Source organism: Sporosarcina sp. SAFN-010 (genome assembly GCF_059415065.1).
On sequence record NZ_JBPFDS010000014.1, the window covers coordinates 1 to 57671 of the forward strand.

General features: G+C 41.7%; 61 protein-coding genes and 1 pseudogene (1 of these 62 running past the window's edge). 39 read left to right on the plus strand and 23 right to left on the minus strand.

The features are described from left to right. The first annotated feature begins 419 nt into the window (after positions 1–419). The 10 genes from ACR65F_RS14445 (at position 420) to ACR65F_RS14490 (ending at position 6631) form a co-directional block, all read left to right on the plus strand. Positions 420–734, plus strand: coding sequence for a hypothetical protein (locus ACR65F_RS14445; RefSeq protein ID WP_440504836.1), 315 nt, complete (start codon positions 420–422; stop codon positions 732–734). Continuing rightward, positions 735–1454, plus strand: a complete 720-nt coding sequence (locus tag ACR65F_RS14450) for a nucleotidyltransferase domain-containing protein (protein ID WP_440504837.1) — start codon at positions 735–737, stop codon at positions 1452–1454. Positions 1455–1570: 116 nt separating this feature from the next. Beyond that, a complete protein-coding gene (locus tag ACR65F_RS14455; RefSeq protein WP_039043465.1) occupies positions 1571–2038 on the plus strand; it encodes a GNAT family N-acetyltransferase in 468 nt (155 codons plus the stop codon). A 91-nt stretch (positions 2039–2129) separates the two neighbouring features. Then, the gene (locus ACR65F_RS14460) at positions 2130–2549 is read left to right on the plus strand and encodes an HIT family protein (RefSeq protein ID WP_440504838.1); all 420 of its coding nucleotides are present in this window, start codon (positions 2130–2132) and stop codon (positions 2547–2549) included. A 67-nt stretch (positions 2550–2616) separates the two neighbouring features. Beyond that, complete coding sequence (locus ACR65F_RS14465; protein ID WP_440504839.1) at positions 2617–3270, plus strand: HAD family hydrolase; 654 nt, start codon at positions 2617–2619, stop codon at positions 3268–3270. A gap of 176 nt (positions 3271–3446) precedes the next feature. Further along, positions 3447–3722 (plus strand): NUDIX domain-containing protein, encoded by a 276-nt coding sequence (locus ACR65F_RS14470; RefSeq protein ID WP_440504840.1) that lies wholly within the window; start codon positions 3447–3449, stop codon positions 3720–3722. A 263-nt stretch (positions 3723–3985) separates the two neighbouring features. Further along, entirely contained in the window at positions 3986–4864 is an 879-nt protein-coding gene (locus tag ACR65F_RS14475) for a GNAT family N-acetyltransferase (protein ID WP_440504841.1), read from the plus strand. A 60-nt stretch (positions 4865–4924) separates the two neighbouring features. Beyond that, positions 4925–5812, plus strand: coding sequence for a S16 family serine protease (locus ACR65F_RS14480; protein WP_440504842.1), 888 nt, complete (start codon positions 4925–4927; stop codon positions 5810–5812). 46 nt (positions 5813–5858) lie between these two features. Then, positions 5859–6017, plus strand: a complete 159-nt coding sequence (locus ACR65F_RS14485) for a hypothetical protein (protein ID WP_440504843.1) — start codon at positions 5859–5861, stop codon at positions 6015–6017. Positions 6018–6322: 305 nt separating this feature from the next. Beyond that, the gene (locus ACR65F_RS14490) at positions 6323–6631 is read left to right on the plus strand and encodes a hypothetical protein (protein ID WP_440504844.1); all 309 of its coding nucleotides are present in this window, start codon (positions 6323–6325) and stop codon (positions 6629–6631) included. A gap of 373 nt (positions 6632–7004) precedes the next feature. Here the strand turns inward: ACR65F_RS14490 and ACR65F_RS14495 are convergent, their stop codons facing one another. The 8 genes from ACR65F_RS14495 to efeO form a co-directional block, all read right to left on the minus strand. Then, entirely contained in the window at positions 7005–7859 is an 855-nt protein-coding gene (locus ACR65F_RS14495; RefSeq protein ID WP_440504845.1) for an ABC transporter permease, read from the minus strand. Beyond that, positions 7837–8775, minus strand: a complete 939-nt coding sequence (locus ACR65F_RS14500; protein WP_440504846.1) for an ABC transporter ATP-binding protein — start codon at positions 8773–8775, stop codon at positions 7837–7839. The genes ACR65F_RS14495 and ACR65F_RS14500 overlap by 23 nt, the downstream gene beginning before the upstream one ends. Continuing rightward, positions 8768–9187 (minus strand): DUF3021 family protein, encoded by a 420-nt coding sequence (locus tag ACR65F_RS14505; protein ID WP_440504847.1) that lies wholly within the window; start codon positions 9185–9187, stop codon positions 8768–8770. The genes ACR65F_RS14500 and ACR65F_RS14505 overlap by 8 nt, the downstream gene beginning before the upstream one ends. A 10-nt stretch (positions 9188–9197) precedes the next feature. Further along, positions 9198–9644, minus strand: a complete 447-nt coding sequence (locus ACR65F_RS14510) for a LytTR family DNA-binding domain-containing protein (RefSeq protein ID WP_082003396.1) — start codon at positions 9642–9644, stop codon at positions 9198–9200. Positions 9645–9839: 195 nt separating this feature from the next. Further along, positions 9840–11072, minus strand: a complete 1233-nt coding sequence (locus ACR65F_RS14515; RefSeq protein WP_052245925.1) for a dicarboxylate/amino acid:cation symporter — start codon at positions 11070–11072, stop codon at positions 9840–9842. A 113-nt stretch (positions 11073–11185) separates the two neighbouring features. Continuing rightward, the gene (locus ACR65F_RS14520) at positions 11186–12940 is read right to left on the minus strand and encodes an FTR1 family iron permease (RefSeq protein WP_440504848.1); all 1755 of its coding nucleotides are present in this window, start codon (positions 12938–12940) and stop codon (positions 11186–11188) included. Next, a complete protein-coding gene (gene efeB, locus ACR65F_RS14525; RefSeq protein ID WP_440504849.1) occupies positions 12915–14183 on the minus strand; it encodes an iron uptake transporter deferrochelatase/peroxidase subunit in 1269 nt (422 codons plus the stop codon). The genes ACR65F_RS14520 and efeB overlap by 26 nt, the downstream gene beginning before the upstream one ends. Before the next feature lie 7 nt (positions 14184–14190). Beyond that, complete coding sequence (gene efeO, locus ACR65F_RS14530) at positions 14191–15042, minus strand: iron uptake system protein EfeO (RefSeq protein ID WP_039043478.1); 852 nt, start codon at positions 15040–15042, stop codon at positions 14191–14193. A 241-nt stretch (positions 15043–15283) separates the two neighbouring features. Between efeO and ACR65F_RS14535 the strand changes: the two genes are divergently transcribed. From ACR65F_RS14535 to ACR65F_RS14590, 12 genes are all read left to right on the plus strand, one after another. After that, positions 15284–16534: a Y-family DNA polymerase gene (locus ACR65F_RS14535; RefSeq protein WP_039043479.1), complete on the plus strand. Its 1251-nt coding sequence runs from the start codon at positions 15284–15286 to the stop codon at positions 16532–16534. Positions 16535–16590: 56 nt separating this feature from the next. Further along, positions 16591–16884: a YolD-like family protein gene (locus ACR65F_RS14540; RefSeq protein WP_231567265.1), complete on the plus strand. Its 294-nt coding sequence runs from the start codon at positions 16591–16593 to the stop codon at positions 16882–16884. Positions 16885–16964: 80 nt separating this feature from the next. After that, complete coding sequence (locus ACR65F_RS14545) at positions 16965–18719, plus strand: ABC transporter ATP-binding protein (RefSeq protein ID WP_039043480.1); 1755 nt, start codon at positions 16965–16967, stop codon at positions 18717–18719. Further along, positions 18719–20497: an ABC transporter ATP-binding protein gene (locus ACR65F_RS14550; RefSeq protein ID WP_039043481.1), complete on the plus strand. Its 1779-nt coding sequence runs from the start codon at positions 18719–18721 to the stop codon at positions 20495–20497. The genes ACR65F_RS14545 and ACR65F_RS14550 overlap by 1 nt, the downstream gene beginning before the upstream one ends. Before the next feature lie 348 nt (positions 20498–20845). Further along, positions 20846–21289, plus strand: a complete 444-nt coding sequence (locus ACR65F_RS14555) for a MarR family winged helix-turn-helix transcriptional regulator (RefSeq protein WP_440504850.1) — start codon at positions 20846–20848, stop codon at positions 21287–21289. Positions 21290–21338: 49 nt separating this feature from the next. After that, on the plus strand, positions 21339–22283 hold the full coding sequence (locus ACR65F_RS14560) for a ring-cleaving dioxygenase (protein WP_440504851.1): 945 nt from the start codon (positions 21339–21341) through the stop codon (positions 22281–22283). Then, positions 22284–23348 carry an LLM class flavin-dependent oxidoreductase gene (locus tag ACR65F_RS14565; RefSeq protein ID WP_039043484.1) on the plus strand — a complete coding sequence of 355 codons (1065 nt, stop codon included), beginning with the start codon at positions 22284–22286 and terminating at the stop codon, positions 23346–23348. 4 nt (positions 23349–23352) lie between these two features. Next, positions 23353–23919: an NADPH-dependent FMN reductase gene (locus ACR65F_RS14570; protein WP_440504852.1), complete on the plus strand. Its 567-nt coding sequence runs from the start codon at positions 23353–23355 to the stop codon at positions 23917–23919. A gap of 557 nt (positions 23920–24476) precedes the next feature. After that, a complete protein-coding gene (locus ACR65F_RS14575; RefSeq protein ID WP_039043486.1) occupies positions 24477–25208 on the plus strand; it encodes a class I SAM-dependent methyltransferase in 732 nt (243 codons plus the stop codon). Positions 25209–25530: 322 nt separating this feature from the next. Continuing rightward, the gene (locus ACR65F_RS14580; RefSeq protein WP_039043487.1) at positions 25531–26241 is read left to right on the plus strand and encodes a cytochrome c biogenesis CcdA family protein; all 711 of its coding nucleotides are present in this window, start codon (positions 25531–25533) and stop codon (positions 26239–26241) included. A 20-nt stretch (positions 26242–26261) separates the two neighbouring features. Further along, positions 26262–26585 (plus strand): thioredoxin family protein, encoded by a 324-nt coding sequence (locus ACR65F_RS14585; protein WP_039043488.1) that lies wholly within the window; start codon positions 26262–26264, stop codon positions 26583–26585. After that, positions 26582–27109 carry a CcdC family protein gene (locus tag ACR65F_RS14590; RefSeq protein WP_039043489.1) on the plus strand — a complete coding sequence of 176 codons (528 nt, stop codon included), beginning with the start codon at positions 26582–26584 and terminating at the stop codon, positions 27107–27109. The genes ACR65F_RS14585 and ACR65F_RS14590 overlap by 4 nt, the downstream gene beginning before the upstream one ends. Positions 27110–27130: 21 nt before the next feature. On the opposite strand, the gene ACR65F_RS14595 is transcribed toward ACR65F_RS14590, so the two are convergent. Continuing rightward, positions 27131–27553, minus strand: coding sequence for a DUF2621 domain-containing protein (locus tag ACR65F_RS14595; protein ID WP_039043490.1), 423 nt, complete (start codon positions 27551–27553; stop codon positions 27131–27133). A gap of 126 nt (positions 27554–27679) precedes the next feature. Here ACR65F_RS14595 and ACR65F_RS14600 point away from each other — a divergent pair, with 126 nt between their 5' ends. The 5 genes from ACR65F_RS14600 to ACR65F_RS14620 all read left to right on the plus strand — a co-directional run bounded on the left by ACR65F_RS14600 (position 27680) and on the right by ACR65F_RS14620 (position 29783). Continuing rightward, entirely contained in the window at positions 27680–27901 is a 222-nt protein-coding gene (locus ACR65F_RS14600; RefSeq protein ID WP_039043491.1) for a DUF1659 domain-containing protein, read from the plus strand. Between the two features lie 25 nt (positions 27902–27926). Next, complete coding sequence (locus ACR65F_RS14605) at positions 27927–28148, plus strand: DUF2922 domain-containing protein (protein ID WP_039043492.1); 222 nt, start codon at positions 27927–27929, stop codon at positions 28146–28148. A 120-nt stretch (positions 28149–28268) separates the two neighbouring features. Next, the gene (locus tag ACR65F_RS14610) at positions 28269–28397 is read left to right on the plus strand and encodes a YvrJ family protein (RefSeq protein WP_081760206.1); all 129 of its coding nucleotides are present in this window, start codon (positions 28269–28271) and stop codon (positions 28395–28397) included. Positions 28398–28505: 108 nt separating this feature from the next. Continuing rightward, positions 28506–29093 carry an SCO family protein gene (locus ACR65F_RS14615; RefSeq protein ID WP_440504853.1) on the plus strand — a complete coding sequence of 196 codons (588 nt, stop codon included), beginning with the start codon at positions 28506–28508 and terminating at the stop codon, positions 29091–29093. A gap of 24 nt (positions 29094–29117) precedes the next feature. Next, complete coding sequence (locus ACR65F_RS14620; protein ID WP_440504854.1) at positions 29118–29783, plus strand: lytic transglycosylase domain-containing protein; 666 nt, start codon at positions 29118–29120, stop codon at positions 29781–29783. 31 nt (positions 29784–29814) lie between these two features. Here ACR65F_RS14620 and ACR65F_RS14625 read toward each other — a convergent pair whose 3' ends face one another. Both ACR65F_RS14625 and ACR65F_RS14630 read right to left on the minus strand, forming a co-directional pair. Then, entirely contained in the window at positions 29815–30069 is a 255-nt protein-coding gene (locus ACR65F_RS14625; RefSeq protein ID WP_039043495.1) for a GlsB/YeaQ/YmgE family stress response membrane protein, read from the minus strand. Positions 30070–30192: 123 nt separating this feature from the next. Next, a complete protein-coding gene (locus ACR65F_RS14630) occupies positions 30193–30738 on the minus strand; it encodes a cysteine hydrolase family protein (RefSeq protein WP_039043572.1) in 546 nt (181 codons plus the stop codon). Between the two features lie 210 nt (positions 30739–30948). Here ACR65F_RS14630 and acnA point away from each other — a divergent pair, with 210 nt between their 5' ends. From acnA to ACR65F_RS14645, 3 genes are all read left to right on the plus strand, one after another. Beyond that, on the plus strand, positions 30949–33663 hold the full coding sequence (acnA, locus tag ACR65F_RS14635; RefSeq protein ID WP_440504855.1) for an aconitate hydratase AcnA: 2715 nt from the start codon (positions 30949–30951) through the stop codon (positions 33661–33663). Positions 33664–33778: 115 nt separating this feature from the next. Next, positions 33779–34204 carry an acyl-CoA thioesterase gene (locus tag ACR65F_RS14640; RefSeq protein WP_440504856.1) on the plus strand — a complete coding sequence of 142 codons (426 nt, stop codon included), beginning with the start codon at positions 33779–33781 and terminating at the stop codon, positions 34202–34204. Positions 34205–34777: 573 nt separating this feature from the next. After that, on the plus strand, positions 34778–34873 hold the full coding sequence (locus ACR65F_RS14645) for a putative holin-like toxin (protein WP_231567266.1): 96 nt from the start codon (positions 34778–34780) through the stop codon (positions 34871–34873). A 200-nt stretch (positions 34874–35073) separates the two neighbouring features. Here the strand turns inward: ACR65F_RS14645 and ACR65F_RS14650 are convergent, their stop codons facing one another. Both ACR65F_RS14650 and plsY read right to left on the minus strand, forming a co-directional pair. Continuing rightward, entirely contained in the window at positions 35074–35370 is a 297-nt protein-coding gene (locus ACR65F_RS14650) for a HesB/YadR/YfhF family protein (protein ID WP_125102830.1), read from the minus strand. A gap of 38 nt (positions 35371–35408) precedes the next feature. Beyond that, on the minus strand, positions 35409–36011 hold the full coding sequence (plsY, locus tag ACR65F_RS14655; protein ID WP_440504857.1) for a glycerol-3-phosphate 1-O-acyltransferase PlsY: 603 nt from the start codon (positions 36009–36011) through the stop codon (positions 35409–35411). A gap of 217 nt (positions 36012–36228) precedes the next feature. Between plsY and parE the strand changes: the two genes are divergently transcribed. The 3 genes from parE to ACR65F_RS14670 all read left to right on the plus strand — a co-directional run bounded on the left by parE (position 36229) and on the right by ACR65F_RS14670 (position 41988). Next, positions 36229–38202: a DNA topoisomerase IV subunit B gene (parE, locus tag ACR65F_RS14660; RefSeq protein WP_440504858.1), complete on the plus strand. Its 1974-nt coding sequence runs from the start codon at positions 36229–36231 to the stop codon at positions 38200–38202. Further along, complete coding sequence (parC, locus tag ACR65F_RS14665) at positions 38199–40643, plus strand: DNA topoisomerase IV subunit A (protein ID WP_440504859.1); 2445 nt, start codon at positions 38199–38201, stop codon at positions 40641–40643. Before parE ends, parC begins: the two co-directional genes overlap by 4 nt. Positions 40644–40755: 112 nt before the next feature. Continuing rightward, the gene (locus ACR65F_RS14670; protein ID WP_440504860.1) at positions 40756–41988 is read left to right on the plus strand and encodes an MFS transporter; all 1233 of its coding nucleotides are present in this window, start codon (positions 40756–40758) and stop codon (positions 41986–41988) included. A gap of 185 nt (positions 41989–42173) precedes the next feature. Here ACR65F_RS14670 and ACR65F_RS14675 read toward each other — a convergent pair whose 3' ends face one another. The 5 genes from ACR65F_RS14675 to modA form a co-directional block, all read right to left on the minus strand. Next, complete coding sequence (locus ACR65F_RS14675) at positions 42174–42545, minus strand: rRNA methyltransferase (RefSeq protein WP_440504861.1); 372 nt, start codon at positions 42543–42545, stop codon at positions 42174–42176. A 104-nt stretch (positions 42546–42649) separates the two neighbouring features. Then, the gene (locus ACR65F_RS14680) at positions 42650–43084 is read right to left on the minus strand and encodes a GNAT family N-acetyltransferase (RefSeq protein WP_440504862.1); all 435 of its coding nucleotides are present in this window, start codon (positions 43082–43084) and stop codon (positions 42650–42652) included. A gap of 26 nt (positions 43085–43110) precedes the next feature. Further along, positions 43111–43782: an ATP-binding cassette domain-containing protein gene (locus ACR65F_RS14685; RefSeq protein ID WP_440504863.1), complete on the minus strand. Its 672-nt coding sequence runs from the start codon at positions 43780–43782 to the stop codon at positions 43111–43113. Between the two features lie 12 nt (positions 43783–43794). Then, positions 43795–44475, minus strand: a complete 681-nt coding sequence (modB, locus tag ACR65F_RS14690; protein ID WP_440504864.1) for a molybdate ABC transporter permease subunit — start codon at positions 44473–44475, stop codon at positions 43795–43797. 18 nt (positions 44476–44493) lie between these two features. After that, a complete protein-coding gene (gene modA, locus ACR65F_RS14695) occupies positions 44494–45288 on the minus strand; it encodes a molybdate ABC transporter substrate-binding protein (RefSeq protein WP_039043506.1) in 795 nt (264 codons plus the stop codon). Positions 45289–45472: 184 nt separating this feature from the next. Between modA and ACR65F_RS14700 the strand changes: the two genes are divergently transcribed. The 3 genes from ACR65F_RS14700 to ACR65F_RS14710 all read left to right on the plus strand — a co-directional run bounded on the left by ACR65F_RS14700 (position 45473) and on the right by ACR65F_RS14710 (position 48368). After that, the gene (locus ACR65F_RS14700; RefSeq protein WP_440504865.1) at positions 45473–46471 is read left to right on the plus strand and encodes a substrate-binding domain-containing protein; all 999 of its coding nucleotides are present in this window, start codon (positions 45473–45475) and stop codon (positions 46469–46471) included. A gap of 202 nt (positions 46472–46673) precedes the next feature. After that, a complete protein-coding gene (locus ACR65F_RS14705; RefSeq protein WP_440504866.1) occupies positions 46674–47249 on the plus strand; it encodes a TetR/AcrR family transcriptional regulator in 576 nt (191 codons plus the stop codon). 120 nt (positions 47250–47369) lie between these two features. After that, positions 47370–48368 (plus strand): NADP-dependent oxidoreductase, encoded by a 999-nt coding sequence (locus tag ACR65F_RS14710; protein WP_440504867.1) that lies wholly within the window; start codon positions 47370–47372, stop codon positions 48366–48368. Between the two features lie 268 nt (positions 48369–48636). On the opposite strand, the gene ACR65F_RS14715 is transcribed toward ACR65F_RS14710, so the two are convergent. Beyond that, positions 48637–49815 (minus strand): AI-2E family transporter, encoded by a 1179-nt coding sequence (locus tag ACR65F_RS14715; protein ID WP_440504894.1) that lies wholly within the window; start codon positions 49813–49815, stop codon positions 48637–48639. Between the two features lie 91 nt (positions 49816–49906). Further along, the gene (locus ACR65F_RS14720) at positions 49907–50857 is read right to left on the minus strand and encodes an LCP family protein (protein WP_039043510.1); all 951 of its coding nucleotides are present in this window, start codon (positions 50855–50857) and stop codon (positions 49907–49909) included. 157 nt (positions 50858–51014) lie between these two features. Between ACR65F_RS14720 and msrA the strand changes: the two genes are divergently transcribed. Both msrA and glnA (ACR65F_RS14730) read left to right on the plus strand, forming a co-directional pair. Beyond that, positions 51015–51548 carry a peptide-methionine (S)-S-oxide reductase MsrA gene (msrA, locus tag ACR65F_RS14725; RefSeq protein ID WP_440504868.1) on the plus strand — a complete coding sequence of 178 codons (534 nt, stop codon included), beginning with the start codon at positions 51015–51017 and terminating at the stop codon, positions 51546–51548. A 211-nt stretch (positions 51549–51759) separates the two neighbouring features. Beyond that, positions 51760–53094: pseudogene (gene glnA, locus ACR65F_RS14730) on the plus strand (type I glutamate--ammonia ligase). Positions 53095–53193: 99 nt separating this feature from the next. Here the strand turns inward: glnA (ACR65F_RS14730) and cax are convergent. Beyond that, positions 53194–54243, minus strand: coding sequence for a calcium/proton exchanger (cax, locus tag ACR65F_RS14735; RefSeq protein ID WP_039043513.1), 1050 nt, complete (start codon positions 54241–54243; stop codon positions 53194–53196). A gap of 210 nt (positions 54244–54453) precedes the next feature. Between cax and glnA (ACR65F_RS14740) the strand changes: the two genes are divergently transcribed. Then, positions 54454–55788, plus strand: coding sequence for a type I glutamate--ammonia ligase (glnA, locus tag ACR65F_RS14740; RefSeq protein ID WP_039043514.1), 1335 nt, complete (start codon positions 54454–54456; stop codon positions 55786–55788). Positions 55789–55849: 61 nt separating this feature from the next. On the opposite strand, the gene ACR65F_RS14745 is transcribed toward glnA (ACR65F_RS14740), so the two are convergent. Beyond that, on the minus strand, positions 55850–56794 hold the full coding sequence (locus ACR65F_RS14745) for an ABC transporter ATP-binding protein (RefSeq protein ID WP_440504869.1): 945 nt from the start codon (positions 56792–56794) through the stop codon (positions 55850–55852). Then, positions 56794–57671: the 3' portion of an ABC transporter ATP-binding protein gene (locus ACR65F_RS14750; protein WP_039043516.1), read on the minus strand. The gene runs 184 nt beyond the window's last position; 878 of the gene's 1062 nt are visible here — the last part of the coding sequence; its start codon lies off the right edge, out of view — the gene reads right to left on this strand; its stop codon occupies positions 56794–56796. Before ACR65F_RS14750 ends, ACR65F_RS14745 begins: the two co-directional genes overlap by 1 nt.

Below are 57671 nucleotides of genomic sequence, written 5' to 3' on the forward strand. Positions count from 1 at the left end.
ACGCTGGATTATCTAACGCCTATTGAGTACCGATTAGGGACCTTATAAAAATTGTCCGATTTAATGTTGACAAGCCAGGTTATTTCTTCGGTTTTACTGGATTCTTAATCGTATCAGCACTAATCCCTTTAACATATTCTACTGGATTTAAAAGTGATGGGTTGATGCTTCTTAATATATGGCGAAAGAAAACTGACAAAGTGTACTAACAAATATAAAATGGCCATTTGCAAAAAAAAATTTAGGACAATTATAAAAAAATGTATTTTAGTGAATTACTTCAATTTAAATTACTGATTAAACTGGTGCGATTCTGAAATAGGAATCTTCGCCTCTTTAGTAAAAAGACTTGTTTCCGAAACAAGGGATTCTAGGATCTAATAGATTAATTGGGAACAGAAATTAATGGAGGTTCTAAAATGACATTACCTATTTTTATAGGATTGGCAATTATCATTTTTTCCGTTATTTTACACTTAACTGAAGGGAATAAGAAAAATAGAATAATAATTGGAGTCATTATGTTGTTATCGGTTTTGACTTATCCGTTAACCCTTACTTTGTTGTTCGAAACTAAAATTATACATGATTTAGAAGGGACCGGTTCTTTAATTGTTTTTCATCTGCTCATATTGTTAGAGGGAGTTATCACAATTATTGTAGGGATTTTCACTAAAAAAAAACTATATAAAAGTATTGAGCCATTGAACAATATAAATAGTGAGGAGAAGTAAATGAAAAAGACTGAAAAGTTAAATCACATTGAGGCAGCTAAAAATTTTATAAATAATAATTATCCTTACTGCCAAGGGGCATTACTAGCAGGAAGTGTTGTCAGGGGGCAAGAAACAGCTACCTCGGACCTTGATATTGTTATTTTTGATGATAGTATTCAAACGTCTTTTAGAGAATCTCTGATTGACTATGGATGGGCAATTGAAGTGTTCGTACATAATTTAACTTCCTATAGAAATTTTTTCGAAATGGATTATAAAATTGCAAAGCCTTCTATGCAAAGAATGGTATTTGAAGGAATCGTATTGAAAGATGAAGGAATTATAGCTTCCATAAAAGAAGAGGCAAAAGAGATATTAGATAAAGGACCTGAAAAATGGTCAGAGGAAATGATTAGGACGAAGCGTTATTTTATAACAGATGTCTTAGATGATTTCATTGGTTGCAAAAATCGAGCTGAAGAAATATTTATAGCAAATACCTTAGCAGATCAAATTCAAGAATTCGTTTTAAGAACTAATGGATGTTGGGTAGGTTCTTCTAAGTGGATAATTCGTTCATTGAAGCAATACGATGAAAAATTCACCGAGAAGTTTGTTCAATCCTTTGATGAGTATTATAAAACGGGAGAGAAGAGGAAAGTAGTTTGTCTGTGTACAATGGTTCTTGAACCATTCGGTGGACGATTATTTGAAGGTTTTTCTTTAGGTAAAAAATGATGATTACAGCCAAAGGGCACCATTGCAGAAATAGCAGTGCTACGCCCCTTTTTGTACAATAGGTTGAATTCTCAACAACTCAGACGGGGATTGCAGTTCTGATTGGAGGAGCTCTCATGAATTATATTTTTAGTGAACTGTCACAAAAAGAAGCTGAAAATATTGCTTCAAATTGGCACTATGAAGATAACTATTCTTTTTATGATATTGCGGCCGATGAGGAGGATTTGGCTGAATTTTTGAACCCGCAAGAGCGTGGGGATAAATACTTTTCAGTTAAAATAAACAACGAACAAATTGGGTTCTTTTGTTTTGTATATGAAAATGATTGCGTTGATATTGGGTTGGGCATGAAACCTGAATTAACTGGAAAGGGATTGGGCATGGATTTTCTTAAAGCTGGTCTAAGTTATGCAATTTCAAAGTATAACCCAGAAAACATAATGCTTTCGGTTGCCACTTTTAATGAGAGAGCCATAAAGTTATACAAAAAGGTAGGTTTTGAATCTACAGGTAGCTTCATGCAAGACACAAATGGTAGTCGATATGAGTTTTTGAGGATGAAGTATGAGTGTGTAAAGTAAACAGCTATAAGGTGTTAAAAGTTTCTCCTTTAATGGGCTCATTCACAGTAATTTTAATGACTTATATTACCTTCACGGGAGGAGAATGAGAATGGTGAGCTGCATATTCTGTGAAATCATCCATAAAAAAGTGGAAGCCTATATCATTTATGAAAATGAACACGTGTGTTGCTTCTTAGATAAATTCCCAATAAATAAAGGTCATATTTTAATAGTTCCTAAAACACATTGTCCAGAATTCCGTGATGTTGATGAAAAGAGTTTGAACGAAGTCATTAATTTGGCTAAAAAGATGGCGATCTTACTAGAAAACCTTTACCCTACAGATGGCATCACTATTTTACAAGAAAACGGAATATTCAAAGATGTGGAGCACTATCATATGCATGTAATCCCGAGATATAAAGACGATGGCTTTTATTTGGTGGAACCCGAAAATGCAGTGAAGCTTGAAGACTTTATGGAGCTGAAGATAAAAATGAAAGCATATCTTCATAAAGAAGTAATTTAAACTGGTCAACTTTATTCTTAAACTGAATATCCGACAGGAAATGGATTGATAACAAGGAGAGAATCTAATGTTACAAGCACTGATTTTTGATATGGATGGTACTCTATTTCAAACGGACAAAATTCTAGAATTATCACTTGAGGATACATTTAATCACTTACGGCATCAAAATAGATGGAATTCAATAACCCCTATCGATAAATACCGCGAAATTATGGGAGTCCCTTTACCAAAAGTATGGGAAACTTTGTTACCTAATCATTCCCTCGCAGAGAGAGAACAGACGGATTTTTATTTTCTAGAGAGATTAATTGAAAACATAAGAAGTGGGAAAGGTGCTTTATATCCTAATGCGAGAGAAGTTTTCAGTTTTTTAAAAGAGAATAATTGTTCAATTTACATAGCGAGTAACGGTTTAACTGAATACTTAAATGCAATTGTGAGTTATTATAAATTGGATGTTTGGGTTACTGAAACATTTAGTATTCAACAAATACAGACGTTGGATAAAGGAGATTTAGTTAAAGCAATAATAACAAAATATGATGTTCAGAAAGCCGCGGTAGTAGGGGACCGCTTATCCGATATTCGTGCTGCTAAAGATAACGGATTAATAGCAATCGGATGTAATTTTGATTTTGCAAAAGAAGATGAACTTGCTATGGCCGATTTGGTAATCGATGATTTAGTTGAACTGAAAACAATAGTACCTAGTTTTTAAATATGTCTTGTCATTCTAAACTCGACTTTGTGATGGTTAGAATGTCAGCTTAAGAACTCGAAGAAATACTTATTAACTTATACAAGTGGTTTATGATAATTGAAAATTCCAGACGCAAGTTTTTATCAAAAAAACATCTATAAATTCTTTCTACCTTACGTCGAGGAGGTTGCTCTATGAAAGTCACTAAGAAGAGTAATTTTGAATTTCTAGACTTTCTTTTTGTGAATGAATTTGAGATACACAACTATCAAAGATTGGCCGGTTCTTATGCCGTGATAAAGTGTAAAGATCAGTATCTTCTATGTTATAACACGTGGAGAAAACAATGGGAATTACCTCCCGACCAGAGGGAAGATGATGAAACCTCTAAGCAGTGTGCAGCAAGAGAACTTTACGAAGAAACTGGTCAACTTGTAGAGGAGTTAGAATTTAGGGCTTGCTCAAGGTGAAAAACGTGCTGAATGGCGAAATTAAGTATAATCCCGTTTATTTCTCTACTGTCGAAAGACTTTTGCCTTTTCAAACGAATTTCGAAACGTCTGAAATTAGGCTGTGGGACTTAATAGAACCGCTGAGTTACGTAGATGAAGTGGACTTGAAAATTTTTGACTACATTGAGTGAACGAATTCTATAGAGCTTATTTAACGGAAACAATAGCACTGATTGTTTTACTTATTCGAGTTTTAAACTACAAAAATCCAAATGAATTAGGTGATTCATATTAACCAAACTATAGAAAAGGTAAAAGACCTTAAAGAATTGTCTCTATTTTTAGCGGATCTAAATAAACAACCTGAATCACACATCGGGTATTGTGGGGAAGATGAGGGGGAGATTCTTGAAGCTCTTCAAGAAGACTTTGTCACTGAAAATGGAGACATTAATTTTTACTTGTCAAGAGGAAATGACGGCGAAATCATTGCAGCTATTGGGTTGGATGCCGAGGAAACCAGTGCTGAGGTTTGGGGGCCATTCAACAGATCCGCTTCGATTCCAATGCAACTTCAATTATGGAAAGGGCTAATAAAAGATCATCCTGAAGTTCGCGAATTACAATTCTTTATCAATAAGGAAAATTCTATGCAACAAGCATTTATGGGGCAGATAAATGCAAAAGAGCATGGTGAGCATCTGATTCTAGAAGTCAGAAAAGAGAATTTTAATGAAGTATTGGAAATGAGAAGTAGACCATTTTTGCAGAATGATTTTATTGAATTCGAGAAATTACATAACGAATTGTTTCCTGGTACTTACTATGATGCAGCCACAATTGTCGGAAGAATCAACAAGTCAAATGTTCTAAAAATCCTAAGCGGAGATTCAAATGAACTTAAAGGTTATGCTTACTTTGAAGTTTGCCCAGAAACAGGCGAGGCTTCATTGGAGTATATTGGAATTTCTAATAGCTATCAAAATCAGGGGCTAGGTACATTGTTGTTGAAGGAAGTATTAACTGAACTGTTTGCATATCCTCAGATAGCACGTATTAGATTAACTGTGGAACATACGAATCATCAAGCAAATACAGTTTACAGGAAAGCTGGATTTGAACCGAAATATACATTAGTTCATTATTTTTTCAAAAGATAGAGCTGACGTTTCTATATAAGTGTGTTGTTTTTTCTTATTAAAAGAAGAGGCGGGGGACCTATGAAAAAAACAACCGTTATGACTATTGTGCTTTCTATTGTGTTTTATTTCATCTTTTTAACGTTCTATTTAGTTGATTTTATTGATGCACTTGGTTTTCTAGGCGTCTTGTTTCTCGGCATACTTATGCTAGGTATCCTTCTTCTGATTTTCCGAAAAAAACGTATTTTAAAAAGAATTTCGGGAACATCTATCCTTGTTCTCAGTTTGTTGTTTGCCTATGAGTTCACACTTCTTTTCTACTTGTCGGCACCTTCCTACATCTCGTCTACTTATGTGCCTCCCATTGAATCAGTGGCGGGGTCTGGAATCTTTTCGGTCGGCGTAGGTGAACTTAAGTTTGAGGAAGAGGAAAAAATGAATAAAGAGTCTATTAATAAATTGCTGACTGAGCAAGGCGTTGATGTACTTTCCATAGCTGAAATTGACAATCACATAATTTATGGAGTAAAAACCAGACAACTTTTATCCTGGCTTCACCTCACAAAAGAGCACACTCCAAAAGAGATGGTGGAAACGGTAAGTGACTACCTAGGGGCGGAAGGTGAGTGGCTGACTAAGTGGGATCGTTCGGGCAGTAATGGAGATTCCGCAGGTCTCAGTTTAGCTCTATCTGGTCTCTATATAAGTGGAAAACTAGAAAACCAGGTGCCCATCGCCGTCACGGGAGGCATCACTACGTCTGGAAAAGTGACCAAAGTGGGATCTATCCAGGAAAAACTACAAATAATCGAAAAGGCAGGAATCTCCTTTGCTTTGATGCCCAATAAGAATAAAAGAGAAGCACAGGCACTCCAAAAGGATCTTAAGTCAAAGGTTTCTGTAATCTATGTGTCCAATGTAAAAGAAGCACAACTAAAAATTGAAGAACTAAATAGGGGACAGTGAATAACTGATTGTGAAATTGACTTAGCAACCTGAAGGGGAGGATACGATGCTCGTTTACTGGCTATTAGGGGTAGCTCTTGTGTTTTTCATCATTACATACGGTGTGCGCTATGGGATTGACACATCGAAACAAGTGAAAGCTATAAAAATGGAGCTTAGAGAAATCAAAAAACAATTAAAAGAAATGAACAAAGATACAAAATAGCAGCCCTTCATGACTGATCTTAAGCTAATATTAGTTACCTCCAAAGAAATGCTCCACTTATATCGCCTGGACAGCGAGGAGTACCCCAGTTGAGATGGAGCGAATTCCGAATCTGATGAACTATCCAAAAAGCTTGGTTACATGTTTAAAGAATCTTGTGATACTTATTTTATTAATCATATAAAGGGATTTTCATGTAAATAAATGTACATTGTGTAATTGTTTGTTTCGTATGTCAAGAAAGAGCTCAATTGCTTTCGTAATGTTCCATCATCAGACTAGATTATCTATCAAAGGAGAAAAGTATGAAAGGGAAAATCACAGTACTATCATTGGTATTTTTAATCGTGCTATTTCTTTTATTTCGTTTTACTATCTATAATCCTGTTCTTGAAAGCACTACCCAAAACATTGGTGTGGTTAAAAAAGACAAAAATACTAGTGAACAATGGATAGTACTTTCTAATGACAAGCAAATTTATATTGAGGATTTTAGTATATGGGCTCTAATACAAGTCGATCAAAATTACACTATGAGTTATGATTTATCTAAAAAAACAAGGAGATATAATTTAAAAACAATCGTTCCTGGAGATCATAATGGTCAATTTTAGATGGGATTGTTAAATGTTGTTGTAAAATGTCACCCTGAAAAATAGGCATTGGATTATAAGGCGTAGTTGTTGCATAGGGTTTGTGCTTGAATTTGGCCATTGACCAGAACTATAACTAAAGCTTTCTGGAAGAAGGGAAGGGTGGATGATTCTTATGAAATTCATATCTTTTACTGCTATGTCGAGCAATAGTCTAGATCGTAAAGTTAACGACTTTCTTGAATCTCATTCCGGAATCGAGGTAATTGATATTAAATTTACTGCCAGCTTTGGAAGTGTCTATGTAGCAATTTTATAACGCTAATAGGACCCAGAATATTCATCTCTAATCAGGCACAGTTGCTGTAGAAGTGCTGTGCCTGTTTGGTGTCAGTTAAGTCCTCTTACGCTTCATTAAGACAATAGCCAATATGGAGAATAAAATAGCTATGCCTGTTAAATAGAGCACACTGAACGTGGGTGAGGTAAGGGAGCCGTTTATTTCATAAAACACACCCATATCCTTCAAGAATTCCTGCTTGGCTGACACCGGTGCCTGTGCAAATGTTTCTTGCATTGGCTGCTCCATCAAAATTTGGCGGAATAACGCCGCTGAGTGCGAGGTAGGGAATAATTTAATGATGGTTTGCAAATATGCTGGCAGATTTCCAATTGGAATATAAATACCTGCCAGAAAACCAAGCAGTGTTCCGATGACGGTACTCGCAGCAGCAAAAGCCTTGACGGTTTTGAAAAAAGAAACGAGCAGCAAAATCATAGAACTGCTTGAAATTACGGATAAACTGATCACCCCAACAACTTTAAACACTTGGAGAAAGGTTAGCATTTCGTCACCCGATAAAAAGAAAATTGCATTTGCAGTCAGAAGGACGAGCAGACACATGATGAAACCGACGAAGATCGAACTCACGACATAGCCGCCTAAAAGGGCTGATCTTTTAATCGGAGAAGCATAGAAGTCCAGTTCGGCGCCAGTGGAACGATCTTCTACCAATGTCCCAAGCGCGCCCAACGTCGTAGTGACTGAAGTAACAGCTAAAATCCCAGCAAAGATCCATGATAGAAGGAGCCATTTTTTAGCGGGGAAATCAGGAAGGCTGTCTGAGATTAAATTCCCTAGAAATGTTCCGTACAGGACGACCAGGATGATGACAGCAAGCAGAGAAAAGAATAGGGTACTTTTATCGCGGAAATACAGAAGTATATTACGCTTCGTAACAGTCATCATGATGCATGTCATCCTTTCCGTTATGGATTTGGATGAACACATCATCCAGACTGGATTTTTGTACTTCAAATGAATCGATCAGTTCTTCGTATTTCGCCAATAATACAATGGCATCGGTTGTTTTCTTGAGGTGGATCAGGACGGTGGAGTGTTCTTCGGTGAAGACTAGCTTATCTGTCTGTAATTGACTGCGTAATTGTGCGGGATTTTTTGCTATGATCATTAAACGGTCGGCAGAATATTGGGACTTTAGATGATGCGGCGTACCCTTGGCAATAATTTCTCCTTCTTTCATGACGACCACAAAATTTGAATTGGCCGCTTCTTCAATATAGTGTGTCGTTAAAAAGACCGTCATATTGGTCTCACGCTGCAATTGCAGAATGGTATTCCAAATCTGTTTCCGGTTTTGCGGATCAAGACCTGTCGTAGGTTCATCTAGTAGTAAGATCTTAGGTTGATGCAGCAAGGCCCTGGCAATATCCACTCTTCGTTTCTGTCCTCCGGATAATTTACCATAGCGTCTCTTCATGATGGAAGATATATCGACAGTGGTAGCGACGCGATCGATTGCCGCTAGCCTTTCCTCCTTCGTCATCTTATACAACCGTGCTCGGTAATCTAAATTTTCCTTTACCGTCAGCAGAGGATCCAATATGCTTTGCTGAAATACGACACCTATTTCTTTACGGATTGCTTCGTCTTCTCTTCCGACCGTTAAGCCGCTTACCTTCACTTCTCCTGCATCTTGTTTTAGAAGAGTCAGGAGAATGGAGATTGTTGTAGACTTGCCGGCTCCATTTGTACCGAGAAATGAAAACAGACTTCCTTCCTCCACATAGAAGCTGACATTTTTCACTGCCTCCACAGCACCGAACGACTTGCATAAGTGATGTACCTCAATAATTTTAGACATTTGATCCCCTCCGTTTCTGCTGCGCAATCGCTTGATTGATTGCTTTTTCAGCTATCTTGTTATTCAAATAGACCATCAGGATGACAAATGTGTATGCACATATCCCACATAGAGCGACCGTTCCAATATAAAAGACGTGGAAAGGGTACACGTCAAAAAATGCACCTGCAAGGATCAGCACCACAAGAACACAGATCAGTTCAATTAAATGAACAAGCAGTGGCTGGTCAACAGGCAGTTTATGAGATAGAAATATCAGCAAGGTAATAAGACAGGATATGATAAACAAGTAGATCGTGATTTTCTCTGTCAGTGGCGGAAAGATGCTGAGCGCCCTAAACAGATAATAGAAAATAGAGCTGAAAGTAAACGCGAAACAAGCTGCACCTATATAGATAATTGAGCGATTCATACATGACACCTCATCCTAAAAAATGTTTTCGAAATGATTTTACATAATGCCGATTCACGATGACTTTTTCACCGTTCGATAAATACGCCTCGAATCGACCGTTCATCAGAGCTTTTACACTCTCAATCTTGGACATATTCACAATGTAATTTTTGCTGATTCTCATAAACCTCGTCTCTTTCAGCTGCTCTTCGAACTCGTATAGTTTCTTGTCGCTTTCATAGACATCCTCATCGGTATAAAGGAAAGCAGTGTCATTCACGGATTCAATGTACAACAGATGATCGGATACTAATGGATACGTAATACCATCCTTTTTCCCATGAATGGAAAACATCATTTGATTAATCTGATGAATCAAAGGAGACAAATTTTCATCTACTTCAGGGCAATTAATGATAATTTCAATGTCTGTAAAATCTTTGGATTCATTTATTTTCAGTCGAATCGGACTCACCTCGAAGTTCTAATCTTTGATGAATCGTACCATTTCACCAGATGGAGAACAATACAATTTCGGTGTGTTGCATGTAACGCAGGGTGACTTGCATATGAGCATTAAAGTAATCCTGGCAAACCAAAAAAGACCGCTAATTCAATTTGAATTAGCGGCCTTTCTTCATTCTAGATTCATTTTAAAATGTCAGGCTTTTTAAGTCGTCGCGCGTTTCTTTTCCGAACTATCTACCACGACTGCACCTACGATGTCTCCAACAACGTTTGAAGCAGATCCACCCATTCCGATAATCGCATCTACACCTGCGATGAGGGCAACGATTTCAAGTGGCAGGTCGAACATCGTCAATACGGCCGCTAGCGTCACTAGCCCTGCGGCAGGAACGCCTGAGGTTCCGATAGAAAGCAATGTCCCCACAATTACAATCAGGAAAAAGCTAGATACAGAAAGGTCGAGATTCGTAATGTTTGCTGCGAATACAATCGACACACCCATGCGGAGCGCACCGCCATCTGAGTTGAACACCGCTCCAAGAGGGAGCGCAAAGTTTGCTGTCCGCTCAGACACACCAGCTTTTTGTGCTGCTTTGATGGCAATCGGTAAGGACGCGATACTGCTCGATGTGAAGAAGGCGGTTGTATAGGCTTCTTTCGTTGACTTGAAGAAATTCATGACGGAATTTCCAGACAAACGTATGAATCCTGTGTAAACGAAGACCCATAGAAGAATAATACCGAGGTAAAATACTGCTGTAAACGTGAGCAAAGACTTAAAGGTTTCCCATCCTTGGCTACCGAACGCAGTTGCGCTGATTGCAAAGACACCGATTGGTGCATACAGCAAGACGCCGGTAAGGAGTTTTGAAAACATTTCTTTCAGTGCAATAATCACCTTGTCCAACAGTTGACCGTGTTTTTGCATCTCTTTATCCATTGAAAACTTCATTGCTGAGATGGCAAGCCCAATAATGACTGCCATGAAAATAATACCCATTACATTACCGCCTGAAAATGCTTCAAACATATTGGCAGGTACCATTTGCAATAAGACATCTGAGAAATTCGGTGACGCTGGTGTTTCCACTTTCATATCTGGAAGTGTCAAATACTGACCTGGTTGGAACAAAAGGGCGAGTCCTACACCAATTCCCACTGCTGCGGCTGTAGTAGCCATATAATAGAGGACAAGTTTCCAGCCCATTCGTCCGAGCTGTTTCATACTCATCTGATCGACAGCGAGTACAACGGTCAAAAAAACCACCGGAATTGCAACGAGACTAAGTAAATTTATTAATAGTGTGCCAAGTGGTTGGAAGATGGTCATTTTTTGTCCGAATATAAGACCACTTGCAATTCCTGCAAGAAATCCGATGGACATTTTAAGTACAAATGAACTATCACGATAACCACGCCATATTTTCGATAACATCCGTTTTCTCCTATTCATATATATTGATTGCGCTAGCGAAGTGTACATTAAGTTGGAAGTTTTGGTCAATATCTATGCTTAGGTTTTTGTCGAATATTGAAAACACCGCTTCCTTAAGAGGAAACGGAATTTCGAGCAGGTAATCGTTTTTTGATTGCAAACATTGTCACTACTGTTACTACTAACACGAGCTGACCTGCAATCGTTTCCCATGTCGGATAGAATCCGATCGCAGAAACGACAGGAAGTCCATCCACAATAGAAGTAGGGAAGACATCTGTCAATTGGAGCGTATGGATGCTCACGCCTATAATTTTGAAGGCGAGTGCATAGATGAAAACCGTCGCTACCGCAAACAACCGATGAATTGGAATACGGCTTCCGGCTTTCAGTAGCACGACAGCAACAGCAACCAAAATGATTAATGCTACCGCAATGCCGAGTAGAAACTCGGACAATTTCATGTTCGGCGCAATTCCTACATAGAACACGACGGTTTCTGCACCTTCACGGAACACTGTCAAGAAACTGAGCAACCCAATCGCCCAAGCGCTTTTAGTGGAAACGGCTGTCCCCATTTGACGCGCGATGTAGTCATTCCATGCGGTTACAGATGATTTGCGGTGAAGCCATGCGCCCATTCCAATCATCATGGCAGCTGCAGCGAGTCCAATTACACCTTCCATGATTTCACGGCTGCTTCCAATCGTCACGGAGTTAAGAATGGTTGTCATCAGGACGGCTGCAACAATACTTGCGACAATTCCTACGGCCGATCCTGTATAGATCCATTTAGCAAGCTGAGGTTGTCCGGCTTTCTTCAGGAATGCAACCAGGCCGATAATAATAAGCAGAGCCTCTAATCCTTCACGCAGTAAAATAAGTGCTGAATCCCAAAATGTATACGATGTGCTTTCTTTAACGAGTTCGATCTGCTGTTGCAGACTGGCGATGTCACCCGATATTTTTTTAATATCTGCTTTTTCATTCGTAAGTTTTCCTGCCAGCAACGGTACTTGACTTTCAATTTTTGTGTAAAGTGCCGCATCCTTTGTACGGATTTGACCTTCCACGTTTGGCCAACTTGTGATGAATTCACGAAGTTTCGAAACCGCTGTATCTGCATCCTCTTCAGCAAGTGCCGCTCGGCTGTCTGCTAAAAGGGAAGTCAGCGTGTCTAGGGAGTCATCTGTAGCAGGAGCGGTTCCTTGAGCCGTTTCACCTGCTGCAAATGATGTAATCGCCTGTTCGAGCGCCGTGTATGTCTGCTCGAGATCTGTCTGACTTGGTGCATCTTCTGCAAGTGCAATGCGCAAGAACGCCATTTGGGTTTCAATCGTTCCGTACGCCGCTATACTTTGTTCGCGGACTGGACGTTCGTTACGTGTCCAAGTAGCTAGAAATTTCTTTTCGGAAGCTCGAGTTGCTTCAGTGTCTCCTGAATGAATGGCGTCTCCGAGCTCTTCAAGATCTGGCGTAACTGCCTTTTCAAACGCGAGACGTTCCGCTTGTTCATCCACTGGATTTTCAGCTTTCTCCAATGCATGTAATGCTTTTGACAGTGCTGTTAACGCTTCTAGACGCTGTGCAGATCCTTTTGCCTGCTCTGCTTCTCTCAGCGCACTTTCGACTTGTTTACTTTCTTTTGCAGGGTGGTCTTGTTGTTCCCATGTAGCTTTGAATTCTTCCAGCGCAGTCTCAGCAGCCTGCTTATCGTCTTGCTTGGACGCCATAATGGCATCGCCAATTGCGATATACAAGTCACTATAAGAAGGTGCCTCCGCGTGGACCAGTGATGCAGGTAAAAGAGACAAAAGCAGGACTGCGATGAGCAGTGCCTGCTTACAAAATTTTGAATAGCGATTCACCGATATAGCTTCCTTTCTGTACACCAGGGAAGCAGGCAAATAAGGCACTGCCACGGTGTGTGATGTATTCATTCAATTTATCAACACGGCCGAAACTTTTTTGAATGGCGATAAATTGCTCCGGATCTTTTTGATAGGAGATGAACAGCAAACCGGCATCATATGCACCTGTTGCATCCATTGTCCCTGAAGAGTAAGAGAAAGAACGTCGATGGATTTGGGCTTTCGCTTCTTTTGCTAGTCGCACATGTGAATCGACAGGAATGATAGGTGCTCCTGATGCATCTTTCTGCTCAAGCGGCACTTCATCGTGTTCGCCTTTTAGACCAATAGGAGCACCTGTTTCGCGGTGACGACCGAATGTCGCTTCTTGCTCGCCGAGTGCTGTCCGATCCCACGTTTCCAAGTGCATCTGAATACGGCGGACTGCCATATAACTGCCTCCAGCTAGCCAACCTTGAGATTCACCAGGCTGTACCCAAACGACTTCATTCATCGCTTGTTTACTCGCAGCATCAGGTCCTGCTGTGCCGTCTTTAAAGGCAAACAAGTTCCTTGGTGTTTCGCGTTTCTTGTTTTTTTCAGGGAATGAGTTGAACCCGGCTTGTGACCATTTTAAACGTACTTTTCCCGAAGCGGCGCGAATCAGGTTACGCACTGCATGAAACGCAACTTGGGGATCTTCTGCACATGCCTGAATGCATATATCGCCCCCTGTATAAGCGGGATCGAGCTGATCTTTTGGGAAGTGGGGGAGATCTTTGAGTTCTGCAGGACGTTTCGATGAAAGTCCTAGCTCTTTTTTATCGAACAGGGAAGGCCCGACGCCGAAGGTCAACGTGAGACCGGATGCATCGAGTCCACCTGCTTCGCCTGTATCCTTCGCTGGAATGAAACCGTTAGAAGAGAGTTCACCAATGGGTTCGCCGTTCATTAAACGAACGGCCATCGGCGTCCACTGCTGGAACAACTCTTTTAGTTCTGTCTGAGAGTTGACGAGGACTTCGAGTGACGCAAAATAGACGTGAGTTTGCACGGCCGTAATGATGCCAGGTTGATGCGCACCGTAAAAGTTCACTTTGTTTTTGGTCGTCGGATTGTCATCTTCTGTCGTCATCCCAAACACATTGAGAAGACCCCCGAGTCCAGATACACCTATTGCTGCACCAGCAGCTCCTGCGCCCGTTAGTTTCAACATTTGACGTCGCGAGATTTTCTTCTCAAACAACTTTTCTTCTGCCATTAGATTCTCACTCCATTACGATGCCCATCATGCTCAATGGTTCACCGAGTTGATTGACCGCATCTGCTAATTGTTTTGTATCTTCTTTTGTTAACTCTTCGTAGGAAATATAACCGCCGTTTCCATCTTCGTGTTTTGCAAGAAGTCCATTCAATGTTGAGAATTTATTCGTTAAGTCTGTCGCAAGTTGCGCATCCTTTTGTTTGATGACCGCTTCGAAAATATGGAAGATTTCTTCTGCACCTTCAACATTTGCTTTGAAATCGTATAGATCGGTGTGAGAAAAGATTTCTTCTTCACCCGTAATTTTTGATGTCGAGACTTCGTTTAACAAGTCAACTGCTCCTGTAATCATTAGGTCCGCACCGACTTCAACCGTTTCGACACGTGCACGCAGTTCTTTTGCATCTTTCAACAACTGATCCGCAATGTCTTCGTAGCCCTCTGTTGTATTGTCCACCCATAGACCGTATTCGATCTTATGGTAACCAGACCATTGTTCTTCACCTTGACCTTCGTCTTCCAAGTCAGCAAGACGTGCGTCAATACGAGGATCGAGGTCCCCGAAACTTTCTGCAATCGGCTCGGAACGTTCAAAGTACATACGGGCAAGGGGATAGATTGCTTTTGCGTCTTCAAGTCTACCTTCTTTTACCGCACTAACAAATTTGTCTGTTTCCACAACAAACTGGTCCATTTGCTCCAAAGCAAATTGTTTATATGCGTCCGTTTCTTGTTGAAGATCCGTTGTAGCTACAGCTTCTGCTGATTCTTTCTCAGTTGTTGCTTTATCGGAACCGCATCCAGAGAGGATGAGACCTGTTGCGAGTAATGAAGCGAGCAAGGCATGTGATTTCATAAGATAGTTTCCTACTTTCCGTCTTTTTCTCAATGATAATCATTATCAGCATGTTGAGTCAACTGTTTTTTGTATGAAGGGTTGGCAATTCCATGTCATTTTACCATTGATCAAAAATAAATTATGACGGGTTACGGTGTGGAATCTCAATGTCTCACTGAAATTGTAAGATAATGGCTGTTGTATAAAGAGTTTATCCGTCATACAATAAGGGAACAGATGTTCTTAGGAGGAGTCATACATGAACCAACTGCCTGAACGTAAAATTATTTGCATTGACATGCGTAGCTTTTACGCGAGTTGTGCAGCCGCCATTGAAGGACTGGATGTAATGGAAACGCCAATCGCGATTATTGGGAACAAAGAGCGAAAAGGAGGCGTTGTGTTGGCAGCATCCCCTCCGCTCAAAAAACGTTTTGGCATTAAGACAGGGATGCGTCTTTTTGAAATCCCGGATGATCCCTCCATACAACTAATTGAACCCAAGATGGAGTTTTATATAAAGGTTTCGATGGAGATCACTCATTTGTTGAACCAATATGTCCCAAAAGAAGCCATTCACGTGTATAGCATAGATGAAAGTTTTGTTGACTTAGATGGAACGGAGAAACTTTGGGGACCCGCAAGAGAAACCGTTGCACGCATTCAGGATGATTTACTTCGCCAATTCCAACTGCAATCCGCATGTGGGATGGGGCCAAACATGCTGTTGTCTAAACTTGCACTGGATTTGGAAGCGAAGAAAACTGGGTTTGCTCACTGGGGCTACGAGGATGTGCCAACGAAATTATGGCCTATCGCACCGCTTAGTGAAATGTGGGGGATTGGAAGAAGAACTGAACACACGTTAAATGAAATGGGTATTTACTCCGTTGGTGATTTGGCGCACGCGTCCCTAGTCCAGCTGGAAGAGAAGTTCGGTGTTATGGGGAATCAGCTTTACCACCATGCACACGGGATTGATTTGTCTGATCTCGGGGCTCCTCTAATTGAGGGGCAAGTCAGCTACGGTAAAGGGCAAATTCTTTTCCGGGATTATTGTCGCCGTGAGGATGTGCTTGCCGTGGTGCTCGAAATGTGTGAAGACGTCGCAATGCGTGCTCGCACTGCAAGGCGTGCCGGCCGGACGGTTCACTTATCTGTTGGCTACTCTAAAAATGCGTTAGGTGGCGGGTTTAGCCGTTCCAAATCCCTTGTAGAAGAGACGAACGATACGATGAAAATTTACAAACTCTGTACAGAACTGTTCGATACATTTCACGATGGACGCCCCGTCCGCCAACTGTCGCTAAGTTTGTCCAATCTAGTTGAGGAGCATTCGATGCAACTAAGCTTGTTTGACCAGCATAAATGGAAGAAACGAAAGCTTGGTGAGACGGTGGATGAACTCCGCAGTAAATACGGATCAGCTGCCGTTTTACGTGCTGTATCGTATACCGATGCAGGGACAGCACGCCATCGAGCGGGGCTGATTGGTGGACATGTGAAATGACGGAAGGAGACAATACGATGTTACGAGATCGCGGAAAGATTAAATGGACGGCGCTGATGCTACCGGAACACGTCGAGCGATTGCGCGCATGGCAAGCAGAAGATGCAGTCCAGGTGCGGAGCGAACCTGACGAACAGCAACTGGAGGAGTGGAATTACATCATCGCTGCCGCCATGGAAACTCATCGAGCCATCACCATCACGCATTGGCAAACCGGTAAACCCGCGTCCAATGACTTTTACGTTCATTGTCTAGAACCAGAAAGAAAGCAGTTACGCGTTGTGACGATTGATGGGGTGGCACGCATTCTTTCGCTTCTCGATATTGAAACTATTTCTGAAATCGGATAATTCGAAACAAATACTATCCGATTGGTGTAAGAATCTGCTAAACTATTCAAAGTCCTATTATAGATTGGCAGGGGAATCCATTGAACGTACTCACTCAGCTTGGCTGGTTTTTTAAACAGCGTAAAAAGCATTATGCAATTGGAATTGCAGCACTTGTACTCGTTTCTATTTTGCAGCTACTGCCGCCAAAAATCATCGGGTATATCGTCGATGACATTACGAAAGGAACGTTAACTGCCAACCAGATGATGAAATGGTTGGTTATCCTTGCGATTGCAGGGGTCGCAATGTATGTGTTCCGCTATCTTTGGCGGGTCATGATTTTCGGTTCGTCGATTGTACTTGCACGGACAATCCGCAAGCAATTATTCGATCATTTTTTAAAGATGTCCCCGGCTTTTTATCAAAAACGTCGAGTAGGCAACTTAATGGCGCACGCCACCAATGACGTGAGTGCGGTTCAGCAAACTGCAGGCATGGGCGTGTTAACCCTATTCGATTCGATTTTAACAGGTGGATTCGTCATCTTGACGATGGCATTGACGATTAACTGGAAATTGACGCTTATTGCCCTTATTCCGATTCCACTCATGATTGTGTTAACAAGTTTTTATGGCAAATTGCTGCGTCGTCATTTCCGGACTGCTCAAGAAGCATTCTCCAGCATGAACGATAAGACACAAGAGAGCATCTCCGGTGTGAAAGTTATTAAAACGTTTGGACAGCAAAAAGAGGACATCGAAGATTTCAGACAATTATCGGATGAAGTCGTGGAGAAAAACATGCGGGTTGCCCGTGTAGACGCTTTATTCGACCCGACAATTGGTGCGATTTTTGCAGTTTCTTCTATTATTTCGTTTATATTCGGTGCTCGTTTTATCCTCGCTGGCGAAATGAGTGTAGGGGATATGGTCGCATTTAGCACGTATCTGGGATTGTTGACATGGCCAATGCTTGCATTTGGATTTCTGTTCAATATTGTGGAACGAGGCAATGCTTCGTATACACGAATCCGGGAATTGCTGTCTGTCGATCCTGAAGTGGTCGATGTGAAAGGTGCAATTGATGAACGACCAAGAGGGGATCTTTCTGTCGACATTGAAGCCTTTACGTTCCCCGGAGATCCGAAACCCGCACTTTCAGATGTCCACTTCACGTTGAGGCAAGGTGAAACACTCGGAATCGTAGGGAAAACTGGTTCCGGAAAAACAGCTATTTTGAAACTGTTGCTACGAGAGTTTGACGACTATGATGGTGTCATTTCATACGGAGGACATTCCATCCATCAATATAAACAACAACGGCTCCGTGAATCCATTGGCTATGTCCCACAAGATCATTTCCTATTTTCAACAACATTGGCGGAAAATATCGCCTTTACGAATCCGACGGTTCCGACAGAAGAAATTCATAATGCCGCGCGACTTGCACATATCCATGATGACATAGAAGGGTTCGCAGAGGGGTATCGAACGATTGTAGGGGAGCGCGGAGTGTCGTTATCCGGGGGACAAAAACAACGAATCTCGATTGCCCGTGCCTTACTCATGCAACCGGAGTTACTTATTTTAGACGATTCTCTTTCGGCAGTGGATGCAAAGACAGAAGAAGCCATTCTTCGTTCACTGAAAGAAACGCGTAGTGGGGAAACGACAATCATTACATCACATCGGTTGAGCGCTATTCAACATGCGCACCAAATAATTGTCATGGATAAAGGTACAATTGCAGAGTCCGGTACCCATGCAGAATTAATGGAGTTGGACGGAAAATACAAAGAAATGTACGACTTACAACAACTCGAAGCGTCTGTAGAACAAGGGGGTGAGGCATAATGGCAGAAGTGAAACAAACAAAATTGTCAGCTCGTGGACAATGGGAAGTATTCGTCCGGCTTCTCCAATACTTGAAACCTCACAAAATGTCGATTGCGTTTGCGCTGCTACTCCTTGCACTCACGATTACAGGCAGTATCGTGAGTCCGCTCCTGATTCAATCATTCATCGATAATCATCTCGTACCCTTGAATTTCGAGCGAGCGAGTGTCATCCGATTACTCGTTACGTATGTCGCAATTCAGGTGACGGTTGTTGTGATTTCCTATTTCCAGTCACTTCGCTTTCAAAGAATTGCGCTTAAGATTATCCAGCAAATACGAATCGATGCGTTCACTAAAGTACAAGGACTCGGAATGCGTTATTTCGATAAAACACCGGCGGGTGCAATTGTTTCGCGTGTGACGAACGATACGGAAGCGATCAAGGAAATGTTCGTGAGCGTTGTCGTCACATTCTTGCAGGCGATTTTCGGAGTCATTGGCGTCTACATTGCGCTGTTTTCACTAGATGCGAAACTGGCGCTGTATTCTATGGTCTTGTTACCCTTATTCATTGCTCTAATATCAGTCTATCGTCACTACAGCGCTGATTTTTATCAAGATATCCGAGAACGGCTTAGTCAATTAAATGGCAAGATATCCGAGTCACTCTCAGGAATGGGTATGATCCAAGCATTCCGCCAAGAAAAGCGGCTAGCGGATGAATTCGAATCGATCAACGATGGACACTATCGGGCTGGCATCCGGAACATCAAGTTCGACAGTATTCTACTAGGACCGTTCATTGACTTGCTATATGCTGCAGCGGTCGTCTGTACGCTTGCATACTTCGGTTTCACGTCACTTTCAACGGCAGTCGACGTAGGGGTAATTTATGCATTTACGACCTTGCTTAGCCGCCTGTTCCAACCCGTACAGCAAGTGATGAACCGGATGTCTATTTTCCAGCAGGCGCTCGTTTCTGCATCGCGCGTTTTCACACTCATTGACGAACCGGACATGGAACCTGTTCAACAAGTGAAAAAGGACACAAAGATTACAGAAGGAACTATTAGCTTTGCAGGCATCACATTTAGCTATGATGGCAAAACGGATGTATTAAAAGACATTTCGTTTACCGCCAATGCTGGAGAGACTGTTGCACTCGTCGGACATACAGGCAGTGGGAAAAGTTCAATCATCAACTTACTTATGCGCTTTTATGAGTACGAGCACGGTTCTATTACCATTGACGGACGTTCCTTAAAGTCCTATCCAATGGAGGAATTGCGTAACAAAGTCGGCCTCGTCCTTCAAGATCCGTTCATGTTTTATGGCGATGTTGAAAGTAATATTCGCCTGCATAACGAATCGATGACATCCGAAGAAGTCCGGGCGGCATCAGAGTTTGTACAAGCGAATAAATTCATTGAACAATTAGAAGGGAACTATGCGCACAAAGTGATGGAGCGCGGAGCCACATTGTCGAGTGGACAGCGACAGCTCATTGCATTTGCACGCACGATGGCAGTGGATCCGAAAATCCTTGTGCTGGATGAAGCGACCGCCAATATCGATACCGAAACGGAAATCGCAATCCAAGCTAGCCTGCAAAAGATGCGGAAAGGGCGGACGACGATTGCCATTGCACACCGTCTTAGTACGATTCAAGATGCAGAGCTGATTTTAGTATTGCATAAGGGAGAGATTGCTGAACGAGGAACCCATCAGCAACTTCTCAGCATGAAGGGGCTCTATTATAAGATGTATCAGCTACAAAATGGTCAGCCTGCCTAATATCCTAACTCAAGAGACAATTCCTTGAGCAGCTTCGACGCAAAATTAAAGCGATTAGATACAGGGAGTACCTTCCGTCTTTTGGGATGTCTTAGTCGGCAACCAGTAACAAGACTCAAGGTACTTCCTTTTGTTATGTTTTCAGAACCCTTGTATTTAAGAATGAAATTAACGTTATTAGAATTCGAACCTATTTGAATGCAACCCGAAAAATATAGTAGAAAGAAAGTGTTATTCCCCATTTAGCTGTTTCATCGTAAACCATGATCTATAAAAATCTATTAGAGGTACTTCCTTGACCGATTATCACTTGAGTAGTAAATTGATGATATAGGAGGTTCCTATTACATGAAAAAAAATACTCGTGGTTCACTTATTTGGTTAAGGTTGGTGCGATTTACACATCAAAGCAATTTACTATCAAATGAATTTTTGAAGCAGTTTGATTTAACAACCGCTCAGTTTGATGTGATGATTCAAATCTCAACATATGGACCTTTAACACAAAGAGAACTTGCAGAAAAAGTAACGGTAACGCAAGGTGGAATTTCCCGCATGCTAGCACGTCTTGAAAAAGAACAATTAATCCATCGTAAACAGGAATGGAAGACGAAAACCATTTCTTTAACATCCAAAGGACAGGAGAAACTAGACCTTGCATTTGAGGCACAACTGGCATTTCAATCTTCGTTCTTTGAGGACTGCTTAACAGAGAAAGAACAAAAAACACTACTCGATCTTATTTCTCGAGTGCAAAAAAACGGGGAACAAAAAATTCAAAGGAACGAATGAATTTTTTGTTCTATCACTTGACTAGTTAACTGAAAGGGGAAGAAAGAGAATGTATACCATTCCAGGACATCACCATTTGTCGATGATTACAAAAAGTGCTACACAAAACAATTTGTTTTTCAGTAAAATCTTAGGACTTCGTCGGGTTAAAATGACCGTCAATCAAGATGATCCATCCATGTATCACTTGTTTTATGGGGACAAGACAGGTAGCCCAGGAACTGAATTATCTTTTTTTGAAATGCCGTTTGCCGGTCGCACTTACCGGGGGACAAATGCGATTACACAAATCGGATTGCTCGTCTCTTCTGAAGAAAGTTTAATTTATTGGAAACAGCGATTTGAAAAATATAATGTTTCCCATGGTGAAATAACTACGTATGCTCATCGTCCTGCTTTGCACTTTGAAGATTCGGAAGGATTGCGCATGGTTCTGCTTGCTTCAAACAATGAAAAGTTAGTGCACTGGAAAGCATGGGAAGAATCAGAAGTACCTATAGAACACCAGATTCAAGGAATGGGTTCAGTAGAAATAACAGTCCGTCGATTGGACAAAATCGCAAGTACCTTAACTGATGTTTTTGGCTATACAGAGGTGTCACGAGCGGAAGATGTAGCCATCTTTCAATCAGTAAGCGGAGAAGTTTTTGGAGAAATTGTAGTGAAACTTTTAGATGGCCCTACTGAAAAACCAGGTCGAGGAAGTATTCATCATTTGGCCATTCGTGTAAAAGACGGAACTGAATTAGCCTTTTGGGAAGAAAAAGTACGTTCACGCGGATTCCATTCTTCAGGCATTATCGATCGTTTTTATTTTCAAAGCTTGTATTTCCGAGAGTCGAATGGAATTTTATTCGAAATTGCGACAGATGGTCCTGGATTTACAATCGATTCTGATATCGCAACGCTCGGTTTAAAATTGGATTTGCCTCCATTTTTAGAAAGTCAACGGGACGAAATTGAAGCAAATTTAAAACCATTGGAGGATAAATAAATGAAGAAATATAGAATAGATGCAACAAAAGGGATGGAATTCGGATTGTATTCATTGGGTGATCATATCCTCAATCCTTTGACAGGTAGCCGCATCTCAGCTCAGCAACGAATACAGGAACTTGTCGAGGTAAGTCAATTAGCTGAACAAGCCGGTATTGACGTGTTCGGTGTAGGGGAAAGTCATCAGAAGTATTTTGCATCACAGGCCCATACGGTAATTTTAGGAGCAATTGCGCAAGCTACTCAGAAAATAAAAATCACCAGTTCTGCTACTGTGCTGAGTGTCTTAGATCCTGTACGAGTATACGAAGATTTTTCTACAATTGATTTACTGTCTGACGGTCGTGCTGAAATTGTTGCAGGACGCGGTTCGCGAGTAGGTGCCTATCAATTATTAGGGGTTGACTTGCAAGATTACGAAGACATATTTGAAGAAAAGTTAGAGCTTCTTAAGCAGATTAATGAAGAGGAACGTATCACTTGGAAAGGAAATTACCGGGCACCTCTACAAAACGCAGAAATTCTTCCACAACCTAAAGACGGATCCCTTCCAATTTGGCGGGCTGTCGGAGGACCACCTGCAAGTGCCATTAAAGCAGGGCATATGGGGATTCCAATGATTCTCACTACATTAGGTGGCCCCGCAATGAATTTTAAACATTCTGTAGATGCATACAGACAGGCAGCAGAAAATAATGGATTTGATGCACAAAGCTTACCAATTGGAACAACAAGCTTATTCTATGTAGCAGATACGAACAACGAAGCCTTGCAAGGTATGTATCCACATCTTAATACCGGATTCCAGGCAATTCGAGGATCCGGTTATCCAAAACAACAATTTGCTCAGTCAACAGATTATCGTGATGCAATGATGGTTGGAAGTAAAGAACTAATTATCGAAAAGTTGCTATACCAACACGAACTTTACGGAATGCAACGATTTATGGCGCAAATTGACTTTGGCGGTGTACCATTCGATAAAATCATGAAAAATATCGAAATGATTGGAAATGACATTATCCCAGCAATTAAGAAACACACTCGAGAAAAAGGAGAATGACGTCATGAAAATAGTAATAATTTCCGGATCGATTGTAGGCACAAAAACAAAAACAGCCATGCTGAAAACTGAAGAAATTTTCCTACAGAAATACCCGGAACACGATGTACAACTATTGGATTTAGCTGATTACCAAATAGAGTATAGTGATGGGCGCAACTATATTGATTACGAAGGAGACACCAAATACGTAACTGAAACAATCATGAATGCGGATGCACTGATTATTGGTACACCAGTATTTCAAGCGTCTATTCCCGCTACACTTAAAAATATTTTTGATTTACTTCCTATTCATGCATTCCGTGACAAGGTGGCTGGTATTGTCGTCACTGCAGGTACAGCAAAACATTATTTAATGGTTGAGCAACAATTGAAACCAATTTTGGCTTATATGAAAGCACAAATTGTGCCAACCTATGTTTTTATTGAAGAACAAGATTTCTTACGTAAAGAAATTAGTAATGATGATATTATTTTTCGTTTAGATCGCCTTGCAGAAGATACGATATCAACCTTTGAAGCATTTGAAGCAATTCGAATAAAAAAAGATGAAGCCTATGGTTTTTAGTTTTTAATAAGGAGCATCCTGAGATGAAATACAGCCAGCTTCAGTAAACCAAACGTTAGAACAAGTTATACGTTGGAAAATGGTATTAAGAACAACACACATTAATACCAAGTGATAAAAGAACTTGCGAACACACGAAAAATGCAATGCAAACCAGTCATTCGGTTTGCATTGCTTTTTTCGTATACATACTTGGCTTATATAGACACAGGGACTTGAGTGTCAAGATTGTCGATTTTCGAACCTTGGCTCATGTCAAAAATCAAACAAAATACCACCATAAATACCCTATGCTAACTCAATAATATAAAACGAGCGAAAGCCCATTTTGATTGATAATCCTTTCAAACTCGCTGCTAATCGCATAAAATTATCATTGTACGTACTCGACCCAAAGGTGGCATGTTTCTATTTTTGAATACAATTCAAATGTACATTAGCCCATGCATTTTTCACAAGACGTAATAAATAATTAGAAGAAGCCATGCAGCCTCCCTAGTCCAATATTTATCAAATGATTGCAGGAGTACTGTAAAAAGATAGGGGATGTGTGAACCGTGAAACAAAATAAATATGATAATCCAAGTTTCTTTTCTGCATATGAACAAATGCCAAGATCCGTTAAAGGTCTTGAAGCGGCTGGAGAGTGGCATATATTAAAAGCACTAATACCGAAACTAGAGGGTAAAAATGTACTCGATTTAGGTTGCGGTTTTGGTTGGCATTGCCGCTATGCACGTGAGCAACATGCAAGTTGTGTTACGGGTGTAGATATATCTGAAAAAATGATTCAAAGAGCCCGTGAAATGACAAATGATCCTTCAATCTCGTATATAAGAGGACCAATTGAAGACGTTGATTTTTCAAACTCTCAATTTGATGTAGTTATCAGTTCGCTAGCTTTTCACTACATTAAGTCGTTTAAGCCAATCTGTGAAAAAGTTTATGACTGCCTAAAGCCTGGCGGGACTTTTGTTTTCTCGGTTGAACATCCAATTTTTACTTCTCGAAGTGAACAAGATTGGCACCTTGATGAACTGGGAAACCGTGTACATTGGCCAGTAGATAACTACCAAATAGAAGGAGTACGTGATACAACCTTCTTAACCGAGAATGTTACAAAATACCATCGCATGATTTCAACTTATATGAATGACTTAACTGACACTGGCTTTATGATAAAGAAAGTAAACGAATCCGTTCCTTCCGATGAAATGTTAAAAAAGACTCCTGAAATGCAAGATGAGAACCGCAGACCTATGTTTTTATTACTATCAGTAGAGAAATAAAATGGAAGGTGGAATCAACCGTATCATTTCTCCATGATTGCCTCAAATTAAATCTAGCAATGAATTTCACCTACGTTTCTCGATTGGTTGAAGGCCATTACCTAATATGAATCGTTACTATTACCTTGTTGGTATCGGTGTTAAGCAAACACCCCCAACTCCTCTTAATTTCTTTTTAGAGCTTTAATTGGTAAATTCCAAGCTCTGTGGAACTCACTGTGTGCAATGTGTCATAAACTGTTCACAGACAAAATGTACGTATTCGTGGACGCATTCTGATACGATGGATAGGAAAAAGAAAAAAATTAAAGGGGGAAGTTCCTTGGCAACAGATGTGAACGTATTCCTTGCATTCGGCGCGGGCTTTTTAAGTTTCGTCTCCCCGTGTGTTTTGCCGCTTTACCCAGCGTTCATTTCCTATATAACGGGAATGTCGATTGAAGACTTGCGCTCAGATAAGAAACGGATGAGCCGAAACGGAATGTTACATACGCTATTTTTCCTTCTTGGATTTTCCATTGTCTTTATCTTCCTTGGATTCGGATCTTCATTTATCGGCCGATTCTTTATCGAGTACATGGATCTTCTTCGGCAAGTAGGTGCCATTTTCATCGTATTATTCGGTTTAATGGTAGTTGGAATTTTCACACCGAAGTTTTTAATGCAAGAACACAAATTACAATTTAAAAATCGACCGTCCGGCTACTTAGGTTCTGCACTCATCGGGCTTGCGTTTTCAGCAGGCTGGCAGCCGTGTATGGGACCAATTATTGGAGCTATCATTGGACTTGCAGCTGCTAATCCAGGTTCTAGTATGCTGTACATGATGACCTACGTCCTTGGATTCGCGATTCCATTCTTCGTGCTCTCATTCTTCGTAACACGGCTTGGATGGATCCGTAAACACAACCAGAAGATCATGCGCATTGGCGGAGCCTTTATGATCGTCTTCGGTATCGTATTATTCTTTGACGGCATGACGTACTTAATCAGCTTACTCAGTCCGATTTTTGGGGATTTCCAAGGTTTTTGACCATCAAGGAGGATTGAACAATGAACGAAGTTATGTCTTTTAAAGCATGGCAAGAACTTTTAACACAACAAGAAGCGATGCTATTATTCGTGAAAACAGATCATTGTTCTGTATGTGATGGGCTGTATCCACAAGTGGAAGTGCTTACTGAACAGTATCCATTTCCTTTCTATTATGTGAATGTCGCAAAAGTGCCGGAAATGGCAGGGCAGCTTTCTCTGTTTACAGCGCCTGTGGTACTGTTATTCAAGCAAGGAAAAGAAACAGCTCGGTTTGCACGATTTGTTCCGATGGAGCAACTTCACAAACGGTTGGAGGAACTGAAGGAGGCGACGGACAGATGAGTCAACTGCAGGAACTGATTGATACGGTTTTCACTAAGATTCCGTCTGTCTATTTAATTATCGGCTCAACTGTTGTATTTTTCTTCATGGGAGTCTTAGGGTTCATCGTCCGTTCTAAAGCAGCCGAACGCCCGATTTCACCGATACGTATTGTGCTACCACCGCTGTTCATGTCTTCGGGGATGCTTATGTTTTTGTTTACACAATTCCAAGTTCCACGGAGTCAGGTGTTTGAAGCAGCAGCTGTAGGACTGCTCTTTTCAACGATTTTGATTGCAACGACAAGTTTTGAGCAGAAAAATGGTCTATTGTTCGTCAAGCGTTCAAAAGCATTCATCGTCATTTTGGCGAGCTTACTTATCTTCCGTCTGGTGGCTAAACTGATCCTCAGTAGCTCCATCGACGTGGGGGAACTCGCTGGTATGTTCTTCATCCTTGCATTTGCGATGATTGTCCCTTGGCGTATCGGTATGCTCATTAAATATAACAACCTAAAAAAAAGAGAGAGACTCACGGTCAAATGACCAGGTCTCTCTCTTTTTGCGTTAAAAAAGGTGCTCATATGGTGTCATGTCGACATCCATAGTCGTGAGTTTCTTGCGTAAAAATTTGTGGTCGCGTTTCGGCGTCGCCACGATGTACCCTCGTATGATGTGATCGAATTCGATCGTCTTCGCACGCTCATCTAAAGCGATTTGGCCAATACGACCGGCAATCTTCTGTTTTGCAACTGGACGGAATAGCTCGGGAACCGGCTGAACGAGCTCATTCAACAGCCCCTTCGCTTCTTTATTCCATAGGTGAAGCGAACGATCCACATAGTACTCTTCCCAGTCCAATGTCGACTTGCCATCTTCCTTCGGGAACACTTTAAGGAACTTGCGGAACATGAAAAATCCACCTATCGCAAACAAACCGATTAAGACAATACACCAAAATACAATAAACCAGATAAACCAGCCCGGCATAATACGTTCACCTCTTTAAGACTCTCTATGCTATCAATTGTACCCGTAAACTTAAAAACTTTCACGAACATTGTATCCTTTTCTGCAAGTTTCGTCTATCTAGACTGTGAAAGGAGGGGAACGCACATGGCAGCAGTACTCGAGTTTCAAACAGCAGTCGGCAAGATTTTCTTCAATGCAGGCTCAACACCCGATGGACGTCTGATCCGCAAGTCAAAGAGCTATCGTTTCGTCGAACAAAATGCAACACCGGCTAACTTACAGCTGGCACTGGCATCACTTGGACAACTTTCATCAATGACCGTCATGTCTTATGAAAAAATCGTCACATCCGAAATCACAGACTAACTAACCGAAAAGGAGGAATTCACAAATGGCACTCACACTTCAACTCGTATTCAAGAAGTCAGATGGAAAGGATTTTGTCTTAACAGTCGACGAACCACGTCCAGGGATTACACCTACGGAAGTCCAAACCGCAATGGAGCAAATTATTGCTTCCGGTGTCTTTAAAAAAGACGGAGACGTTCTCACGGCTGTGAAAAGCGCCCGAATTATCGATCGCTCGACGAACGATCTAATCAGCAGCAAATAATAAGAAAAAAGTTGGTAAGCCGGTCCCTTGTCAGCTGACAGGGACCGGCTTTTAAAAACTTTAAGGCACGACTTTCTGTTGTTCACAGCACAGAATCTACATTTAAAGGAGGCGAATGTGATGGAACAAACGATGGGGTTCATCCAAGAGGTCGGCTTTCCGGTTTTTGTATCCTTCTACCTGCTCCACCGCCTGGAAGTGAAGCTCGAAGCGATTCATGGGGCTCTTGTTACGCTAAAAGTGAAGTAGTTTTCACATAACCGACAAACAAATGCCAAACAACGAGAATTTCCTCGCTTGTTTGGCGTTCGTGTGTCCGATATGATAAGGTAAACAATAGAGTTTGGGGGAAGTGTAATGAAGAAGAAAGCATTAGTTTTTGGCGTAATCATGATGGCACTTGTATTGAGTGCGTGCTCAGGTGGATTTAAAGCAGATCATCATTATAGCATCGCGCCATTCGAATTCACGAACCAAAACAACGAAAAGGTCTCATTAGATGATTTGAAAGGTGAAATTTGGCTAGCACAGTTTGTCTTCACCACCTGTACGAGTGTCTGTCCACCAATGATGTCCAATATGGCGGAACTCCAAGAAAAGTTAATCGATAAAGGGATTGAAGACTACAAAATTGTATCCTTCAGTGTAGACCCAGATGTCGATACACCCGAAAAACTAGGTGAATACTTGGAAGCTTTCAGTGTTCCGGATTCATCGAAATGGGAAATGCTCACAGGCTACAAGATGGAAGACATTAGCGATCTAGCCGTAAAGTCCTTTAAAATGCCAGTGATTGATGATCCGAATTCAGATCAGGTAATTCACGGATCTCGTTTTGGATTGGTCGATAAAGAAGGAAAAGTCGTTAAATCTTATACAGGCAATGAAGATGTTCCCTTTGATACTATTGTAAAAGACATGAAAGCCCTTAGCAAACAAGACTAAACCGCAGAGAGAGGAGAGGGACGAGTGAAAAAAAAGAAACGCAGCTTAACCGCGAAAGCTAAAATCTTAGTAATCGCGCTGCTTATTCCTGTTTCCATCGTCCTCTTCACTCTGACTGCGATTATCTGGACAAGCCTCCGGCACCCTGAAGTCATAAAAAAATCCGCCAGCACGTTGATGGATTTGTCAGATCGACATGGTGGGTTGACCATTCCAGATGAGTATATACCCATTTATAAAGCAGCAGCAGAAGAGTATGACGTTCCGTGGACGCTACTTGCTGCACACCATCGGGTGGAAACACGTTTTTCTACTATGAAAACAATGGTTTCTCCGACTGGGGCAGAAGGGCACATGCAATTCATGCCTTGTACGTTTGTCGGCTGGGGCTATCCTGGCTGTAAGGATTTAGGAAAAGGAAATATTCCCGAAGAGGATAAGACCAACCCTGATATTATTGCAAAATATGGAGGATATGGGGTAGATGGAAATGGTGATGGAATTGCCGATCCTTACAACTTGGAAGATGCCATCTTTAGCGCCGCTAACTACCTAGCACAAAGCGGGGCGGCAGATGGACAAATAGAGAAGGCCATTTTCCACTACAACCATAGTGATAAATACGTAGAAGACGTACTTTGGTTTTTTGATGAATACGAAGCACAACAAACTCAGAAAGCCCAAAAGTAAAAGGACTCCGCAATTGCGAAGTCCTTTTTTGTTATGCTGCTTTACGCATAGCTTTCATAATTAGGCTGACAATAAAGACAAGAATGACAGCACCTAGAATCGCTGGTACGAGATAGAAATCCGAAACTTTAGGTCCCCAAGAGCCGAGTAGCATTCCGCCAACCCATGCACCTACGATACCTGCAATAATGTTACCAATAATTCCGCCTGGGATATCTTTCCCTAAAATAAGGCCAGCAAGCCAACCGATAATTCCGCCGATGATTAAGAACCAAATGAAACTCATTTGAAATCCTCTCCTTTTTTTAATATAGTATGTCTGTTCTAGTAAGTATAATAACCGTAAATGACCTACTTGAAACATATTAACTGCAAATGTTCATACTAAATGATCGGATTTCGCAAAAACTTATCGAATAATGGTGGCACCGAGTGTGTTTTCAAAATGACGCATTGCCCACTCATGTCCAACAGTGTCAAAACTTGCAACACCATGCTCATGGATTGCCATGGTAAATCCTTTATTGTAAGCATCTACAGAAGTATGCAAAATGCAAATATCTGTACATACGCCTACTAAGTGGATTTCTTGAATACCACGAGCACGTAACCAAATTTCAAGTTCTGTTCCTGCGAATGCACTGTATCGGGTTTTATCCATCCAGTGGATCGATTTTCGGTTGTCTTCATATAGTTGTTTTAATGATCCAAACGGTTCTCTTCCAGCAGTTCCACGTAGGTTATGTGGAGGGAATAGACGTGATTCCGGGTGATACGGATCGTTTTCGTCATGAACGTCCACTGCAAAGACAACAGCTTCATCTTGGTCGATAAACTCCTTGGTCAATTGCTCGATATACCCTTCTAGTGCAATTCCGGGTGCCCCACACGTCAATGCTCCATCTTCTGCTACAAAATCTTCAGTGTAGTCAATAACCAGTAACGCTTTCTTCACATCCAGCACGTCCTCTCCATATTCTGATTCCATTATGCACAGACTGGCAAAAATATGCACCTAATCGTCTTTTATACTATCTATCGTGTTTCCTTATGGATTACTATAAATTTAATGTAATTTACTTATAGACTTTGCTGTTATATGATGGAGTAGAGAAAAGATGCTTATTTATAGAGCCTTTTCAGTACGTAAAGGAGGAATTCAGCAATGACAAAGAGCAATTTTCACAACAGCCGCTCCTCGTTTGATCTGAACGGTAAAAAGTATAACTACTACCGCATTGGAGCGATTGAAGAAGCGGGTATTGCAAAGGTCTCAAGATTGCCTTACTCGATCAAAGTACTATTAGAATCTGTCCTGCGCCAACACGACGGATATGTCATCCAAGACAATCATGTAAACAACCTGGCAAAATGGGGCAAGGACGCTGATGCGGATGCGGAAGTACCATTCAAACCATCACGCGTTATCTTGCAAGACTTCACTGGTGTACCAGTTGTTGTCGATTTGGCATCTCTTCGTTCTGCAATGGCAGAAATGGGTGGAGATCCGGATAAGATCAACCCCGAAATTCCTGTAGACCTCGTTATTGACCACTCGGTTCAAGTTGACAGCTACGGAACATCAGATGCTCTACAGAAAAACATGGAACTCGAATTTGAACGTAATGCTGAGCGTTACCAGTTCTTGAGCTGGGCACAAAAAGCATACGACAACTATCGTGCGGTTCCACCAGCAACTGGTATCGTTCACCAAGTTAACCTTGAGTACTTGGCGAGTGTTGTCCATGCAATCGAAAACGAAGATGGATCATTCGAAACGTATCCAGATACGTTAGTCGGAACAGACTCCCACACAACAATGATTAACGGAATCGGCGTACTCGGATGGGGCGTTGGCGGAATTGAAGCTGAAGCAGGAATGCTTGGACAGCCTTCTTACTTCCCAATTCCACAAGTTATCGGTGTTAAGTTGACTGGTGAACTTCCAAACGGAACAACTGCAACTGACCTCGCACTAAAAGTGACGCAAACATTGCGTGCACATGGTGTAGTTGGTAAGTTTGTTGAGTTCTTTGGACCAGGCGTACCACAATTACCACTTGCTGACCGTGCAACGATCGCTAACATGGCACCTGAATACGGCGCAACATGTGGATTCTTCCCAGTTGATGAAGAATCACTCAACTATATGCGTCTAACAGGCCGCGATGCGGATCATATCGCTGTCGTGAAAAAGTACTTGCAAGAAAACGACATGTTCTTCACAACGGACAAAGAAGACCCAATCTACACTGAAGTCATCGAAATCGATTTGACTGAAGTAGAAGCGAACCTTGCTGGACCTAAACGTCCACAAGACATGATTCCACTTTCTGACATGAAGCGTGAATTCAATGATGCAGTTGTCGCACCTGAAGGCAACCAAGGATTCGGACTTACGCCGAAAGAAATGAAGAAGAGTGGCACAATCGAGTTCGCAAATGGTACGAAAATGGAGATGAAAACGGGCGATCTAGCGATTGCAGCGATCACTTCATGTACGAATACATCGAATCCATACGTAATGCTCGGTGCTGGACTCGTCGCTCAAAAAGCGGTTGAGCTTGGGTTAACACCACCTGCATACGTGAAAACTTCACTTGCACCAGGTTCAAAAGTTGTTACAGGTTACTTGCAAGACTCTGGTCTTGATAAGTACCTCGACCAAATCGGATTCAACACAGTTGGATACGGATGTACAACATGTATCGGTAACTCTGGTCCATTGCTTCCAGAAATCGAGAAGACAATTGGCGAAAACGACTTGCTCGTTTCATCTGTTCTCTCGGGTAACCGTAACTTTGAAGGACGAATCCATCCTTACGTGAAAGCGAACTACTTGGCTTCACCGCCACTAGTTGTTGCGTATGCACTCGCTGGAACAGTGGATATCGACTTCAAAAAAGAACCAATCGGTAAATCTAAAGACGGCAAAGACGTATTCTTCAAAGACATCTGGCCATCAACAGAAGAAGTAAAGGCAATGATCGAGAAAACGGTCACTCCTGAACTCTTCCGCAAAGAATATGCACGCGTATTCTCTGAAAACGAAGCGTGGAATGCAATCGAAACAACTGACGATGCATTGTATGATTTCGATGAGAACTCAACATATATTCAAAACCCACCATTCTTCGAGGGTCTTTCAAAAGAGCCTGAAGATATCGGTGCATTGAATGACTTGCGAGTTGTTGGTAAATTTGGCGACTCCATTACGACGGACCACATTTCACCAGCTGGAGCAATCGGTAAAGATACACCTGCAGGCCTCTACCTACGTGCAAACGGCGTAGAGCCACGTTTCTTCAACTCATATGGTTCACGTCGTGGTAACCACGAAGTAATGATGCGTGGTACGTTTGCGAATATCCGTATCCGTAACCAAATCGCAAAAGGTACAGAAGGTGGCTACACAACTTACTGGCCAAACAAAGAAATCATGCCAATCTATGACGCTTGCATGAAGTACCAAGAACAAGGTACTGGACTTGCGATCATTGCTGGTAAAGATTATGGAATGGGCTCTTCACGTGACTGGGCTGCTAAAGGGACATCTCTTCTTGGCATCAAGACAGTCATCGCAGAAAGCTACGAGCGGATTCACCGTTCAAACCTTGTGATGATGGGTGTTCTTCCACTTCAGTTCGTTAACGGACAAAGTGCAGCATCTCTTGGATTAACAGGAGAAGAAGCAATCAGCGTGAATATCGCTGAAGGCGTTAAGCCACGCGACATCTTGAAAGTGACTGCTACTGCTGCAGATGGCACTGTAACGGAATTCGATGCGCTCGCGCGTTTCGATTCAGAAGTCGAAATCGACTACTACCGTCACGGCGGCATTCTTCAAATGGTACTTCGCAACAAGATGTTAGAAAAGTAATACCCAAAACCCCTCTTGCTGATTCATTTCAGTAAGAGGGGTTTTTTCGATTCGTTAAGACTGCTATTTTTAGTCGGTTTTTGTATAATTGTCTAGGTAGAAGAGGTGACAGGACATGTTTATCAGCGAGAAGGAAATTGAAATTCGATATGCAGAGACCGACCAGATGGGCGTTGTCTATCATGCGAATTATTTAGTTTGGATGGAAATCGGACGAACTCAGCTCATCGAGGATCTCGGATTCACGTATGCAGGGCTCGAAGCCGACGGGTATTTATCGCCCGTCACAGATCTATCCATCAAGTACAAGGCAGCAATGCGGTATGGCGGGACAGCTACTGTACGTACATGGATTGAATCCCATGGAAAGTTACGCACAACCTATGGCTATGAAATCTTGCATGCTGATGGGAAAGTGGCGGCGACTGCGACCTCGGAACACGTAGTTGTACGAAAAGACACATTCCGACCGGTTTCGCTACGGAAAATAGACCCCGTGTGGGATGCAAAGTATGTCGAAATCGCAAAAAGAGTCGATTGATCGGAGAAAAAGGCTTCCTGGAATGCTCAGGAAGCCTTTTTCTATGGGGATGTGGCGGTGGGGAAGCATAAAGTGATCATAAATTTGTGATTCTGCTCATATATCCCAGAATGTGATCATAACCCCGCGATTCCGCTCATAAATCCCGAATTGTGATCATAAATCCGCGATTCTGCTCATATATCCCAGAATGTGATCATAACCCCGCGATTCCGCTCATAAATCCCAAATTGTGATCATAACTCAGCCATTCCGCTCATAAATCTCAGAATGTGATCATAACCCCGCCATTCCGCTCATAAACTTCAGAATGTGATCATAACTCCACAAATCCCACTCCCATATCAAATCACTCACCAATCATAACCACAAAAAAACACCTCGCAGTCCTAATCGAGGTGTTTGAAAAGTAACAAATGCCGTTGACAAGCCATCAAGAACATATGTACGAGCTATTAAAATATGTTATACTTAATGATGTACTAGAATAGCACGAGCTCATAGGCGGTTCGCAGATCTGCAATCCCAATTTCCTGAAAGAAACGTATCAGGAAACGGGAGGAGGTGATGCGTATGACACCATTTGAAGCACTGAGTCTCATGATCGGCTTTGGAAGTCTGATCGTGGCCATTCTTGCTTTGTCATATACTTTTTCAAGAAAAAAGTAAACCGCCCATGAGCCTCCAAGCAATGGAGCGGTTTACTTCGCACTATGCGATTCGCCTTTGAAGCGAACGCTATTCTATTACAAGGCCGAGAAGATCATCACATCTTCTTGGTCTTTTTACAATATCCATTTTTCAAGACTATTATACCAAAAGAAGAATTGTCTGTCTAGTTAGGCGAAACAACGAGTCATCCATTTCACTTACTCCGACTTCACATAGTCGTACTGCAATTCTCCAAGATCTTCATTCACACCAACCTGCAAATCATGCCCATCAAAGTACCACAGATCACGAGTTTCGATGTAGTAGCGGACATCATCCAAAATGGTTTCTACAGCCACTTCATCCGGTTGTTCACGGATAACACCTAATGAAAATCCTTCATGCAGCGGGCTGCTACCGCCGTACCTTGCGAAAAATCGTATGGAATCCCCAGCTTCAACGTCCATTTCTTCATCAAACCACTGAGTTGCTTCGTTTGAAATGCGTATATTCATATTTGAAAACCCGCCTTCCTATGATGCCTTTGATTATATTACAACCAATTCACTTTTGGCTCGGTTCCTGCTTTGATCCGTGCTATATTTGCCCTGTGGCGGTAGAAGATGAACACGCCCATCAAGACAATCACCAACTCCAAATAGATATCCCCTGTAATGAAATAATAAATAATCCCATAAATTGCACCCATCACTGCGACAATCATCGACGTGAGCGAGACCATCTTTGTAATTTTCAGCGCAAGCAAGAAAGTGAGTATGGCCAACACAAATATCGGCCAACTGTAACCAAGTAATACACCGCCTGAAGTTGCAACGGCTTTACCGCCTTTAAACTTCGCAAAAACAGGGTACATATGACCAATCACAGCCACGACACCCACGATTAACGAGTGAACGTGTGTAACGGCAAAATAGGGTAGAGATACTAGCAATACAGCAGCTGTTCCCTTTAAAATATCAAACACAGTAACAGCAATTCCGGCTTTTTTGCCGAGAACACGAAATGTATTAGTCGCTCCCATATTTCCGCTGCCGTGTTCTCGGATATCTGTTTTATAAAACAGTTTTCCAATCCAAAGCGCAGATGGGATAGAGCCGATTAAATATGCGAGTACCAGTAATAAAATGATTTCCATGACATGCCCCTTCGTGAAAAATTATGTATCTCTTTCATTTTAGCAGAACCGGTACTGAACGACAATTGCGGATAAATCTGATGAGGCCAGTCATTGCAATAAAAGGCTTTCTTCTATACAATTATTTAAGCAAAGCGCTGACGTGTCTTGTTGACATGATAAAAATGGCGACGTATCATTAGATAAATAAGAACATTTGTTTGATGGAGGTTTCATCTTGACGAAACAAAAAGAATTGAATGTGTATAATGATGATTCAATCCAAGTGCTTGAAGGCTTGGAAGCAGTACGTAAACGGCCGGGTATGTATATCGGTTCGACGGATGCAAGAGGATTGCATCACCTCGTATTTGAAATCGTAGATAATGCGGTGGATGAAGCACTAAGTGGATTCGGATCTGAAATAAATGTCACGATCCACTCTGACAACAGCATTAGCGTACGAGATTACGGACGAGGCATGCCAACAGGTACCCATAAAACAGGGAAACCTACAACAGAAATTATATTGACTGTCTTACACGCTGGCGGTAAGTTCGGCCAAGGTGGCTATAAAACGAGTGGTGGGCTTCACGGTGTTGGTGCATCTGTCGTAAATGCACTTTCTGAATGGCTAGACGTCATTATTCACCGAGACGGGCAGATTTTCAAACAACGTTTTGAACACGGTGGAAAACCCGCGACAGGGCTTGAAGTCATCGGGAAAACGAAGGAAACCGGTACGCTGATTCACTTCAAACCCGATCCGACGATTTTTTCAACGACTAAATATCAGTATGATATTCTCGCAGAACGGTTGCGAGAGTCCGCATTCCTGTTAAAAGGATTGAAGATTGTCTTAACAGAAGAAAGTACAGAAAAAACCGAGACATTTCATTATGAAACTGGCATTAAAGCCTTCGTTTCGTACTTGAATGAAGAAAAAGACACGCTTCATGAAGTCGCTTATCTTGAAGGCGAGACCGATGGACTTGAAGTGGAGTTTGCGTTCCAATTTAACGATGGCTATTCAGAGACCATCCTTTCGTTTGTTAACAACGTCCGTACAAAAGATGGCGGAACACACGAAACCGGAGCAAAAACGGCCATGACCCGTGTATTCAATGAATATGCGAGGAAAACGGGTTTATTAAAAGAAAAAGACAAAAATTTGGATGGCTCTGATATCCGGGAAGGAATCGCAGCCATCGTTTCTGTGCGGATTCCTGAAGAAATTTTGCAGTTTGAAGGACAAACAAAAGGCAAGCTCGGGACAAGTGAAGCACGAACTATCACAGATGCTGTCATTTCACAGCATTTGCTATATTTCTTAGAAGAAAACGCGGAATTGAGCGCAAACCTGATCCGCAAGGCTGTACGTGCACACCAGGCGCGCGAGGCCGCTCGTAAAGCGCGGGAAGACGCGCGTTCAGGTAAGAAGCGAAAGAAAGGCGACACACTCCTTTCCGGCAAGCTCACGCCTGCTCAATCTAGAAATGCAAAAAAGAACGAATTGTACCTTGTCGAGGGTGATTCTGCTGGCGGTTCTGCTAAGCAAGGGCGCGATCGGACATTCCAAGCAATCTTGCCGTTACGTGGTAAGGTCATCAACACGGAAAAAGCGAAACTCGAAGACATTATGAAAAACGAGGAAATCAATACAATCATCCATGCTATTGGTGCGGGTGTTGGTGCTGATTTCACGATTGAAGACGCAGCATACGACAAAGTCATTATTATGACCGATGCTGATACAGATGGCGCGCACATCCAGGTACTGCTATTGACGTTCTTCTACCGCTATATGAAACCGCTAATTGAAGCTGGTAAAGTATTCATAGCTTTACCTCCACTTTATAAAGTGTCTAAAGGAATCGGTAAAAAAGAAAAAGTCGAGTATGCATGGACAGAACGTGATCTTGGCGCTGCTACGAACAAAATCGGTAAAGGCTATATGCTTCAGCGCTATAAAGGTTTAGGAGAGATGAACGCAGGACAGTTATGGGATACGACCATGAATCCTGATACACGGACACTCATCCGAGTTACGATTGAAGATGGTGCCCAGTCTGAGCGAAGAGTCACAACATTGATGGGAGACAAAGTTGAACCCCGTCGCCGTTGGATTGAAAGCAATGTTGACTTCAGCCTGGAAGAAGGAAGCACCATATTAGAGAACGAATTCCTGCATGTTGAGGAGGAAGTGGAATGACCGCAACAGAACGCTTTCAGGACCTCCCGTTAGAGGAAGTCATCGGCGATCGTTTTGGCCGATACAGTAAATATATTATTCAAGATCGCGCATTACCTGATGCAAGGGACGGTTTAAAACCTGTACAACGACGTATTTTGTACGCAATGTACAATGAAGGCAACACACACGAAAAAGCGTTCCGTAAATCCGCCAAAACGGTCGGTAACGTAATCGGTAACTACCATCCTCACGGAGATACATCCGTATACGAAGCAATGGTACGGATGAGTCAGGACTGGAAATTGCGTCATATGATGATTGAAATGCATGGTAATAACGGTTCAGTTGACGGCGATTCAGCCGCTGCGATGCGTTATACAGAAGCACGACTGTCATCGATTGCAGGTGAAATGTTACGGGATCTCAACAAAGAGACTGTGGATTTCATCCCAAACTTTGACGATACCGAGCCGGAACCAACTGTGTTGCCTGCACGTTTCCCCAACTTGCTCGTCAATGGATCTACAGGGATTTCAGCAGGATATGCAACCGACATCCCACCGCATGCATTGCATGAAGCGATTGATGCAGTCCTTATGAGAATGGACAACCCAGAAGCGACAGTCGATGAACTGATGACTGTTCTAAAAGGGCCAGATTTCCCAACAGGCGGAATCATCCAAGGTACAGATGGCATCAAAGCTGCATATGAAACGGGAAAAGGACGGGTCATTGTCCGTTCCAAAACTGAAATTGAACAGTTGAAAGCTGGTAAATCTCAGATTGTCATCACGGAAATCCCTTATGACGTCAACAAAGCCAATCTTGTGAAAAAGATGGATGAACTACGCGTTGATCGTAAGCTTGATGGGATTGCTGAAGTACGCGACGAATCTGACCGTACCGGACTCCGTATTGTTATTGAACTTAAAAAAGACATTGATGGCGAGCCGATTTTGAAATACATGTTGAAAAACTCCGACCTCCAAGTCGCATATAATTTCAATATGGTCGCGATTTCAGATAGACGTCCAAAGCTGATGTCTTTAGCGATGCTTCTTGATGCGTATATCGAGCATCAGAAAGAAGTCGTCACTCGACGTTCTGAGTACGATGTGCGCAAAGCTAAAGATCGTCTACATATCGTAGAAGGTTTGATGAAAGCCTTATCTATTTTGGATGAGGTCATTCAGACAATACGTAGCTCGAATGACAAACGTGACGCGAAGAACAATTTGATCACTCGATTTGAATTCTCAGAAATTCAAGCCGAAGCGATTGTTTCCTTGCAGCTCTATCGTCTGACAAATACAGATATCACAGAGTTGAAACAAGAACAAGACGAGTTGCGTAAGCTGGTTGAAGATCTCAACGCGATTTTAAACAGCCCAGCTAAGCTATCTCGTTTGATCCAGAAAGAATTACACGATGTCCGCAAGCGTTTCGCAGAACCTCGGAATTCTGTCATCGAAGAAAAGATCGAAGAATTGAAAGTCGATCTTGATATTCTGATTCCTAGTGAGGAAGTAGTCGTTTCTGTCACAAAAGAGGGCTATGTGAAGCGAACAGGATTGCGTTCTTATGGAGCATCTAATGGTGCAGGGATGGCTATGAAAGAGTCCGACTATCCTATACTCGAGCGTACGATGAATACACAGCATCACTTGTTGTTGTTCACGTCACTTGGGAACTATATTTATCAACCAGTTCATGAGTTGCCAGATATTAAATGGCGGGACCTTGGGCAGCATATTTCAAGTATTGTATCGCTTGAGCCGAGTGAATCGATTGTGGCGGCGATTGGCCTGGAGCAATTCGATGACATTCACTCCATATTGACAGTGACAGCTAACGGATTTGTGAAACTATCCAAATTAGCTGACTTCCACGTTCAACGCTATGGACGTGCATACAAAGGCATGAACGTTAAAAAGGGCGACAGACTACTAGATGCTCGAATCGTAAAAGGCAGTGAAGATGCAGTCCTAGTGACGCATCAGGCATACATTTTACGTTTCCCACTCAGTGATGTCGGTACGACTGGCGTTCGAACGGGCGGCGTGAAAGGTATCAACTTAAAACCTGAAGACCAAGTCATTTCCATGGAAGTCATTACAGATAGTTCAGCATCAATTGTTGTTGCAACACAACGAGGTACCGTAAAACGCACGGCATTAAAAGAAATTGAAGTCGGTTCACGTGCACAACGTGGATTAATGATCTTAAAAGAGCTCAAGAAGAACCCATATCGAGTAATCGGTGCTAAGATCACGGGGTCTGCTGAAAAGCTTATACTTACAACAGTAAAAGATGTTAAAACTGAAATTGAGCCGAATAGCCTGAGATTGTCAGATCGTCAATCAAACGGAAGCGCAATGTCAGATGAGACGAAAAACGGGGCAGCGAGCCGGTTGTACTATGAACCTACCGCAAAAACCGATAAACCAACATCTAAATAACTGGAAATTGATGAAAAGCACACGAGATTCTGAGAATTCTCGTGTGCTTTTTGCATTTCTATCGTATACTAATTCGGAAAGCGAATTATCTAGTAGGAAAGTGGGAAGGTGTATGTGGAAAAATCGCAATGTTTGGATCATTCTTTCCGGTGAATTGATTGCAGGTATTGGTCTGTGGACCGGTATCATCGGAAATTTGGAGTTTATGCAAGAAAAAATCCCTTCTGACTTTGTAAAAGCCATGATTCTATCAGTCGGGCTTTTGGCGGGAATACTCGTAGGCCCCTTAGCAGGTAAAATCATTGATCAACAAGCTAAGAAGCGCATATTAGTTCTAGCAGGGGCTGGACGTCTCATCAGTGTCGTCTTCATGCTAATCGCAATTGCAACAGGTTCTGTGTGGTGGATGATTGCATTTGTAGTCAGCATTCAACTCGCAGCAACGTTTTACTTTCCAGCCTTACAAGCGGCCATTCCGCTTGTTGTGAAGGACGACGACCTACTGACTATGAATGGGATGCACATGAACGTAGCGACCATTGCACGGGTCTCAGGGACTGCATTAGCAGGTGTCATCTTAGTCTACTGGTCGTTATCGTCCCTTTATTGGATTTCAATCGTTGCTTATGGCTTATTACTCGTCTTCACATTCATGCTACGCATTGATGAAGGGGAGGGGACAGAGGCTGTTGTTAAAACGGAAGGCGCTAAAGGCGGTTTCATGGAAGTCTTTCCAGTACTAAAAGCGTATCCTGCAGTCGGAATGACGCTAGTGATGACATTGATTCCGTTATTATTTTTAGGCTCATTTAATTTAATTGTCATCAATATTAGTGAAATTCAAGATTCAGCATCCATAAAAGGACTAATTTACACGTGTGAAGGAATCGCATTCATGATCGGTTCATTTGCAGTAAAACGAATTGCATTGAAATGGCGAACTACGATGATCTTATTTTTCTTTGCAAGTATGGTGGCAGTTGCAGAATTCCTGTTATTCTTCGCGCAAAGCCAGTTAGCAACGTTAGCAGCATTTACAGTCCTAGGATTCAGTCTAGGATGTTTTTTCCCAACAGCTATGGTGATTTTCCAGAAACAGATGCCAAAAGCGTACCACGGGAGATTTTTCTCATTCCGGAATATGTTAGAGCGAGTCGTATTCCAAGTAGTTTTACTAGCGACCGGGGCGTTCCTGGATATTGTAGGACTGCAAGTAATGGTCATCGTATTTGGAGTGATCAGCATCAGTTTGACGACAGTATTTTTCTTGCAGATGAAACAACGTAAGATTCAGTTGGAAGAGCCAGTGGCTGAGGATGCAATCATTCCAGTGAAAAGCGTTTAAAACTGCACGTAAACTAAATAGAAACCACAATAAAACGCGACTTAAGCAAAAAAAGTCGCGTTTTATAAATTCCTTAGAAATAACTCAATTTCGCTGTTTTATCTCACTATACTAAGTATACTTATTAATGATACGTAGCTTCCTATAATATATATTATGACGGGGGCGTTAAAAGAAAGCAACTATTATTCAATCCGATATCTATGTTGCCCTGCTTTTGCACGCTCCACATCTATAAACTGCACGCCATACTCAATCACATCATTTATATACAACTGATTATCCTTGGCTAACGCTCGCACGCTTTCCAGCAACTGCTTATCATACGTCGTTTTATACTGGATCCGGTCTTTAGGTCGCGTTTCTTTATTGAATGTAATTGCATCTTGCTGCAATACGTCTTTTAATCCATCTTCAAGCAAATAATTCACAAACGTTCCATGCTGATCTGCTAGTTGTTTCAGTTGCTCTAAGATTTCTTGGCTAATCGAAGTTCTAAATTTCACACGCGTCTCATCTGAAGTTTGTCTCAGCATTCCATTTTCATTGACCCACATACGTCCAACAACTCCTTAATCATTAGTAAAACCGGCAGATTGTTAGGCATCCGCCGGCTGTTCGCATCTCTGTTCGCATACCCGTGAAACCGGCACTTTTCGCATCAAAATTCCTTTTTAAACACGATACTCACTTTGCTGTAGTCCATTTTTTCCTCATAAAAATGGTGTGCACTAGTGCGTTGCAACCCTGACGATAATGCAATCGATTCGTAATTGTGTTTTTTACCCCATTGCTCAACATGTGTAAGCAACTTATCGCCATAGCCCTTAGATCGAGCTGATTTGTCCGTCACTAAGTCACACACCCATAATGAGCGCCCGTAATAGAGTGTAATCATCGGTTTAAAGCCAATAACCGCTTTTAACTCGCCATTATCCCGTAATCCAAGCATCTGGTACCGTTCTTTTGCTTCAGACTCATACACGAGTTCCAAGTACTCTTCCAGATCTAAATGTGTACGAAGCTGATTCATAATCGGAAAAGCTTCAATCAGTTCTTCTTCAGATGTCAGTGAAACAATTGTAATTTCATCCATAGGAATCGCCTCCGGAACCCCGTCACTTAGTGCACTAGGGTTTCTTTCATTGTTCCACGACTCTCATTGACAAGCAAGCCCTTTTTCAAATGGAGCACCCGATCCCCTAATTTTTCAGCCTCTGATCGGCTATGAGTCACTATAAGGAATGGGATTTTCCATAATTCGTGTAACCGAAGTAACTCATCTTGACACTCTTCACGCGTTTCTTCATCCAAAGCGGATAATGGTTCATCCAATAGAAGCAAATCAGGCTCTGTGGCAAGCGCACGAGCAAGAGCAACCCGTTGTTTCTCCCCGCCAGAAATCTGATGAGGATACTTGTCCAACAAATGGCTAATGCCAAGCACCGTCAGTAATTGTTCGATGATAAAACCTGTCGTCGCAGTAGTCTGCTTATGAAGGCCGTAGTAAATATTGCGCTCGACTGTCATATGTGGAAACAACGCATAATCTTGAAATAAGTACCCAATATTACGGGATCGCGCGGGTAATGAATTCTTATTCCCATCAAAAAAACTCTTTCCGTTGAGCGTAATCATTCCGCTGTCGGGTTCAGTCAGTCCAGCAATCGCTTGCAAAATAGACGTCTTCCCCGCTCCTGAAGACCCCGCCAAAACAATAATTTCGTTATGCGCTTGAAAACTGACATCTAGCTCGAAATGATCTAAGTGTTTCCTGATTGATACGTCTAACATAGAATCACCCGCCTATCGTTTTTCGGAAGCAAAGCGCCTCAAGTTGCGTTTACTCCACCAGTTTAACCATAAAATTGTACTGAATCCGAGCGCTGTAATAATGACAACCCAAAACGTCGCTTTCTCCATCTTCCCCGCTTCCACAGCAAAATAGATCGCCATTGGGATCGTATCCGTCTTACCTGGTATGTATCCAGCAAGCATTAGCGTTGCACCGAATTCTCCAAGTCCTCTCGCAAAGGAAAGAACAAGTCCCGCCAACAATCCCGGCCATGCAAGCGGAAACGTGATGGTTCTAAAAACCCGCCACTCAGAAGCCCCCATCGTCCGCGCCGCATCTCCTAACTTATTGTCTAGACTATCAAAGGCTGCTGCTGCACTTTGGTACATGAGAGGAAAACTGACGACGACAGATGCAATGACTGCAGCCGTCCAAGTGAACACGATTTGGATATCGAACGTTTCGAGTAACCAGCTACCAATCCAACCCTTTTTCCCAAATAAAATCAGCAAACCGAAGCCTACAACAGTCGGTGGTAAGACGAGCGGTAAAAGAAATAGTGATTCAAATATCGATTTTCCGAAAAATTGCCGTTTCGCAAAAAGGTGTGCCAGAAACACACCAAGCACGAACACGATAGCCGTGGAGATGACCGCCACCTTTACAGAAAGTAATAAAGGACTTAAATCCATATTGTCTACCTCCTTTTCTTACTTAAATCCGTACTTTGCTAGCGTTTCTTGACCTTGATCCCCTAATAATGCATCGAAAAACTGTTGTGCTTCCTCTACGTGCTTGGACTCTTTCAAAATAGCACCAGGATAGACAATCGGCTCATGCCAGCTAGGATCTGATTCCGCGATTACTTTCACTTTATCAGAAATAAACGCATCACTCGAATAGACAACACCGTAATCCGCATTCCCGAGTTCAACTTGCGTAAGCACTTGTCTTACATCTGAAGCAAGAACCAGCTTATCCTGCATCGGCTCCCATAGTTTCAAATGCTCAAATACTTCTTTAGTATAACGGCCAACTGGAACGCTTTCTGGTTCACCAATGACGAAATGATCAATAGAAGCTGGGTCAATCTCTTCGAAACTAGTAAGTGATGACTCTGAATCTTCATTTGCTATCAAAACTAACACATTTTCCGTAAAATCTGTCCGTGTTGATGCATCTAGTAAATCTTTATCCTCAAGAGTATCCATATCTTTTTTACTTGCAGATAAAAACACATCGGCAGGAGCTCCATTTTCAATTGAAGTGGCAAGCTTTCCAGAGCCGCCATACATGAACGTCAACTCTACGTTCTTATGCTCTTTTTCATAAGTTTTCTTAAAGTCATCCAATGCATCCGTTAAACTGGCTGCTGCAGAAATGTGAAGTTCCACTTTATCCGTTTTACTAGTTCCATTACCTTCAGATGCTGGATTGTTATTTGAACAACCCACCAGTACTAGTAGTAAGGTTGCCATAATAATCCCGATACGTATTTTATTCAAACCGCTCTCCCCTTTACCATTTATATTTAATTATAACTACATATAACTAGTTATAACATAAGGGAACTCTCTTTATCTATTTATAATTAAATAATTCTAACTATTGCTCGTTATATCTTATTATATCTATTGCAATAATTCTAAAAATAAGAGAAGATAGAAGATAGAAATGGGGGTATGTAGGTTGAATTCACACGATAAAGTTTCGTATACGACCGAAGATCTCGCTGACTTGCTTCAAGTCTCCAAGTTAACCGTGTATGACCTTATTAAAAAAGGGGAAATCGTTGCCTACCGAGTTGGTAGACAAATGCGAATTGACGCGTCTGACTTTGAAGCGTATAAAGAGCGTATGAAAGGTGGAACCGATCGCCCTGTTGTGCAACCAACTCCTCCACAAGTATCTGAATCAGAATCTGTTGTACCAACTATCTTAAAGAAACAGTCTATCCCCCATCTCCCACAACCACGTACCTTGCAACACGTAATCATCAGCGGTCAGGATGTAACACTCGACCTTTTGGCAAACGCAATCACAGCTACATCTAGTAACTATCGAACTCTTCGTTCTCACACTGGCAGTTTGAACAGTTTGCTCGCACTCGTTCAGGGAGAAGCAGATCTCGTCAGTACCCATCTTTTTGATGGGGATACAGGTTCCTATAACATACCGTACATTCGAAGGATCCTAATTGGACGCGAATATACTGTTGTTAACTTACTCTCCCGTTCAGCCGGTTTTTACGTACAACCAGGAAATCCAAAGAATATTAGGAGTTGGCGTGATTTAAACCGTAAAGATATTCGAATCGTCAATCGTGAACTAGGATCTGGAATTCGAGTATTAACGGATGAACGACTACGACTGGAAGGCATTCTACCAAAGACGATATCAGGCTATGAGAATATCGAAATGAACCACTTAGCGGTAGCAAGTAAAGTTGCAGCCGGAGAAGCAGATATTGGTGTTGGGATTGAAAAGAATGCACACCTAGTGAATGTAGATTATATCCCCACGACGGAAGAACAATATGACCTAGTCATGATCAAGCGTGAAGACAACCAAGCATTGCGCGAAACAGTTTTGAACATCTTGCAGTCCGAGTCTTTCAAGAAAGAACTCTCTTCTATTCACGGATATGACTTCTCTCAAATGGGGCGAATTTTATACGATACCCCATAAAGCACTCTTTCTAATTAGAAAGAGTGCTTTATTCTCAACTTTACATAATACTATTATTGTAACTTCAAATTTCACACTCCCCTCCTACACCAATCATCGAAATTTAAAAACGAGTTTAATTCTTTACCGACCGTTCTTAAAATGATATCTTTAGAATGAAATTTAGTAAGTGGTTCTATAAACTTTGAAAGTGAGTGATAAAATGGCTAGAAGCAAAGAGTTTAATGAAAATGAAGTATTGCAGAAAGCCATGGAGCTCTTTTGGAAGCAAGGTTATGAGAAAACTTCAATGCAAGATTTAGTTGAGTATATGGGAATTCATCGCCGTAGCATTTATGATACGTTTGGAGACAAGCATTCATTGTTCCTGAAAACACTGCAACGCTATGACAACCAAATCGAGGCAAAAATCACTACTCATGTAAATACACAGGAGTCTCCTTGTAAAGCGATCCGCCAGCTGTTCATGTTAGCTATATTGCGTGATGAACTTGAGCCTGTAGGTTGTTTAGCCGTGAATTCTGCTGTAGAACTTTCCTTGCATGATTTTGAAGTAAGAGAACTAGTATCCAATAGTTTTTCTAAAACAGAGCAGCTTCTATACGCTCTAGTACAGAAAGGTCAAAAAACTGGTGAAGTATCCTCTCAGTTTGAGGCGAAAAAACTTTCAGATTTGCTTCATAATTCCTTAGTTGGATTGCGTGTCTTGGCGAAAACAACAAACGACAAGAAAAAACTTGAAGGCATTATAGATATGACACTTTCTATGTTAAAGTAATTTCTTTTTTACCTATTTTAGAATGAACGTTATTGAATAGGTCTTCTCAACCCATTTCTAAGCTACACCTACTATAATAGGTGAAAATGCACCACCTAAAAACCAATGGAGGTTGACAACATGAAATCGTTCGTACTTAACGAATATGGGGACTTTCCTTTACACTCTACAGAAATTCCTGTGCCAGAAATTAATGAATATGAGGTACTTGCTGAAATTCGCTCTGCAAGCGTGAATCCACTAGATTCCAAGATCAGAAAAGGTGAACTCAAGCTTATCCTGAAATACGAAATGCCTTTAGTCCTCGGAAACGATTTTGCTGGAATTCTAACGAAAGTAGGTGCAAAAGTAACCCGCTTTAAAATTGGTGATGAGGTCTATGGACGTCCTCGTGACAGCAAGATTGGAACATTTGCTGAATTCATTGCAGTGCATGAGGATGATATCGCGTTAAAACCTAAAAATTTAAGTTTTGAGGAAGCGGCTTCCATCCCTCTCGTTGGATTAACATCTTATCAAGCACTCCATGACGTCTTAGGGTTGCGTAATGAACAAAAGGTATTGATCCATGCAGGTTCAGGAGGAGTTGGGACCTTTGCAATTCAACTGGCAAAGCTAATGGGAGCATATGTCGCAACAACTGTCAGTGAAGCCGGGATTGACTTGGTGAACACTTTAGGTGCTGATGAAATCGTCAACTATAAAGAAGAGCAATTCGAAGATATCTTGAAAGACTTTGATGCCGTATTTGATACTCAAGGTGGCGTAACTCTTGAAACGTCGTTCAATGTGTTAAAAAAAGGCGGTAAAATCGTATCTGTTTCAGGATTGCCAACCGCTCGCTTTGCTAAAGAACAGGGATTAGGTTTTGTGAAAACTAAACTATTCGCAGTAGCGAGTCAGAAACTAAATAGGCTAGGAAAAAAGCACAATGTTGACTACACGTTCCTATTTATGAAATCCAATGGTCAGCAGTTGCAGCTTCTTACTCAATATATTGAATCCGGAGAAATTCTGCCGGTTTTGGATCGGGTATTCTCTTTTGAAGAAACAGCAAACGCTGTCGAGTATTCGGAGACTGGTAGAGCGAAAGGAAAAATCATTGTAAATATAAAGTAATCGCTCTCTTTATAGAATGCGACCTATTTGTAGTATATTTCACTCACTATGCAATATCTTTTTAAATTAATTAGAATGGTCGTTCTAAAATATATTTAAATTTAAACACCAAGGAGAATTTGATATTGGATCTTTCAAAACAAACAGCCTTCGTTTCCGGTGTAAATAGAAGGTTAGGGAGTTTTCTATATCAACTTTACATAATACTATTATGGTAAACTTGATATTAAAAAAACAGCCCTGCATTTAAGCACGACTGTTCTGACAGTTACTCTTTATTTTCATAATTCGGGCGTTCATAATGCATACGGACATCGACTTCATATTTGTTATAACGAACTTTCAGTAGCTGGAACAAATGTGTAACAAAGACTTTGAGTAACGCATAACCAGGTATCCCTAAGATGACACCCGCCACACCAAATAACGAACCTGCCGTCAATAAGACGAAAATGATGGTAATTGGATGAATATGAAGGGTTTTCCCCATGATTTGAGGTGAAATGAACTTCCCTTCAACCAACTGAACCACAGTCCACACAATCGCAAGTTTCACAATCATGAATGGTGAAGTAACAATCGCAATGATGAGTGCCGGTGTAATAGCAATTACGGGACCGAGATATGGTACCACACTCGTGAACATTGCAAGGACACCGAGCAATAGAGCGTATTTCAAATCGATGATTAAGAAACCGATAGTCACCATCGTACCAATACACATTGCAACAAGAATTTGACCTTGGATATACGCGCTAATCTGATGGTCTGCATCACTTAAAATCGACTGGGCATCTTCACGCATTCTCGGTGGTAACAGCTTCATTACGTATTTCGGAAGATTATCCCCATCCTTCAAGAGATAAAACAAGATGAATGGAACAGTAACGATGGAGAGAATGATTCCAGTCAACGTAGAGATAAACGTCGTCAAACCGGATGCAATGCCGCCAAGAGCATCTGCAACCATCTGACCGATATTTTCAAGACCCGAATCCAGCAACTCTTTCGCATTAATGTCTAACTGGTTGTAATATGGCGCAAATAAGGAATTACTGAAAAAGGAATCGAGTGTGAGAATGAGTTGATTGAAGTAAGTCGGGAACTCATCGACGAGTTTCCAAAATTGTAATTTCAAAAAAGGTAAGACAAGAAATACGAGCAATGTGATGAGTCCAACAGCTGTCAGGAAAATAATGAGGATGCCCCAAACTTTAGGGATTTTTATTTTTTCTATCAGCTTTAAGAGAGGACGCAGCAAATAATATAGAATGGTCGCTAAAATGATCGGTAACACCACTGTTGAGAACAGTACTTGAATCGGATAAAAGATGAACGATACCTTATCGAAGATCATAACGTTCAAACCGACAAGCAATACTACAAATAGTATGAAGAGTGTGGTCTTGCCTCCTAAGAACCGAATAATCCGGTTTTTAGGAGGAATACCATATTCATCATCCTGCTCAAAGTTCTCATGTACTTCCCTCTTACTAGCCAAATCCCCCACTCCTTCAAATTCTAAAGATGTTTTTCTATCAATTTGCGATGAATGAACGAATCGCCTCGTTGTTCTGCTCCAAATTCAATTCAATAACCGATCCCGCATGCGAGTAATCTGCAAACGAATATGAACCTTTTACAGGAACAGTTAGAGTTTCAATATCTGCTCCGCCTTTTACTAATAAGTTTGTAAGACGAGAGAGTTCTTCTTTAGACGTCAAATCCGTTTCAACAGTTTGAGAAATCACGCCTGCAATTTTCGGTGCGCGGATTAGCATGCTCGGTGTCATCGCCTGCTTTTTAATAGCAGACAAAACTTCTTGCTGGCGCTGGACCCGTCCAAAGTCGCCTTCAGAATCTGCACGGAATCGCGCATACCCTAACAACTCTTTTCCATTTAACTGTTGGACACCCGGCATCAGTGTAACACCGATCTTCTCAGACATTTCTTTCTTTACATCCATTTCTACGCCTTTTGGAAAGGCAGTGTCTGCGATGGTTTCGAAGTTATCAAAGTCTACGATGGCATAATGGTGTATAGGAATGTTGAACATTCCCGTGATCGTGTCCTTTGCACTTTGCACACCGCCTAAATAATATGCCGTGTTGAGCTTGTATGATTTGTATCCAGGAATATCCGCATAAATATCACGCATAAACGACACAAGTTTCATTGTTTTTTCTTGCTTGTCCCAAGAAAGGACCATCATAGTATCGGTACGGGACCTCCCGCTGCCGTCATCATCGACGCCGAGTAACAAATAGTTTTCAACAGATGACGTTGAAGGATCGAGCAAATCGCCTTCAAAACTTCCTGGCTCTATTGCATTTTTAGAAGCAATCCTTTTGCCTGCAATATATTGATATGATGAAAAAAGTCCTATTCCGACAAATCCGACTAAAAATAGAGTGACGAGTACTCTGCCTTTTCGCAATCTACGGCGTCTACGTCGTTTCGGGACTGGACCTTCATAGTGTTCTGACATTATTGTATTCCCCCAATAGTGAAGTCACAAAACAGGACGTTCTCTTGAATCGTTGGTTGCATAGTGTAACTCTATTATATCATGCGCGAACACTAGACACTAAAAGAGCGAACGACTAAGATGTAAGAATGGACTTAAAAGAAAGAAGGTAGACAGGATGGAACAACTCGAAAAAGCAATATTTGCTGGTGGCTGCTTTTGGTGTATGGTCAAGCCCTTTACGGAATGGGACGGAATTCATAAGGTCGTCTCCGGTTATATGGGCGGATCAGTTGAAAACCCGACATATGAGCAAGTAAAAGAAGGCAATTCAGGACATTTGGAAGTGGTTGAAATCACTTTCGACCCTGCCGTTTATCCATTTGAAGACTTACTGGCACTCTATTGGCCACAAATCGACCCTACAGATGCTGGTGGTCAGTTCCAAGATCGAGGTCACTCGTATACGACTGCTATTTTTTATACTTCGGAACACCAACTACAAGCTGCAGAGAAATCTAAAAATGAACTTGCAGAAAGCGGCCGATTCACAAAACCGATCGTAACAGTTATCCGTCCCGCAGAAACGTTTTATGTGGCTGAAGACTACCACCAAGACTTTTATAAAAAAGAAAAAAAAGCCTATGAAGCGGACCGTGCTCAATCAGGTCGTGACGAATTTATTCAAGCTAACTGGGAAGACCGCAAGTAATGTGGTCTTCTTTTTTATCCCTCAAACCCACTTCAGTAGGTCCCCTCTTCACTCTCCCTAATACCAAACACAAACACTAAGACATCTTACAATCTATCAAGAAATGTCGAAGTCCGATGGCGGTTCCTTGAAAACGCTTGTCACACTATGTATAATTATAAGTTATTATTCAAGTGTGATAATAAAAACTATTGAAAAAGGACGTGCCTTGATGAGTAAGACGACAAAAGATGACATTCGAAAATACGCCAAAGACGAGAATGTGAATTTCATCCGACTCCAAATTACTGACATTCTCGGAATGATCAAGAGCGTAGAAATACCTGTAACCCAGCTCGATAAAGCACTCGATAACAAAATGATGTTTGACGGTTCTTCTATCGAAGGGTTCACAAGAATTGAAGAATCGGATATGTATTTGATACCTGATTTAGATACATGGATGGTGTTTCCTTGGCCATCTGGTACCGGAAAAGTGGCTCGACTCGTTTGTGATGTAGCGCAAGCTGACGGAACACCATTCCCTGGTGATCCACGTGGGAATTTAAAACGCATTCTTAAAGAGATGGAAGACATGGGATTCACCGACTTTAACTTAGGACCTGAACCTGAATTTTTCTTATTTAAGCTAGATCGTCATGGCGAACCAACGATGCACTTGAATGACCAAGGTGACTATTTCGACTTTGCGCCTCTCGATCTCGGTGAAAATTGTAGACGGGATATCGTCTTGCAACTCGAAGAGCTTGGTTTCGAAGTGGAGGCTTCTCACCACTAGTCAGCACCCGGTCAACACGAAATCGATTTCAAATATGCAGACGCCTTAAAAGCTTGTGACAATATCCAGACGTTTAAACTCGTAGTGAAAACAATTGCACGGGAACACGGTTTTCACGCAACCTTCATGCCAAAGCCTATTTTCGGGGTCAATGGTTCTGGTATGCATTGCAATATTTCCCTATTCAAAGACGGAGAAAATACATTTTACGATGAAAAGGGAGAACGGAAACTAAGCGAGACTGCATATCAGTTCATGGCGGGCGTTCTTAAGCACGTCAAAGGCTTTACATCGATCACCAATCCGACCGTCAACTCTTACAAAAGACTAGTCCCCGGTTTCGAAGCTCCATGCTATGTAGCGTGGTCCGCGCAAAACAGAAGTCCAGCAATCCGAATTCCCGCTTCCCGTGGACTGAGTACACGAATCGAAGTGCGATCAGTCGATTCAGTTGCGAATCCATACTTGGCATTAGCAGCAATTTTAAAAGCAGGACTAAGCGGTATCGAACAGAACCTTACCCCAGGAGACCCATGTGACTACAACATTTATGAAATGAGTGCACATGAACTTGACGAATTAGGCATTGAGACATTGCCAACAGACCTGGATCATGCACTGCTTGCTCTAGACAAAGACCCTGTGATGCAAGAAGCGTTAGGGAACCATATCTATACGAACTTCAGAGAAGTGAAACAGAAAGAATGGGATAGCTACCGCATTACCGTCCATCCATGGGAAATTGAGCAGTACCGAAGAATGTATTAAAGAGAGAATGTTTTCTAATAATATATATTGAAACCAGCACACTTTAACGCAATCGAGTGTGCTGGTTTCTATTTCTTATTAGATTAACCTAGATTACATTTACAATAAAAAGAATCCAATTCCCATAATAATGTATGCTGCGAATAGAATGAGACCCTCAAACCAATTCGATTCCCCATCATTGGATAAACTGATGACAAGAAGCGCGGCGGTCACCATTGAGACCAATTCTGGAATTGTAAAGACAAGCGGCATTTGTTCTGGCATCAACATGGAAATAAGAACAAGTGCAGGTGCGACAAACATTGCCACTTGCAAGGTGGAACCGACTGCGATTTCTACAGACACGTTCATACGATTTTTCATAGCCATTGTAATCGCAGACACGTGCTCAGCAGCATTTCCGACAATTGCTACTATAATGACCCCAATAAATAATTCCGTCCATCCAAATTGCTCTCCAAGAGTCTCAAACGTATGAACCAGTCGCTCTGAAACGAATGCAACTGCTACTGTACTTAACAACAAAACCATTATGGACTTACCTTTACTCCACTCTGGAATTTCTTCTTCAACAACTTCATCCCCTGAAGCGAATACACCTCGATGAGTAACTAATTTGAAAAATAGACCAGATAAGTAGATAGCAATCAAGATCACAGAGACCCCGATACTTAGTTGAAACGTCGTTGTAGGATTCATGGTCATCGAAAAGACTTCAGGGATGACGAACGCAACAACAACAGCAAAAATTAGTAACCCGGAGTTATAACGAGAATCCTGTAGGCTGAAATTTTGCTTTTTGTACTTCAAACCTCCTGCAAAAAATGAAAGCCCAAGTACGAGAAGTAAGTTCCCAAGAACAGACCCCGTCAGAGAAGCTAAAACAATTCCGATAAGGCCGGCTTTTAACGTGAAAATGGAAATAATCAGTTCAACCGCATTACCGAATGTCGCATTCAATAGTCCTCCAATTCGAGGTCCACTTACTATAGCAAGACTTTCTGTAGCTCGGCCGATGAAACCGGATAGTCCGATAATTGTAATACAGCTCAATGCAAACATTGTGAGGTCTGACCAATTTAAAAATGCCCCTAGTGCGACAATGGGAACTCCTACAAAAACTACGATTGAAAAAATACGATTCATTACAATATCCTCCTGCCATTAAAAATTTCAGTATTTCAACCTATCATTTAATTCCCCTATGGTTAAAACGACAAACCCCACACTTAGCGAACAACTAAAAAATTTCAATTTACTTGAAAAAAATTCTTGTAAATGGATGCAATGTTGCGTATTATAAAAAATTATTATGTAACTATGATAATGACAAAACTTAAAAAAGGAAGTGGCCTGATGAAGAATACAACAAAAGACGACATTCGAAAATATGTGGTAGAAGATAATGTGAATTTTGTTCGTCTACAATTCACAGATATTCTCGGAATGATTAAGAACGTTGAAATTCCCATCAGCCAGCTTGAAAAAGCACTCGATAACAAAATGATGTTTGACGGTTCATCAATCGAAGGATTTGTGAGGATTGAAGAATCCGATATGTACCTAATTCCAGATTTAAATACGTGGATGGTGTTCCCTTGGCCATCTGGAACTGGAAAAGTAGCCCGTCTCATTTGTGATGTTTCCCTAGCAAACGGCGAACCGTTCCCTGGGGACCCTAGAGGGAACTTAAAACGAATTCTAACCGAAATGGAAGAGATGGGGTTCTCTGACTTTAACTTAGGACCAGAACCTGAATTCTTCTTATTTAAATTAGACAGTAATGGTGAACCAACAATGGAATTGAACGACCATGGAGATTATTTCGACTTTGCTCCCCTAGATCTCGGCGAAAATTGCAGACGCGATATTGTCCTTGAGTTGGAAGCACTCGGATTTGAAGTGGAAGCGTCTCACCACGAGGCTGCTCCTGGTCAGCACGAAATCGATTTTAAGTATGCAGATGCGTTAACAGCTTGTGACAATATCCAGACATTCAAACTTGTTGTGAAAACAATCGCTCGTAAACACGGGCTACACGCAACATTCATGCCAAAACCAATCTTCGGTGTCAATGGTTCAGGCATGCACTGCAACATTTCTCTATTCAATAATGGTGTAAACGCATTTTTCGATGAAAGCGGCGAGAGAAAGTTGAGTAAGACAGCGTATCAGTTCATGGCGGGGGTACTTGCCCATGTTGAAGGATTTACAGCAATTACAAATCCAACAGTTAACTCATACAAACGTCTGGTCCCTGGCTATGAAGCACCTTGCTACATCGCATGGTCAGCTCAGAACAGGAGCCCACTTATCCGAATTCCAGCATCGCGTGGCCTGAGTACACGAATCGAAGTACGTTCCGTCGATTCCGTTGCAAATCCTTATTTAGCATTAGCAGCAATTCTTAAATCAGGACTAGATGGTATTCGACGTGACCTCGATCCTGGTAAACCATGCGATCGTAATATTTATGAAATGAATGCTTCAGAACGACAAAAAGAAGGTATCGCAACTCTTCCGACTGATTTAGATCATGCACTTTTAGCGCTGGGTGAGGATACAGTCATTCAAGAAGCGCTAGGTAGTCACATTTATGCGAATTTCAAAGAGGCCAAACAGCGTGAATGGGATAGCTACCGAATTACTGTTCATCCATGGGAACTCGAGCGTTATATGAAGATTTATTAATCCTTTCTAAACTATAAAAAAGCCGGACACTCTAATTTTCTAGAGTGTCCGGCTTTTAATATTATGATTCTTTTGGAACGTGGTTCTTTTTCATTTCTTCGAATTCCTTGTCGGAACAAAGGACGAAGTGTTCAGGTGCGATTTCTCGGAACTCTACATGCTCATCAGAACCATAGTTATGGTCTTTTGGATTGTAAGGAGTTCGTACACGTGAACGCTCGTAGATTGGATCTGGAAGAGGGATTGCTGAAAGCAATGACTTCGTATATGCGTGCATCGGGTTACGATATAACTCATCCGCAGATGCCATCTCAACAAGTTTTCCGTAGTACATAACACCAATACGGTCAGAAATGTATTTTACCATCGACAAATCGTGTGCGATGAACAAATACGTCAGTCCGCGTTCTTCTTGTAAATCTTTAAGTAAGTTGACGACCTGAGCTTGGATGGATACGTCCAAAGCGGAAATCGGCTCATCCGCGATGATGAATTCAGGGTCCACTGCAAGTGCTCGTGCAATCCCGATACGCTGACGTTGTCCACCTGAGAACTCGTGAGGATAACGCTCTGCGTGTTCTCTGTTCAGACCAACTGTTTCGAGCAAAGAAATTACTTTTTCTCTCCGCTCTTTTTTAGAGTTAGCAAGACCGTGAACATCGATACCTTCAGCGATAATGTCCATTACCTTCATCCGTGGATTCAGTGAAGCATACGGATCCTGGAAGATCATCTGCATCTTACGGTTGAAATCCTTATTAGCAGCTTTTGTTTTCTTATCTTGAACGTTCACTCCGTTAAAGAGTACTTCTCCATCAGTTGCATCATAAAGTCGGATAATCGTGCGTCCCGTCGTAGATTTACCACAACCGGATTCTCCAACAAGACCAAACGTTTCACCACGGTTGATGGAGAAGCTGATGTCGTCAATTGCACGGACTTCAGATGCCTTACCTTCATTGAAATATTGTTTTAAATTCTTTACCTCGAGTAATAAATCAGACATTACGCACGCCCTCCTGTTGCTTCATAGTATCTGCTACCCGGAAAAGTACGCATACGCTCAATGATTCCTGCAGGCGGCTCAACTTGCGGAGCTTGTGGATGCAACAACCAAGTTGCAGCATAATGCGTATCGCTCACTTGGAAAAATGGCGGTGGCTGCTCCATATCGATTTTCAGTGCGTACTCACTACGAAGAGCAAATGCGTCCCCCTTAGGAGGATTCAACAAATCAGGTGGTGTTCCTGGAATTGCATATAGTTTTTCTTCATTTAGATCCATAGAAGGCATTGAACTTAGTAGCCCCCATGTATAAGGATGTTGAGGATTATAGAAGATCTCATCAACTGTACCGATTTCAACAATCATTCCGCCGTACATAACAGCTACGCGGTCTGCAACGTTTGCAACAACACCCAAATCGTGTGTAATGAAGATAATTGACGTATCAATTTTCTTTTGGATATCTTTCATCAGTTCCAAAATTTGAGCTTGGATCGTTACGTCCAATGCAGTTGTTGGCTCATCCGCAATCAATATCTGAGGATTACATGCAAGCGCAGTTGCAATAACGATACGTTGACGTTGTCCACCTGAAAATTGGTGAGGATACATCTTATAACGGTTTTCCGCGTTAGGAATCCCAACCATGTTCAGCAATTCAATCGCAACTTTACGCGCTTTGTCTTTGCTAACTTTTTGGTGCTTTAAAATTGGTTCCATAATTTGTTTACCGATAGTCATCGTCGGATTCAATGAAGTCATTGGATCTTGGAAAATCATCGAAATATCTTTACCGCGGATTTTTTGCATTTCTCGCTCAGATAATTTTGTTAAATCTTTTCCATCAAATATAATTTCACCATTTTTGAATTCTGAGC

What these genes read in the sequence shown, in the direction of transcription:
- ACR65F_RS14445 (WP_440504836.1), top strand. Translation starts at nt 420, where the DNA reads ATGACATTACCTATTTTTATAGGATTGGCAATTATCATTTTTTCCGTT.
- ACR65F_RS14450 (WP_440504837.1), top strand. Translation starts at nt 735, where the DNA reads ATGAAAAAGACTGAAAAGTTAAATCACATTGAGGCAGCTAAAAATTTT.
- ACR65F_RS14455 (WP_039043465.1), top strand. Translation starts at nt 1,571, where the DNA reads ATGAATTATATTTTTAGTGAACTGTCACAAAAAGAAGCTGAAAATATT.
- ACR65F_RS14460 (WP_440504838.1), top strand. Translation starts at nt 2,130, where the DNA reads ATGGTGAGCTGCATATTCTGTGAAATCATCCATAAAAAAGTGGAAGCC.
- ACR65F_RS14465 (WP_440504839.1), top strand. Translation starts at nt 2,617, where the DNA reads ATGTTACAAGCACTGATTTTTGATATGGATGGTACTCTATTTCAAACG.
- ACR65F_RS14470 (WP_440504840.1), top strand. Translation starts at nt 3,447, where the DNA reads ATGAAAGTCACTAAGAAGAGTAATTTTGAATTTCTAGACTTTCTTTTT.
- ACR65F_RS14480 (WP_440504842.1), top strand. Translation starts at nt 4,925, where the DNA reads ATGAAAAAAACAACCGTTATGACTATTGTGCTTTCTATTGTGTTTTAT.
- ACR65F_RS14485 (WP_440504843.1), top strand. Translation starts at nt 5,859, where the DNA reads ATGCTCGTTTACTGGCTATTAGGGGTAGCTCTTGTGTTTTTCATCATT.
- ACR65F_RS14490 (WP_440504844.1), top strand. Translation starts at nt 6,323, where the DNA reads ATGAAAGGGAAAATCACAGTACTATCATTGGTATTTTTAATCGTGCTA.
- ACR65F_RS14495 (WP_440504845.1), bottom strand. Translation starts at nt 7,859, where the DNA reads ATGATGACTGTTACGAAGCGTAATATACTTCTGTATTTCCGCGATAAA.
- ACR65F_RS14500 (WP_440504846.1), bottom strand. Translation starts at nt 8,775, where the DNA reads ATGTCTAAAATTATTGAGGTACATCACTTATGCAAGTCGTTCGGTGCT.
- ACR65F_RS14505 (WP_440504847.1), bottom strand. Translation starts at nt 9,187, where the DNA reads ATGAATCGCTCAATTATCTATATAGGTGCAGCTTGTTTCGCGTTTACT.
- ACR65F_RS14515 (WP_052245925.1), bottom strand. Translation starts at nt 11,072, where the DNA reads ATGTTATCGAAAATATGGCGTGGTTATCGTGATAGTTCATTTGTACTT.
- efeB (WP_440504849.1), bottom strand. Translation starts at nt 14,183, where the DNA reads ATGGCAGAAGAAAAGTTGTTTGAGAAGAAAATCTCGCGACGTCAAATG.
- efeO (WP_039043478.1), bottom strand. Translation starts at nt 15,042, where the DNA reads ATGAAATCACATGCCTTGCTCGCTTCATTACTCGCAACAGGTCTCATC.
- ACR65F_RS14535 (WP_039043479.1), top strand. Translation starts at nt 15,284, where the DNA reads ATGAACCAACTGCCTGAACGTAAAATTATTTGCATTGACATGCGTAGC.
- ACR65F_RS14540 (WP_231567265.1), top strand. Translation starts at nt 16,591, where the DNA reads ATGCTACCGGAACACGTCGAGCGATTGCGCGCATGGCAAGCAGAAGAT.
- ACR65F_RS14550 (WP_039043481.1), top strand. Translation starts at nt 18,719, where the DNA reads ATGGCAGAAGTGAAACAAACAAAATTGTCAGCTCGTGGACAATGGGAA.
- ACR65F_RS14555 (WP_440504850.1), top strand. Translation starts at nt 20,846, where the DNA reads ATGAAAAAAAATACTCGTGGTTCACTTATTTGGTTAAGGTTGGTGCGA.
- ACR65F_RS14560 (WP_440504851.1), top strand. Translation starts at nt 21,339, where the DNA reads ATGTATACCATTCCAGGACATCACCATTTGTCGATGATTACAAAAAGT.
- ACR65F_RS14565 (WP_039043484.1), top strand. Translation starts at nt 22,284, where the DNA reads ATGAAGAAATATAGAATAGATGCAACAAAAGGGATGGAATTCGGATTG.
- ACR65F_RS14570 (WP_440504852.1), top strand. Translation starts at nt 23,353, where the DNA reads ATGAAAATAGTAATAATTTCCGGATCGATTGTAGGCACAAAAACAAAA.
- ACR65F_RS14585 (WP_039043488.1), top strand. Translation starts at nt 26,262, where the DNA reads ATGAACGAAGTTATGTCTTTTAAAGCATGGCAAGAACTTTTAACACAA.
- ACR65F_RS14590 (WP_039043489.1), top strand. Translation starts at nt 26,582, where the DNA reads ATGAGTCAACTGCAGGAACTGATTGATACGGTTTTCACTAAGATTCCG.
- ACR65F_RS14595 (WP_039043490.1), bottom strand. Translation starts at nt 27,553, where the DNA reads ATGCCGGGCTGGTTTATCTGGTTTATTGTATTTTGGTGTATTGTCTTA.
- ACR65F_RS14600 (WP_039043491.1), top strand. Translation starts at nt 27,680, where the DNA reads ATGGCAGCAGTACTCGAGTTTCAAACAGCAGTCGGCAAGATTTTCTTC.
- ACR65F_RS14605 (WP_039043492.1), top strand. Translation starts at nt 27,927, where the DNA reads ATGGCACTCACACTTCAACTCGTATTCAAGAAGTCAGATGGAAAGGAT.
- ACR65F_RS14610 (WP_081760206.1), top strand. Translation starts at nt 28,269, where the DNA reads ATGGAACAAACGATGGGGTTCATCCAAGAGGTCGGCTTTCCGGTTTTT.
- ACR65F_RS14615 (WP_440504853.1), top strand. Translation starts at nt 28,506, where the DNA reads ATGAAGAAGAAAGCATTAGTTTTTGGCGTAATCATGATGGCACTTGTA.
- ACR65F_RS14625 (WP_039043495.1), bottom strand. Translation starts at nt 30,069, where the DNA reads ATGAGTTTCATTTGGTTCTTAATCATCGGCGGAATTATCGGTTGGCTT.
- acnA (WP_440504855.1), top strand. Translation starts at nt 30,949, where the DNA reads ATGACAAAGAGCAATTTTCACAACAGCCGCTCCTCGTTTGATCTGAAC.
- ACR65F_RS14640 (WP_440504856.1), top strand. Translation starts at nt 33,779, where the DNA reads ATGTTTATCAGCGAGAAGGAAATTGAAATTCGATATGCAGAGACCGAC.
- ACR65F_RS14645 (WP_231567266.1), top strand. Translation starts at nt 34,778, where the DNA reads ATGACACCATTTGAAGCACTGAGTCTCATGATCGGCTTTGGAAGTCTG.
- ACR65F_RS14650 (WP_125102830.1), bottom strand. Translation starts at nt 35,370, where the DNA reads ATGAATATACGCATTTCAAACGAAGCAACTCAGTGGTTTGATGAAGAA.
- plsY (WP_440504857.1), bottom strand. Translation starts at nt 36,011, where the DNA reads ATGGAAATCATTTTATTACTGGTACTCGCATATTTAATCGGCTCTATC.
- parC (WP_440504859.1), top strand. Translation starts at nt 38,199, where the DNA reads ATGACCGCAACAGAACGCTTTCAGGACCTCCCGTTAGAGGAAGTCATC.
- ACR65F_RS14670 (WP_440504860.1), top strand. Translation starts at nt 40,756, where the DNA reads ATGTGGAAAAATCGCAATGTTTGGATCATTCTTTCCGGTGAATTGATT.
- ACR65F_RS14675 (WP_440504861.1), bottom strand. Translation starts at nt 42,545, where the DNA reads ATGTGGGTCAATGAAAATGGAATGCTGAGACAAACTTCAGATGAGACG.
- ACR65F_RS14680 (WP_440504862.1), bottom strand. Translation starts at nt 43,084, where the DNA reads ATGGATGAAATTACAATTGTTTCACTGACATCTGAAGAAGAACTGATT.
- ACR65F_RS14685 (WP_440504863.1), bottom strand. Translation starts at nt 43,782, where the DNA reads ATGTTAGACGTATCAATCAGGAAACACTTAGATCATTTCGAGCTAGAT.
- modB (WP_440504864.1), bottom strand. Translation starts at nt 44,475, where the DNA reads ATGGATTTAAGTCCTTTATTACTTTCTGTAAAGGTGGCGGTCATCTCC.
- ACR65F_RS14705 (WP_440504866.1), top strand. Translation starts at nt 46,674, where the DNA reads ATGGCTAGAAGCAAAGAGTTTAATGAAAATGAAGTATTGCAGAAAGCC.
- ACR65F_RS14710 (WP_440504867.1), top strand. Translation starts at nt 47,370, where the DNA reads ATGAAATCGTTCGTACTTAACGAATATGGGGACTTTCCTTTACACTCT.
- ACR65F_RS14720 (WP_039043510.1), bottom strand. Translation starts at nt 50,857, where the DNA reads ATGTCAGAACACTATGAAGGTCCAGTCCCGAAACGACGTAGACGCCGT.
- msrA (WP_440504868.1), top strand. Translation starts at nt 51,015, where the DNA reads ATGGAACAACTCGAAAAAGCAATATTTGCTGGTGGCTGCTTTTGGTGT.
- cax (WP_039043513.1), bottom strand. Translation starts at nt 54,243, where the DNA reads ATGAATCGTATTTTTTCAATCGTAGTTTTTGTAGGAGTTCCCATTGTC.
- glnA (WP_039043514.1), top strand. Translation starts at nt 54,454, where the DNA reads ATGAAGAATACAACAAAAGACGACATTCGAAAATATGTGGTAGAAGAT.
- ACR65F_RS14745 (WP_440504869.1), bottom strand. Translation starts at nt 56,794, where the DNA reads ATGTCTGATTTATTACTCGAGGTAAAGAATTTAAAACAATATTTCAAT.